Annotated in this window: 39 protein-coding genes and 5 pseudogenes; 20 read left to right on the forward strand and 24 right to left on the reverse strand. The window is 55.8% G+C overall.

Going from position 1 to position 43,837, the window contains the following annotated elements; all coding sequences use genetic code 11:
• Nucleotides 1–201 precede the first annotated feature (201 nt).
• Nucleotides 202–1,545, reverse strand: a complete 1,344-nt coding sequence (locus GHO32_RS22680) for an OprD family porin (protein WP_047279633.1) — start codon at nt 1,543–1,545, stop codon at nt 202–204.
• A 404-nt stretch (nt 1,546–1,949) separates the two neighbouring features.
• Here GHO32_RS22680 and GHO32_RS22685 point away from each other — a divergent pair, with 404 nt between their 5' ends.
• From GHO32_RS22685 to GHO32_RS22715, 7 genes and pseudogenes are all read left to right on the forward strand, one after another.
• Nucleotides 1,950–3,221, forward strand: a complete 1,272-nt coding sequence (locus tag GHO32_RS22685) for a TolC family protein (RefSeq protein ID WP_139047608.1) — start codon at nt 1,950–1,952, stop codon at nt 3,219–3,221.
• A gap of 68 nt (nt 3,222–3,289) precedes the next feature.
• The gene (locus GHO32_RS22690; protein WP_047279635.1) at nt 3,290–4,540 is read left to right on the forward strand and encodes an efflux RND transporter periplasmic adaptor subunit; all 1,251 of its coding nucleotides are present in this window, start codon (nt 3,290–3,292) and stop codon (nt 4,538–4,540) included.
• 24 nt (nt 4,541–4,564) lie between these two features.
• Nucleotides 4,565–7,726, forward strand: a complete 3,162-nt coding sequence (locus tag GHO32_RS22695) for a CusA/CzcA family heavy metal efflux RND transporter (protein WP_047279636.1) — start codon at nt 4,565–4,567, stop codon at nt 7,724–7,726.
• 31 nt (nt 7,727–7,757) lie between these two features.
• Nucleotides 7,758–8,002: pseudogene (locus GHO32_RS26950) on the forward strand (group II intron reverse transcriptase/maturase); the annotation flags it as partial.
• Nucleotides 8,003–8,185: 183 nt separating this feature from the next.
• Nucleotides 8,186–8,509: a DUF2790 domain-containing protein gene (locus tag GHO32_RS22705; RefSeq protein ID WP_153443015.1), complete on the forward strand. Its 324-nt coding sequence runs from the start codon at nt 8,186–8,188 to the stop codon at nt 8,507–8,509.
• A 201-nt stretch (nt 8,510–8,710) separates the two neighbouring features.
• Nucleotides 8,711–8,905: an MbcA/ParS/Xre antitoxin family protein gene (locus tag GHO32_RS22710; RefSeq protein ID WP_255032616.1), complete on the forward strand. Its 195-nt coding sequence runs from the start codon at nt 8,711–8,713 to the stop codon at nt 8,903–8,905.
• Between the two features lie 144 nt (nt 8,906–9,049).
• Entirely contained in the window at nt 9,050–9,382 is a 333-nt protein-coding gene (locus GHO32_RS22715; RefSeq protein WP_047279638.1) for a DUF2790 domain-containing protein, read from the forward strand.
• 430 nt (nt 9,383–9,812) lie between these two features.
• Here GHO32_RS22715 and GHO32_RS22720 read toward each other — a convergent pair whose 3' ends face one another.
• The 6 genes from GHO32_RS22720 to GHO32_RS22745 form a co-directional block, all read right to left on the reverse strand.
• The gene (locus tag GHO32_RS22720; protein ID WP_047279639.1) at nt 9,813–10,268 is read right to left on the reverse strand and encodes a DUF411 domain-containing protein; all 456 of its coding nucleotides are present in this window, start codon (nt 10,266–10,268) and stop codon (nt 9,813–9,815) included.
• Nucleotides 10,258–11,040 (reverse strand): cytochrome c, encoded by a 783-nt coding sequence (locus GHO32_RS22725; RefSeq protein ID WP_047279640.1) that lies wholly within the window; start codon nt 11,038–11,040, stop codon nt 10,258–10,260. Before GHO32_RS22725 ends, GHO32_RS22720 begins: the two co-directional genes overlap by 11 nt.
• Before the next feature lie 10 nt (nt 11,041–11,050).
• The gene (locus tag GHO32_RS22730) at nt 11,051–12,151 is read right to left on the reverse strand and encodes a copper resistance protein B (RefSeq protein WP_047279641.1); all 1,101 of its coding nucleotides are present in this window, start codon (nt 12,149–12,151) and stop codon (nt 11,051–11,053) included.
• A complete protein-coding gene (locus tag GHO32_RS22735) occupies nt 12,141–12,464 on the reverse strand; it encodes a hypothetical protein (protein WP_153443017.1) in 324 nt (107 codons plus the stop codon). Before GHO32_RS22735 ends, GHO32_RS22730 begins: the two co-directional genes overlap by 11 nt.
• 14 nt (nt 12,465–12,478) lie before the next feature.
• Nucleotides 12,479–14,392 (reverse strand): copper resistance system multicopper oxidase, encoded by a 1,914-nt coding sequence (locus GHO32_RS22740; protein WP_047281597.1) that lies wholly within the window; start codon nt 14,390–14,392, stop codon nt 12,479–12,481.
• A gap of 181 nt (nt 14,393–14,573) precedes the next feature.
• Nucleotides 14,574–14,780, reverse strand: coding sequence for a co-regulatory protein PtrA N-terminal domain-containing protein (locus GHO32_RS22745; RefSeq protein ID WP_047279644.1), 207 nt, complete (start codon nt 14,778–14,780; stop codon nt 14,574–14,576).
• Between the two features lie 164 nt (nt 14,781–14,944).
• On the opposite strand from GHO32_RS22745, the gene GHO32_RS22750 reads away from it, so the two are divergent.
• The 9 genes and pseudogenes from GHO32_RS22750 to GHO32_RS22790 form a co-directional block, all read left to right on the forward strand.
• On the forward strand, nt 14,945–15,622 hold the full coding sequence (locus GHO32_RS22750; RefSeq protein ID WP_047279645.1) for a heavy metal response regulator transcription factor: 678 nt from the start codon (nt 14,945–14,947) through the stop codon (nt 15,620–15,622).
• Nucleotides 15,622–16,416 (forward strand): annotated as a pseudogene (locus GHO32_RS22755) (HAMP domain-containing protein); the annotation flags it as partial. The gene GHO32_RS22750 and the pseudogene GHO32_RS22755, both read left to right, overlap by 1 nt.
• A 26-nt stretch (nt 16,417–16,442) precedes the next feature.
• A complete protein-coding gene (locus GHO32_RS22760; RefSeq protein WP_047279648.1) occupies nt 16,443–17,903 on the forward strand; it encodes an efflux RND transporter periplasmic adaptor subunit in 1,461 nt (486 codons plus the stop codon).
• Nucleotides 17,900–21,058, forward strand: coding sequence for an efflux RND transporter permease subunit (locus GHO32_RS22765; RefSeq protein ID WP_047279649.1), 3,159 nt, complete (start codon nt 17,900–17,902; stop codon nt 21,056–21,058). The genes GHO32_RS22760 and GHO32_RS22765 overlap by 4 nt, the downstream gene beginning before the upstream one ends.
• Nucleotides 21,055–21,408 carry a copper-binding protein gene (locus GHO32_RS22770; protein ID WP_047279650.1) on the forward strand — a complete coding sequence of 118 codons (354 nt, stop codon included), beginning with the start codon at nt 21,055–21,057 and terminating at the stop codon, nt 21,406–21,408. The genes GHO32_RS22765 and GHO32_RS22770 overlap by 4 nt, the downstream gene beginning before the upstream one ends.
• 160 nt (nt 21,409–21,568) lie before the next feature.
• Complete coding sequence (locus tag GHO32_RS22775) at nt 21,569–21,895, forward strand: four-helix bundle copper-binding protein (protein WP_371326763.1); 327 nt, start codon at nt 21,569–21,571, stop codon at nt 21,893–21,895.
• Between the two features lie 650 nt (nt 21,896–22,545).
• Nucleotides 22,546–22,791, forward strand: a complete 246-nt coding sequence (locus GHO32_RS26520; RefSeq protein WP_169862263.1) for a hypothetical protein — start codon at nt 22,546–22,548, stop codon at nt 22,789–22,791.
• A 64-nt stretch (nt 22,792–22,855) separates the two neighbouring features.
• Nucleotides 22,856–23,149: pseudogene (gene tnpB, locus GHO32_RS22785) on the forward strand (IS66 family insertion sequence element accessory protein TnpB); the annotation flags it as partial.
• 54 nt (nt 23,150–23,203) lie between these two features.
• A pseudogene (locus tag GHO32_RS22790) lies at nt 23,204–23,803 on the forward strand (IS66 family transposase zinc-finger binding domain-containing protein); the annotation flags it as partial.
• Between the two features lie 135 nt (nt 23,804–23,938).
• On the opposite strand, the gene GHO32_RS22795 reads toward GHO32_RS22790, so the two are convergent.
• Nucleotides 23,939–24,160 carry a hypothetical protein gene (locus GHO32_RS22795; RefSeq protein WP_047279652.1) on the reverse strand — a complete coding sequence of 74 codons (222 nt, stop codon included), beginning with the start codon at nt 24,158–24,160 and terminating at the stop codon, nt 23,939–23,941.
• Nucleotides 24,161–24,426: 266 nt separating this feature from the next.
• On the opposite strand from GHO32_RS22795, the gene GHO32_RS22800 reads away from it, so the two are divergent.
• On the forward strand, nt 24,427–24,930 hold the full coding sequence (locus tag GHO32_RS22800; protein ID WP_169862265.1) for a hypothetical protein: 504 nt from the start codon (nt 24,427–24,429) through the stop codon (nt 24,928–24,930).
• Between the two features lie 142 nt (nt 24,931–25,072).
• Here the strand turns inward: GHO32_RS22800 and GHO32_RS22805 are convergent, their stop codons facing one another.
• Nucleotides 25,073–26,491 carry a heavy metal sensor histidine kinase gene (locus GHO32_RS22805; RefSeq protein WP_047279653.1) on the reverse strand — a complete coding sequence of 473 codons (1,419 nt, stop codon included), beginning with the start codon at nt 26,489–26,491 and terminating at the stop codon, nt 25,073–25,075.
• Nucleotides 26,488–27,162, reverse strand: a complete 675-nt coding sequence (locus GHO32_RS22810) for a heavy metal response regulator transcription factor (RefSeq protein WP_047279654.1) — start codon at nt 27,160–27,162, stop codon at nt 26,488–26,490. The genes GHO32_RS22805 and GHO32_RS22810 overlap by 4 nt, the downstream gene beginning before the upstream one ends.
• A 688-nt stretch (nt 27,163–27,850) precedes the next feature.
• Between GHO32_RS22810 and GHO32_RS22815 the strand changes: the two genes are divergently transcribed.
• Nucleotides 27,851–28,177, forward strand: coding sequence for a DUF2790 domain-containing protein (locus GHO32_RS22815; protein ID WP_095041100.1), 327 nt, complete (start codon nt 27,851–27,853; stop codon nt 28,175–28,177).
• Between the two features lie 32 nt (nt 28,178–28,209).
• On the opposite strand, the gene GHO32_RS22820 is transcribed toward GHO32_RS22815, so the two are convergent.
• From GHO32_RS22820 to GHO32_RS22830, 3 genes are all read right to left on the reverse strand, one after another.
• Nucleotides 28,210–28,560, reverse strand: a complete 351-nt coding sequence (locus GHO32_RS22820) for a DUF3147 family protein (protein WP_095041101.1) — start codon at nt 28,558–28,560, stop codon at nt 28,210–28,212.
• 157 nt (nt 28,561–28,717) lie between these two features.
• Entirely contained in the window at nt 28,718–29,623 is a 906-nt protein-coding gene (locus tag GHO32_RS22825) for a cation diffusion facilitator family transporter (protein ID WP_095041102.1), read from the reverse strand.
• Nucleotides 29,624–29,677: 54 nt separating this feature from the next.
• Nucleotides 29,678–30,016 (reverse strand): zinc ribbon domain-containing protein, encoded by a 339-nt coding sequence (locus GHO32_RS22830; protein ID WP_095041103.1) that lies wholly within the window; start codon nt 30,014–30,016, stop codon nt 29,678–29,680.
• Nucleotides 30,017–30,506: 490 nt separating this feature from the next.
• Between GHO32_RS22830 and GHO32_RS22835 the strand changes: the two are divergent.
• A pseudogene (locus tag GHO32_RS22835) lies at nt 30,507–31,779 on the forward strand (phosphoethanolamine transferase).
• 122 nt (nt 31,780–31,901) lie between these two features.
• Nucleotides 31,902–32,030, forward strand: coding sequence for a hypothetical protein (locus GHO32_RS26960; RefSeq protein WP_003253468.1), 129 nt, complete (start codon nt 31,902–31,904; stop codon nt 32,028–32,030).
• 143 nt (nt 32,031–32,173) lie between these two features.
• Here GHO32_RS26960 and GHO32_RS22840 read toward each other — a convergent pair whose 3' ends face one another.
• The 11 genes from GHO32_RS22840 to GHO32_RS22890 form a co-directional block, all read right to left on the reverse strand.
• Complete coding sequence (locus GHO32_RS22840; RefSeq protein WP_011953104.1) at nt 32,174–32,380, reverse strand: hypothetical protein; 207 nt, start codon at nt 32,378–32,380, stop codon at nt 32,174–32,176.
• Between the two features lie 14 nt (nt 32,381–32,394).
• On the reverse strand, nt 32,395–32,619 hold the full coding sequence (locus tag GHO32_RS22845; RefSeq protein ID WP_011953103.1) for a hypothetical protein: 225 nt from the start codon (nt 32,617–32,619) through the stop codon (nt 32,395–32,397).
• 205 nt (nt 32,620–32,824) lie between these two features.
• Complete coding sequence (locus tag GHO32_RS22850; RefSeq protein WP_011953102.1) at nt 32,825–33,748, reverse strand: hypothetical protein; 924 nt, start codon at nt 33,746–33,748, stop codon at nt 32,825–32,827.
• 310 nt (nt 33,749–34,058) lie between these two features.
• Nucleotides 34,059–34,928, reverse strand: a complete 870-nt coding sequence (locus GHO32_RS22855; protein WP_153443019.1) for a hypothetical protein — start codon at nt 34,926–34,928, stop codon at nt 34,059–34,061.
• Nucleotides 34,929–34,930: 2 nt separating this feature from the next.
• Nucleotides 34,931–35,614 (reverse strand): transcriptional regulator, encoded by a 684-nt coding sequence (locus GHO32_RS22860; RefSeq protein WP_126404318.1) that lies wholly within the window; start codon nt 35,612–35,614, stop codon nt 34,931–34,933.
• Nucleotides 35,611–36,453: a TIGR04255 family protein gene (locus tag GHO32_RS22865; RefSeq protein ID WP_010951432.1), complete on the reverse strand. Its 843-nt coding sequence runs from the start codon at nt 36,451–36,453 to the stop codon at nt 35,611–35,613. The genes GHO32_RS22860 and GHO32_RS22865 overlap by 4 nt, the downstream gene beginning before the upstream one ends.
• Before the next feature lie 646 nt (nt 36,454–37,099).
• Entirely contained in the window at nt 37,100–37,459 is a 360-nt protein-coding gene (locus GHO32_RS22870; protein ID WP_010951431.1) for a histone-like nucleoid-structuring protein, MvaT/MvaU family, read from the reverse strand.
• Nucleotides 37,460–37,515: 56 nt separating this feature from the next.
• A complete protein-coding gene (locus GHO32_RS22875) occupies nt 37,516–39,432 on the reverse strand; it encodes a TniQ family protein (RefSeq protein WP_010951430.1) in 1,917 nt (638 codons plus the stop codon).
• A gap of 75 nt (nt 39,433–39,507) precedes the next feature.
• Nucleotides 39,508–40,467 (reverse strand): TniB family NTP-binding protein, encoded by a 960-nt coding sequence (locus GHO32_RS22880; protein WP_010951429.1) that lies wholly within the window; start codon nt 40,465–40,467, stop codon nt 39,508–39,510.
• The gene (locus GHO32_RS22885; RefSeq protein WP_011953078.1) at nt 40,464–42,422 is read right to left on the reverse strand and encodes a DDE-type integrase/transposase/recombinase; all 1,959 of its coding nucleotides are present in this window, start codon (nt 42,420–42,422) and stop codon (nt 40,464–40,466) included. The genes GHO32_RS22880 and GHO32_RS22885 overlap by 4 nt, the downstream gene beginning before the upstream one ends.
• Nucleotides 42,403–43,041, reverse strand: a complete 639-nt coding sequence (locus tag GHO32_RS22890; protein WP_011953077.1) for a TnsA endonuclease N-terminal domain-containing protein — start codon at nt 43,039–43,041, stop codon at nt 42,403–42,405. The genes GHO32_RS22885 and GHO32_RS22890 overlap by 20 nt, the downstream gene beginning before the upstream one ends.
• Between the last annotated feature and the right edge of the window lie 796 nt (nt 43,042–43,837).

Genomic DNA, 43,837 nt, shown 5'->3' on the forward strand with positions numbered 1-43,837 from the left:
TAGCACTTCCCCTTGCCGGGTGTGCGGGGGACTTTCACCCCTGAGTGAGCGCGCCCTGCCGGGCGCACCAAAAAAAAAAGGCGCCCAAAGGGCGCCAAATATCCACCTTTTACCAAAGGAGCACTTAAGCCACTCAAGGTGAATTCGTAATGCTCGTTTTACTAACAGGATCAGCTAATGAATAACTGGTCCGTTAGCGAATTAAAGAATCGAAAGCGGGTACTCGATGATTACACGAGTTTCATCCAAATCCGATTCGAAAGCAGTGGCACGCGTGGTTGCCTGGCGCAACCGGAAGGACAGATCTTTTGCCGGGCCGGTTTGGACAACGTATTTGACTTCGACGTCACGCTCCCAGCGCTTCTGATTGTCGAGCGGGTTGCCGTTGTCGTCAGTGCGCATGTAGAACTGGTTAGCATTCGAGTAATCCGCGCCCGAGCCTCTGGCGTAGCGGGTCATGAACGTCAGGCCTGGAATGCCGTAGCTGGTGAAGTTCAGGTCGTAGCGCAGCATCCATGAACGCTCTTTCGGCGAGTTGAAGTCGCTGTATTGGATGGAGTTGTCGACGAAGATCGAGTCCGACTGACGCAGGTAGTCGAAGTCGTCGTCGCCGTTGTTGCGCTGATGCGAGAGGGCCAGGGTGTGAGCACCGTAACGTACGCCGACCTTGGCACTCCAGATGTTGTTGTCAAATTCGCCCAGGCGTCGCTTACCTTCATCCACGGCTTTGTAGTAATTGAAGCCGCCGATCAGCGCCAGATCGTCGTTCAAGGGGTAGGCGAAGCTGGTACCGGCGTAGTACTGGTTCCAGACGTCTTTCAACTGGCTTGCATAGGCACTCACGGTCCAGTTGTCGTTGATCGAGTAATCACCGCCACCGTAGCCGATCCATGGCGAGTTGACTGGGCCGCCGTAGAAGGTCACGAAGTTGTCGTTAAGGTTGCTAGAGACCGGTTGGCTCATCGCATGCAGACGACCACCCTGCAGGGTGAGGCCTTGGATGCTGGTGTTCTCAACGGTCACGCCGCGAAAGCTTTCCGGCAACAGTCGCGAGTCACCCGATGCAACGACCGGGGTCGATGGGAAGACATCACCCACTTTCACGATGGTATCGAACAAGCGAACTTTGGCTGCGCCGCCGACCTTGGTGTATTCGTCGCGAGCTTCGCCCTTGTTATCAACAGGCAGCACGTCGAAGGAGCTACGGCCGCCGTTGCGCCCATCACCGGTGTCGAGCTTAAGGCCGATCATGGCGAAGGCATCAACGCCAAAGCCCACTGTACCCTGGGTAAACCCAGAGTTGAATTTGCTGATGATTGCGTGCGCCCAGGCTTCGGAGTAGCCATTGGTATTGCCTTTGCCACTGTTGTAAGTAGGGGCAGTGCTGTCGCGGTTATCACGATTGAAATAGAAGTTACGGTTCAGCACTGTAAGGCTGCTGCCTTCAATGAAGCCCTCTGGCTTGTCTTCAGCTTGTGCCGAAATAGCATAGCTTCCAGACAGCGCAGAAACTGCCGCCAAATACAGTGGTACTTTGATTTTCATCCGATGCTCCTTTGATTCACGGCAGTTTTTATTATGTTTACCTGCGCGGGTGTCGTTAATTGTTCTGACCCGGCGGCGCGCCTAGCGTAGCGCGAGCTCATATTTGCAGGCCGAAGATAACGGGAGGGTGATAGGAAAATTACAATTTCGTCATCTGCCCGTTATTTGGCGCCTTCGCACCGCGTGGTTGCCATCTCCGTTGCTTGTAACGAAATCATAGAGCCGGGTTGGGAATCGCAGTATTTACGGGCATTACAGGGATTTATTACGAAATTGTAATTTTCCAGCCACCCCTCTGATAGCTACCGCTCATTAGAGTGCCATCACCTAATCAAGTGGGGCTTGGCAGCTGTTTCGGCGTTCTCGCCAAGCTTTATCGAAGTTTGTGCACGAGGACCATCAAAGTGCCCCGGTATAACCGCAATGTCTTATCCAAGACCTCCGTCTCGCCCTGGAAGATCGCTGCACTCTGTGCAGTCATCTCTGGATTGATGGCACCTGCAGCCCTTGCCCAAAGCATCAGCTTGCCCCAGGCGCTTTCGACGGCCATGGATGCCAACCCTGATCTAGCTGCAGCCAGGCAAGAGATTGGGATCGCTGACGGCGCTCGCAAGCAGGCCGGACTTATCCCCAACCCCACAATCTCGTACGACGTGGAAGACACCCGTCGTAACACCAGCCAGACAACTGTTTCGCTCAGCCAAACCCTTGAGCTGGGCGGTAAGCGGGGGGCTCGGGTTGACGTCGCCACATTCGGGCAGACCGCCGCACAGCTGGAGTTAGACCGTCGCGTGAACGGACTGCGTGCAGACGTCGTGCAAGCCTTCTACGCCGCGTTGCGGGCCCAGACAGGCCTTGATCTGGCCAAGCAATCTCTCGAACTGACTGAGCGCGGTCTCCGCATCGTCGATGGCCGTGTTCGCGCAGGTAAATCGTCCCCAGTAGAGGCCACCCGCGCCCAGGTGCAACTGGCCGAAGCCAAGCTTCAAGTTCGACGTGCCGAAACGGAAAAGGCGACCGCTTACCAGCAGCTCGCGCAAATTACCGGGAGCTCAGTCACGGTATTTGATCAACTCGAATCGCCAACCCTCTCCCCGGGGCTGCCACCGCAGACTGAAGAGCTGCTGGCAAAGCTCGATCAGACCGCAGAAATGCGCCAGGCCGTGGTGCAGATCGACAAGAGCGATGCCTCGCTCGGTTCAGAGAAAGCTCAGCGTATCCCGAATCTTACTGTCAGCGTAGGCAGCCAGTACGACCGCTCTGTGCGCGAGCGGGTCAACACTGTGGGCCTGTCTATGCCTCTGCCGCTGTTCGATCGTAACCAAGGCAACATTCTTTCCGCTTCTCGACGTGCCGATCAGGCCCGAGACCAGCGCAATGCTGTGGAGCTGCGCCTGCGCACCGAAACCCAAACCGCGTTGAACCAGTGGTCCACCGCAATGCAGGAGGTCGAGTCCTACGACAAGACCATTCTGCCGTCAGCCCAACAAGCCGTAGAGACCGCAACCCGCGGCTTCGAGATGGGCAAATTCGGCTTCATCGAAGTGCTGGATGCCCAGCGCACCTTGATCGTCGCTCGTGGCCAATACCTCGAATCGTTGGCAGCGGCGACCAATGCGCGTGCGCAGGTGGAAAGGGTTTATGGCGAAGTCGGCTCAACTGCCGGCGCTCGCTGAGCGGGCCAAACATTTTCTTCGGCACCCAGCCTTGAACAAGCCGGTGCCTACGATCAGCAGGAGTAGCAATGGATAACAAACGCAAGATCGCCCTCGCGGTAGCCGCTGTGGCAGCCCTCGGATTTGGCAGCCTTGCCTGGAACAATAGTTCCGGACAGCAGGCCGCCAGTACCGCCGAACATGGCGCTAACGATGGCCATGGCGACGAAAAGAAAGCCTCATCTGCCGCCCAAGAGGAAGGTGATGAGGGCCATGGCGAAGAAGGCCACAGCGAAGAGGGCGGTGAAGAAGAGGGCAAACTGACGCTCAGCGATGAACAGATCAAGGCAGCCGGCGTTGCCCTGGAAGCTGCAGCGCCGCGTGACTTGGGTACAGTCGTGAGCTTCCCGGGCGAAATTCGCTTCGATGAAGACCGTACTGCCCACGTGGTTCCTCGTGTTCCTGGCGTTGTTGAAGCTGTCCAGGCCGACCTGGGTGAGACGGTCAAAAAGGGTCAGGTCCTCGCTGTAATCGCCAGCCAGCAGATCTCTGACCTGCGCAGCGAACAACAGGCCGCACAGCGTCGCGTCGAACTGGCGCGTGTGACCTTCCAGCGTGAGAAAGAGCTGTGGCAGGACAAAATCTCTGCAGAGCAAGACTACCTCCAAGCACGCCAAGCGTTGCAAGAAGCGGAGATCTCCTTGGCCAACGCCAAGCAGAAGGTCGGCGCTATCGGTGCCTCGGTTAACTCCGTTGGCGGTAATCGATACGAGCTTCGAGCTCCCTTCGACGCCGTGGTAGTGGAGAAACATCTGACCGTTGGCGAAGTCGTAAGCGAGGCGACCAACGCCTTCATCCTTTCCGACCTGAACCAGGTTTGGGCAACCTTCGCCGTCCCGCCTACAGATCTGGGCAAGGTCACGACTGGTCGTGCGGTGAAAGTCTCTTCGCCTGACATGAACGTCGAGGTCGAAGGGAAGGTGGGTTATGTCGGCAGCCTGCTGGGCGAGCAAAACCGTGCAGCTACTGTCCGCGTCACCTTGACCAACCCCAACGGCGCCTGGCGTCCAGGCCTGTTCGTGAACATTGCGGTCACTTCCCAGACCGATCGAGTTGCCGTAGCGGTCCCCGAGCACGCAGTGCAGACCGTTGAAGACAAACCTTCGGTATTCGTACGCACCCCAGATGGCTTTGACACCCGCCCGGTAAAACTGGGTCGCCGCGACAGTGGGTACGTGGAAATCATCGACGGTATTGAAGCCGGCGCCCAGGTAGCAACCAGTGGCAGCTTCACACTCAAGTCCGAGCTCGGCAAAGCTTCTGCCGAACACGGTCACTGATGCGAACTGACAGGATGATTTCTCATGTTTGAACGTATCATCAGATTCGCCATCGAGCAGCGCATCGTAGTAATGATCGCTGTTCTGATCATGGCGGGTATCGGTATCTACAGCTATCAAAAGCTGCCCATCGATGCGGTACCCGATATCACCAACGTTCAGGTGCAGATCAACACTGCAGCGCCTGGTTACTCGCCCTTGGAAACCGAACAACGGATCACGTTTCCAGTTGAAACGGCAATGGCCGGTCTCCCGGGCCTTCAGCAGACCCGTTCCCTGTCTCGCTCTGGCCTGTCTCAGGTCACCGTGATCTTCAAGGATGGCACTGACATCTTCTTTGCCCGCCAGTTGATCAACGAGCGGCTGCAGGTTGCGAAGGAACAGCTGCCAGAAGGTGTAGAGGCCGTCATGGGTCCGGTATCTACCGGCCTCGGCGAGATCTTCCTATGGACTGTTGAAGCCGAAGATGGCGCGGTCAAAGAGGACGGTACGCCGTACACCCCGACCGACCTGCGCGTGATCCAGGACTGGATCATCAAGCCTCAGCTGCGTAACGTCCCGGGTGTGGCCGAGATCAATACCATCGGCGGTTATGCCAAGCAGTTCCTGGTTGCGCCGGATCCAAAGCGCCTGGCTACCTACAAGCTGACACTCAATGACCTGGTTGCTGCGTTGGAAAGTAACAACGCCAACGTCGGCGCCGGCTACATCGAGCGTAATGGTGAACAGTTGCTCATCCGTGCACCGGGTCAGGTAGGCAATATCGAAGACATCGCCAACATCGTGATCACCAGTGTGGATGGTGCACCGATTCGCATCAGCAGCGTAGCTGACGTCAGCATCGGTAAAGAGCTCCGTACAGGTGCTGCTACTGAGAACGGCCGCGAAGTCGTGCTCGGTACCGTGTTCATGCTGATTGGTGAAAACAGCCGCACCGTATCTCAAGCTGTCGCCGCCAAATTGGCGGACATCAACCGCACCCTGCCAAAGGGCGTGGTGGCTGTGACTGTTTACGACCGTACCAACCTGGTTGAAAAAGCCATCGCGACGGTGAAAAAGAACCTGGTGGAAGGCGCGATCCTGGTTATCGCCATTCTGTTCCTGTTCCTCGGCAACATCCGTGCGGCTTTGATCACCGCGATGGTGATTCCGCTGTCCATGCTGTTCACCTTCACAGGCATGTTCAACAACAAGGTCAGTGCCAACTTAATGAGTTTGGGGGCACTCGACTTCGGCATCATCGTCGACGGTGCCGTGGTTATTGTAGAAAACGCGATCCGTCGACTGGCTCATGCGCAACATAAGCATGGCCGCATGCTTACCAAAACCGAACGCTTCCACGAGGTCTTTGCCGCGGCGCGAGAAGCTCGTCGGCCGCTGATCTTCGGCCAGCTGATCATCATGGTGGTGTACCTGCCGATCTTCGCCCTCACCGGCGTCGAAGGCAAAATGTTCCACCCGATGGCCTTCACCGTTGTGATGGCGCTGCTGGGTGCAATGATCCTGTCCGTTACTTTTGTTCCTGCAGCTATTGCCATGTTCGTCACTGGCAAGGTGAAGGAAGAGGAAGGCGTGGTCATGCGCACAGCTCGACTGCGCTATGAGCCGGTTCTGCAATGGGTGCTGGGACACCGGAACATCGCTTTCTCGGCCGCAGTAGCTTTGGTCGTGCTCAGCGGCGTACTGGCAAGTCGTATGGGTAGCGAGTTCATCCCAAGCCTCAGTGAGGGCGACTTTGCGCTTCAGGCCATGCGTGTGCCTGGAACGAGCCTCACTCAGTCCGTCGAGATGCAGCAGCGTCTGGAGAAAGCGGTGATAGCGGAGGTGCCTGAAGTTGAGCGGATGTTCGCACGCTCGGGTACCGCAGAAATTGCATCTGACCCGATGCCGCCAAACGCCTCTGACGCCTACATCATGCTCAAGCCTCAGGATCAGTGGCCTAACCCCAAGAAGCCACGCGATGAGCTGATTGCTGAGGTGCAGAAGGCCGCGGCAGGTGTTCCAGGAAGCAACTATGAGTTGTCACAGCCAATCCAGTTGCGTTTCAACGAGCTGATTTCGGGCGTACGTAGTGACGTCGCGGTGAAGGTCTTCGGCGATGACATGGACGTGCTTAACAACACCGCCAACAAGATCGCGGCAGCTCTACGAGCGGTACCGGGCTCGTCGGAAGTGAAAGTTGAACAGACATCCGGTCTGCCGGTGCTGACTATCAACATCGATCGCGAAAAAGCAGCACGCTACGGTCTGAATATCGCGGATGTTCAGAATTCGATCGCTATCGCCGTGGGTGGCCGCCAGGCCGGCACGCTGTATGAGGGCGACCGCCGGTTCGACATGGTAGTGCGCCTGCCTGAGACCGTTCGTACCGACGTAGCGGGTATGTCCAGTTTGCTGATCCCGGTACCCGCTAATGCGGCTCAGGGTGCCAATCAAATCGGCTTCATCCCGCTGTCGCAGGTCGCTAATCTGGACCTGCAACTGGGCCCGAACCAAATCAGCCGCGAGAACGGCAAACGCCTGGTAATCGTCAGCGCCAACGTTCGAGGCCGTGACCTGGGCTCCTTCGTTGAGGAGGCGACCGCTTCGCTGGATAAGAAAGTGCAAGTTCCTGCAGGCTACTGGACGACTTGGGGTGGCCAGTTCGAGCAGCTGCAGTCGGCAGCCAAACGCCTGCAGATCGTTGTTCCAGTCGCCTTGCTACTGGTCATGACCTTGTTGTTCCTGATGTTCAACAACCTGAAAGACGGCATGCTGGTCTTCACTGGTATTCCATTCGCACTTACCGGTGGTGTTGTGGCGCTGTGGCTACGGGACATCCCACTGTCGATCTCGGCAGGTGTCGGCTTCATTGCACTGTCCGGCGTTGCAGTCCTGAACGGCCTGGTGATGATTGCCTTCATCCGCGGGCTAAGAGAGGAGGGGCGGACGCTCAGGCAGGCAGTCGATGAAGGCGCATTGACCCGTCTGCGACCTGTTTTGATGACAGCTTTGGTAGCGTCCCTGGGCTTCATCCCGATGGCCTTGGCCACCGGTACCGGTGCAGAAGTTCAGCGTCCATTGGCAACGGTGGTAATTGGCGGGATCCTGTCCTCCACCGCACTGACCTTGCTGGTATTGCCTGCCCTGTATCACTGGGCACACCGCAAGGATGAAGACGGCGACGAGGCCGAAGTGGTTAGCTAACAGCCTCCGCTAAAGAGAAGCCCACAACACGTGGCTCAGGCACAAACTGCGCTGTGTCATCTGGCGACAATGGAAGCAGCCTTCGACGAGGGCTCGCAACCTGATACGGCTGGGGCTGGGTGCAGAGCGTGCCTGTAAATCGACCTCCAATGGAAGGCGGCCATGGTGGAACTCGGGTGCACCACATATGAATCAGGCGCTGCCGAAGAAACTATGGGACGCCTTGGGCTTGTCTCGATACTGGATACGATCAACCGGCTTAGTCGCATAACCTGAACCGCCGTGTACGGAAGCGTACGCACGGTGGTGTGAGAGGACGGCGGGCGTGAACCCGCCTCCTACTCGATTAAAGTGAAGTAGATGCACTTACCTTTCAAAATTGTAAGTTTCTCGTCATGCCGGTGATGCCTATGCATTGCTAAGGTTATGCCCGAGAAGTTTTGAAATTTAGAGGGTTTTATGAAAAAGCTAATTATCGCTGCTGCACTTGTTGTTTTCTCGGTGGCTTCGCAGGCCAACACTTTCTCCGAGAGCAAGCAGCTGCAATACACCAAGGAACACCAGACCGCAGTGGCCAAGTACGCGGAGAAAAATGGCAAGCCAATGCCAGAGATTCAGGATTACAAATATGGCATGAAGATCGACGTTGCTAAGTTCGTACGTCAGTCGCAGGACCCCCGTACCTGCCAGGTCTACCCACGGTTGATGACCTTCGAGAACTCCCAGGGCACGCTGAAGACTGTTCGTTACTCGATGTATTCGCAATGCATCAACAACAAGTAGTAAATGATTTGAACAGTACAATTAGAGATTTCGTAAATGCCAGGCAGTGCCTGGCATTTTTTATTACGCCCGTTGCCTCCATAGGTTCGAAATTTTTGCGCCTGGGCCCGGGCAAACCGTGCAATAGATCTCAGCCAACCAACAGAGACGGCTCTGAGCCAACCCGTTCAGGCCCATCGCCTGGATGCCCAGCAGAGCGCGGTGGCGTTCCAATATGCGAAAGGACCGGAGATAGCATCGAAGGTATTAGGCTCTCAGATGCTCGCGGAGCAGTGGCTTTGTCGGCCGTGCGGTCATTTGATGGGTTTTGTTCCATTCGAGATGCTCGACACGTCGCTCGGGTTCAGCCTAGTAGTGGACTATCTTGAGCGTCTACTCTTGGGTGTCTACCAATAGTTTGCCTGAGGGGGAACGGGTATGCGGTGAAGCCGCAACGCTACCTTCTTCTGCAAGCGGGACTTACAACCTTGTAATCCCCGTATCACTCAATTGACAGCGACCAAACCTTAATCTTCAGTCACGTCTAGTGGAGTGATTGAAATGAAAGTCATCAAAAGTATCACCGCCATCCTGGCCATAGTGGCCTCCTCAGCCGCACTCGCCGAAGGAGGATCCGACCGTCTATACGGGAAAATGATTCAGGCCAATGAGCAAGCTATGCGAGCTTATGCAGCCGCCAATGGTAAGAAGCCACCGGAGGTGATCCATTATCGCTACGGGATGCGGCCCGACGTGGCGAGGGTAATCAGCATGACATCGACCACGGCGAGCTGTGACGTGATGCCGGCACAGATGAACTACGAGGATTCCAACGGAGACGTGAAAATCCTTGAATACCGGACCGCTGGAGTCGGTTGCCGGGGCCAGAACTGAGCACTGAGCGAGCGGACAGGACTTACGCTGATAAAAAGCCGGGTTGAAGCGTCAATTCCGGCGATTGATCGCCTGGTGACCGGCTTACATGACTCGTGGAGTACGATGAGGATTGGTAGCTCAGACAGGAGAGCCTAATGACTGAATCAGTGCGCAGCACGGTAAAGTGCCTGATCCCGGCGACGGCTCCGGCGATGTGATTGTGGAATTACCCGACAATATTCTGCGCGAGCTCGGGCTTACGACGGGCTACATACTCTCCATGGAGCTCATCAACGGCGATATCGTACTCAAACCAGTACGCGAGCGCCGTGAATCTGATTAGCTATCTTTTACAGGCCCACTGTATCGTCGTGTTGAGCAGATGAAGCTTTCTAGCCGGAGCACATGGGACGGCAGTCAGCCTACTGCCGTCCTTCTGGTCGATGTGTTATTTGGCCGGATAGTTGGCGACTACTTGGTCCTCGCCGCTTTTGGTTAAACCAATGACTTGGTAGGTATGGCTTACGCCATCAACCTCCATGCCTGGGGATCCAGCTGGCATTCCTGGTACGGCGATCCCGGCCAGATCGTTCCGCCCCCTGAGCTCTCGAATCTGCTCAGCTGGCACGTGACCTTCGACAAACTTTCCGTCGATCACTGCTGTGTGGCAGGACGCTAACCGTGGCGCTACGCCCACCTTCTGTTTCACTGCGCTCATGTCCGTCTCAACATGGTCGATCACTTTGAAACCATTAGCTTCCAGGTGCGCGATCCACTTCTTGCAGCAACCGCAGTTCGCGTCTCGGTGAACGTTGATGGACAATGGCTCGGCAGCGTAGGCCGCCGAGGTCACCAGAAGCCCAGCGATAGCAGCTAGCCGAACGAAGACCCGGTTAGTTGGCATGAGTGTGCTCCTTACCGTCTTTGTGAACATGCGTCTTAGGCGACGATGCCGGGTGGGGATCCGAATGGGCCTCGGCCGCATTGTGGTCACCGTGATGATCTGCCGCTTGGGCGGAGCCTGCGGGTGCAGTTCCGTGGTCGTGAGCTGCCTGGGCATGATCGTCGTCTGCCGCTTCGTCGTGATCACCATGCTCGGCACGACTGCTTACGCCGTGCTGGCCCTCATGGTTGTGCATATCGCTTTCACCGCCGCCGTGCTTGTGGCCACCGCTCGTGGCCACTAGAGCCTTGTACTGCTCAGGATTGATTTGGGGCAGTTGGTTCAGGAACGCGACGATTCCCCAGATGTACTCATCACCCATGCTCTTGCCCCAAGCGGGCATGCCGGTGGCTTTGATACCGTGTTTGATCGTCCAGAATGCGGCGGCCGGATCGCCTCCGACACCGACCTTGGTGAGGTCAGGTGGCGACGGGTATAGCGCTTGGCTTAGTTCAGTCTGCCCAACGCCTGGGGCGAGGTGGCACCCAATGCACATGGCGTTGTAGTTGCCTGCTCCTGCCTTGATCAACGCGGCATTCTTTAGGTCAGGCACTTCAATGTCTCGCGCTCGAACCTCAATCGACCGGTCGCGAGCCATGGCGAGAAACGAATGGACAGCCGGAAAGTGAGGATCATCGGCGCCGACATTCACCAAGCCGAAATACGCCGTGCCCAATACAGCAGCACTTCCGAAAGTACCGGCCACGAGCAGCGTTGTAATTGTTCTTTTCATGTTGAAATTCTCAGAACCACATCCTGATACCGGCAACGAAGCGTGCCTCATTAACATCTCCACCCTCGTCTCGGATGAAGTCAGCGGTGTTGCCGTAGGAGCGGCTCCAGGTAACGCCTATGTATGGAGCAAACTGGCGGACAATTTCATACCGTAGACGCAGGCCGACTTCGGTATTGGCCAGACCCGAGCCAACACCGCGCTCAGGATCGTTCTTGCCATAGAAGTTCGCCTCGGCCGTGGGCTGCAAAATCAAGCGATTGGTCAGCAGGATGTCGTATTCGCCCTCAAGACGCGCAGCAGTCTGGCCGTTCTCGCCTATGAACGCCGTGGCTTCGGCCTCGAAGTCATACAAGGCCATGCCCTGAATACCAAAGGCTGCCCAGGTCTGTGGGGATTCCGGTTTGAAATCCTGACGGACCCCGGCGACCACATCCCACCATGGACTGACCGAGCGGCCGTAAAGCAATTGCAGCTCGGCGTCTTCGGTTACCCCATTGGTGCGCTCGCCTTCCGAACGAACCCAGAGTCGATTAATGTCACCGCCTACCCAGCCTGAAGCGTCCCAGGCCAGGGTGCTGCCCTCATCGGCGTCCTGGTATTCGAGCTGGTCCAACAGGAAGAAACTGTTGATTCCGCTGTCGTGCACCTGGTGGCCACCCAAAGGCGGAAAGGCTGCCTCACGGTCGGCATCAGTGAGCACTGGAATCGGCGTGCGGCTAGTTGTGGTTGGAGAAGTCGCTGAACCATGATTCATCTGGGAATGGTCCATGCCCTTCATCGAACCGTGATCCATGCCCTTCATGGTTCCATGGTCCATCTTGCTATGGTCCACCGGGCTGGATTTGCTCTGGCTTTGAGCATGCCCCATCTGGCTGTGATCAACAGGGGCAGTCTGTTTCTGATGTTTGCTAACCCCCATCTTGCTGTGATCCATCGCCGGCATCGATTCGGACGGAGCAGCATCCATTTGCATGGAACCGTGCCCCATTTTCGAATGATCCATGCCCGAGTGATCCATTTCTTCAGCGGCGAAGCTGGGCGTTACGCCCAGCATGCCGATTGAAACAGTCAGGGCCAGCAGCGAAGGCCGCCCAAAGCTATTGGCCATCTTTCCCTGCCTTAGTTTTGTCGCTGCCATGCGATTCCATCATTTTGTCGTGGTCCATGCCTTCCATCGAGCCATGGTCCATCCCCTTCATCGAGCCGTGGTCCATACCTTCCATGGAACCATGCTCCATGCCTTCATGGTTCATCCCCTGGCCCTGCTTGTCCTGCGAGCCTTTGGCTTTGCCTGCCTCGGTGGATTTCTGTGAGTGCTGATCATGGTTGTCGCTGGACCACGACGACGGGGCATAAACAGCCAGCATGCCTACCATCGCAGCAGAAAGGAAAAAGGCGCTTCGTTTCATTGGTTTGCTCATCTCAGATCTCCGGTTCATTCGTCCACACGGACTTCTCGGAACATGCCCATTTCCATGTGGAACAGTAGGTGACAGTGATAGGCCCAACGTCCCAAGGCGTCTGCGGTGACGCGATAGCTTCGTTTTGAGCCAGGTGGCATGTCGATGGTGTGCTTGCGAACCATGAAGTTGCCATTCTCGTCCTCCAGATCACTCCACATACCGTGGAGGTGGATGGGGTGAGTCATCATGGTGTCGTTGACCAAGGTGATGCGAAGACGCTCGCCATATTTCAACCGCAGCGGTTCAGCGTCGGAGAATTTGATACCGTCGAACGACCACGCGAACTTCTCCATGTGGCCGGTAAGGTGCAGTTCGATTGTGCGTCCAGGCTCTCGACCATCGGGATCGATGAAGGTGCTCCGCAAATCGGCGTAGGTCAGCACTCGGCGCCCGTTGTTGCGCAGGCCAATTCCCGGATCGTTCAGCTTCGGGGTCGGCGACATGGTCTGCATATCGACCAACGGGTTGTTGGTCTCGGAAGCCGGATGGCTCTGCATTGCCCCGCTCATGCCGGCCATGCCCTCATGACCCATCCCAGCCATCTTGCTGTGATCCATGCCGGCCATATTGCCGTGGTCCATCCCAGCCATCTTGCTGTGGTCCATGCCGGCCATGCTGCCATGGTCCATTCCAGCCATCTTGCTGTGGTCCATGCCGGCCATGCTGCCGTGGTCCATCCCAGCCATCTTGCTGTGGTCCATGCCGGCCATGTTGCCTTGGTCCATGCCAGCCATGCTGCCGTGATCCATTCCGCCCATGCTGCCGTGGTCCATGCCCATGTCGCTCATGGCGATGATCGGGCGCGGATCTACCTCCGGCACGGGCGCTTGCAAGCCTTCACGAACTGCCAGGGTGCCTCGGGAGTACCCGGTACGGTCCATGGACTGCGCGAAGATCGTATAGGCCTGCTCGTTTTCAGGTTCGACGATGACATCGTAGGTTTCCGCAACGGCGATCCGGAACTCATCGACCGATACGGGTTTGACGTACTGGCCGTCGGCAGCCACAACCGTCATCTTGAGCCCAGGAATCCGGACATCGAAATAGGTCATGGCCGAGCCGTTGATAAAGCGCAGGCGGATTTTCTCGCCGGGCTTGAAGATTCCCGTCCAGTTGCCGTTCGGAGCCTGGCCGTTCATGAGGTAGGTGTAGGTATACCCGCTCACATCAGCGAGGTCGGTGGGGCTCATCTTCATTTCAGCCCACATCTTCCGATCCGCTACAGCGGCCGACCAGCCTTTCTCGCTCACATCGTCAACGAAGTCGCCAATTGTGCGCTTGTGGAAGTTGTAGTAGTCAGATTGCTTCTTGAGTTTGGAGAGCACCTGCGCCGGGTCTTCATCCGTCCAATCGCTGAGCATGACGACGTAATCACGGTCATATACAAACGGCTCCGGATCTTTGGCATCGATCACCAAAGCCCCATAGACCCCGGACTGTTCTTGGAAGCCTGAGTGACTGTGATACCAGTAAGTGCCGTTCTGGTGGACCTTGAACTTGTATTCGTACATGCCATCGGGAGCGATGCCGTGGAAGCTCAAGCCCGGCACACCGTCCATGTTGGCGGGCAGGATGATGCCGTGCCAGTGAATGGAGGTGTCCTGTTTCAGCCGGTTGCGTACGCGCAGCGTCACGGTGTCGCCTTCGCGCCATCGCAGGATTGGCCCTGGCACGGAGCCGTTGATGGCCATGGCCGTACGAGCTGCACCCGTGATGTTGACGGGCAGTTCACCGATATACAGATCGAAGTCCGTGCCGCTGAGCACGTTCGGTTGGCCAGGGCTGGTCACGGCCCAGACCGGCGCGCGCCACATGCCGAGCCCACCCAGAAGTCCGGTAGCGGCCAGGCCTTTGACGAAAGATCGTCTCGTGGTTTTGCTTTGCATGCCGTTGCGTCCAGTCAGGTAGATCGCTGATATCCAGGCTGCTCGATGGCGCAGCCCTTGGGTTCATTGGTGCTCTCACCAGTCTCGTAGACTTTCGCCACTGCGCGAGGCTGATGAGAGGCCGTAGTCTGAAACTGCCATAGTTCAGATTCCGGGGTGATTACATTTCTGTAAGCTCGGATCAGCAGCTTTCGTGGCCCGCGTGCTTGCTGGACTGGGCGGCGACTGGCGCCTGCTCTCTCTTCTCCTGCGCAACCTGGTAGCCCTGCATGGAACTTTGGCGAGCCGCTTCCATCCGCGCAAAGGTCCGGTCCGCGCCGCCCTCTGCCAGGGCAATGCCTGCCGTGCCGAAGGTAACGACCAACACAATTGCTTTGACCATGTTCATCTGGAGATCCTCAATGGTTCTGCGCCTCATGGCGTCAGGTACGTGGTCAAGTTAGCCTCGCGGTGCTGTCAGAAAACTGATCTCGACATTACTTTTCCGTCAGCTTCTGGTTGGGCGTCTTTTTTCCTGCAAACTGGAGATGCACCCCGCGTGGATGAGAGCAGATGAAATTACTCGTAGCCGAAGATGAGCCGAAAACCGGTGTCTACCTCCAGCAAGGCCTGACAGAAGCTGGCTTCACCGTTGACCGGGTGATGACAGGCACTGATGCCCTGCAACACGCGCAGAGCGAAGCCTATGACTTGCTGATTCTCGATGTGATGATGCCGGGGCTCGATGGCTGGGAGGTTCTGCGCAAGATACGCGCAGCGGGTAAGGATGTGCCGGTCCTTTTCTTGACGGCCCGTGATGGCGTAGACGATCGCGTGAAAGGTTTGGAGCTGGGCGCTGATGATTACCTAGTGAAGCCCTTTGCATTCTCGGAGCTGCTGGCTCGGGTTCGCACGTTGCTGCGCAGAGGCAACGGTGGTTCTGCTCAAACCACCATGAAAATGGCAGACCTTGAAGTGGACCTGCTCAAGCGCCGGGCTACGCGAAACGGTAAGCGTATCGACCTTACTGCCAAGGAGTTTTCCCTGTTGGAGCTGCTCATGCGCCGACGCGGCGAGGTGCTCCCCAAGTCGCTGATCGCTTCTCAGGTCTGGGACATGAACTTCGACAGTGACACCAACGTGATCGAGGTCGCGATTCGCCGACTGCGGGCCAAGATTGATGACGACTTCGCGCCAAAGCTCATCCACACCGCCCGAGGCATGGGCTACATGATGGATGTGCCCGAGTGATGCGCCCGCAATCATCCCTCGTCAAGCGACTGACACTAATGTTCATGTTCGCGGTGACTGCTGTCTTGGTCGTTGCCGGCGTGGCTTTCTACGGGCTCAGCCAGCACCATTTCCGGATGCTGGATGAGCAGGCGCTTGCCGAAAAGCTGGAGTCAACGCGTCATGTCCTTTCCATTTCAGCAGCGCGAGGCGAGCTCGACGATCAGGAGCAGCAACTGCGGGCATTGCTCGGCGCACATCAGGATCTTTCGGCGAAAATCACCAAGGCTGACGGCACGGTCCTTTTTTCAGACTCCAAAGCCTCCCAAATCCCTCAGCGGTTCGAGCAGGCGCGCCAGGGTGCGGTTTGGGAATGGCAGGATGAAGCGCAGAACTTCCGCGGTATCACCGCCCAGTTGACTATCGCGGGCGAGCCGGAACCGGTAACGGCCGTGCTGATGCTCGATGTCACCACTCACGCGCATTTCTTTGTCACCCTGCAATGGTGGTTCGGCATCGGCTTGGTGATCAGCGCGATTGTGAGCGCAGGCTTGGGCTGGGTCGTGGCCAAAAGCGGACTCCGGCCTGTCAGGCAAATCACCAAAGTGGCCACCGGGATGTCGGCAAAATCTCTCCGCGAGCGCATTCCACTGGAGCCCGTACCGCTTGAGCTTCAGGAACTCATCCTGTCTTTCAACGGGATGCTGGGACGGTTGGAGGATACATTCGTTCGGTTGTCCAACTTCTCTGCCGATATCGCTCACGAGTTGAGAACGCCGGTCAGCAACCTGCTGACTCATACCGAAGCGCGTCTGCATTTCGTATATGGAGAGGTGCAGGCATGAGGGGTAGGTCGGTTGGTTTGGTTGTGGCTGCTGCCCTTGCTATTGGGATAGGTGCGGGCTTCTGGCTGGGTGGACGTGGCACGGTTACCCCATCTCAGCCAGATGGTGAGCAAAAAGCGCTGTACTGGTACGACCCGATGTATCCCCAGCAGCATTTCCCGGCACCCGGTAAATCGCCATTCATGGATATGCCGCTCGTGCCCAAGTATTCAGACGACGCGAATGACAAGGGGCAGCTCGCGGTTCAGGTCTCGGCTGGGCTCCAGCAAAATCTCGGGATTCGATTGGCAACGGTGACGGCTGGCCGGCTTGAACGATCCCTGAGCGTGAGCGGCGTTCTGGCGTTCGACGAACGCGACTTCAGCGTATTGCAGGCCCGTACTGGCGGTTACGTCGAACGCGCATATGGCCGAGCGACGGGGGACATAGTTGTCAAAGGGGCTCCTCTAGCCGATGTGCTGACCCCGGAGTGGGCTGGTTTGCAGGAAGAATATCTGGCGTTGCGACATTCCGGCGACGCTCAGCTGACGGCGGCGGCGCGACAGCGGCTCGTGCTCTCCGGCATGCCGGTCGACCTGATCAACCGGGTCGCGAGTACTGGGAAGGTGCAGCTCTCGGTCACACTTTCTGCGCCTACTGCCGGTGTAATCCAGGTTCTCGATCTACGACCCGGCATGACGCTGACGCCGGGGGCTACCTTGGCAAGGATCAACGGAGTGGCCAACGTCTGGCTGGAAGCCGCCGTGCCAGAAGCCCAGGCTCAAGGTCTCCACGAAGGCCAGCCTGTACAGGCGCAATTGCCAGCGTTTCCAGGTGATCCCGTACCGGGCAAGCTGACTGCGCTGTTGGCCGATGCCGACTTGCAAAGCCGTACTTTGCGCCTGCGTATCGAGTTGCCCAACCCGGATGGACGGCTTCGTCCTGGAATGACCGCACAGGTGGCTCTCCATCCCAGCGTGTCCGCCGAGGAGAGTCTCTTGGTGCCTGCCGAGGCGGTCATACGCACCGGCAAGCGGGATCTGGTGATGCTGGCTGAAGACGATGGTCGCTTCCGACCGGTGGAAGTCGTGTTGGGTCAGGAGAGCAAGGGGCAAGTTGCGGTGTTGCAGGGCCTTCAGGCAGGTCAGCGCATCGTCGCATCCGGGCAATTCCTGCTGGACTCCGAAGCTAATTTGAAAGGCATCGAAGCGGCGACGGCGCAGGATGCTCAGCCCAAAGCGGGGCCCGCCCTCCATGAAGCGAACGGCCGTATCGTGCAGATAGACGGAGCCCAGCTCACCGTTGCCCATGGTCCCTTCCTCACCCTGGGCATGCCTGGGATGACCATGACCTTTCCGGTGGCTGATCAGTCGCTCCTTGATGGCCTCAAGGTCGGTGCGCAGATTCGCTTTGGCATACGCGAACGAGACGAGGGCATGGTGGTTGAGCAGATCAAAGTGTTGGAGGGCCAACCATGATTGCCAAACTGATTCGCTGGTCGGTAGGCAACCGCGTGCTGGTGCTTCTCGCCACGCTGTTTCTGGTGGCATGGGGATTCGTCTCGGTGAGGAGCCTGCCAATCGACGCCTTGCCCGACCTGTCGGATGTACAGGTGATCATCCGCACGTCCTACCCAGGACAGGCACCTCAGATCGTTGAGAATCAGGTGACCTATCCGCTGACCACCACCATGCTTTCGGTTCCGGGAGCCAAAACAGTACGTGGCTTCTCCGCATTCGGTGACAGCTTCGTCTACGTGCTGTTCGAGGATGGCACCGATCTGTATTGGGCGCGCTCTCGGGTTCTTGAGTATCTGAGCCAGGCGCAATCGCGATTACCTGCGGCAGCCAAGCCGGTATTGGGACCGGACGCCACCGGAGTGGGCTGGATTTATCAGTATGCGCTGGTTGATCGCAATGGCGGCCATGACCTGTCGCAACTGCGCAGCCTGCAGGACTGGTTCCTGCGCTATGAGCTCAAGACCCTGCCGGATGTCGCTGAGGTGGCCACCATCGGCGGTATGATCAAGCAGTACCAAGTCGTCCTCGATCCGCTTCGCATGGCCAGCCTCGGTATCACCCAAGCTGAAGTGGTGGAGGCTATAGGCAAGGCCAACCAGGAGACCGGTGGCGGTGTGCTGGAGCAAGGCGAAGCAGAATTCATGGTTCGTGCGGCGGGCTACTTAACATCGTTGGACGATTTCAGAGCGATCCCACTGCGACTGGCTGCCAAGGGCGTGCCGGTGAAGTTAGGCGATGTCGCTACGGTGCAGATAGGTCCGGAAGCCCGCAGAGGCATAGGCGAGCTGGACGGCCTCGGTGAGGCCGTAGGTGGAGTGGTTATCCTGCGCAGCGGCAAGAATGCTCGTGAGGCCATCGCGCACGTTAAGGCCAAGCTCGAAACCTTGAAGAAAGGCCTACCTACCGGGGTGGAGCTTGTCACCGTCTACGACCGCAGCCAGCTGATCGACCGTGCTGTGGAGAATCTCAGTCACAAACTTGTCGAGGAGTTTGTGGTAGTGGCGTTGGTATGCGCAGCGTTTCTCTGGCACCTGCGCTCGTCGCTGGTTGCCATCGTGTCGCTGCCCGTGGGAATTCTGATTGCGCTGATCGTCATGCGTCATCAGGGCATCAACGCCAACATCATGTCCCTTGGCGGAATCGCTATAGCCATCGGTGCAATGGTGGACGCTGCCGTGGTCATGATCGAGAACGCCCACAAACGAGTTGAGGCCTGGAATTCCCGGCACCCTAGTCAACTTTTGCGGGGCGAAGCGCATTGGAAGGTTATGACGGAGGCAGCCGTGGAGGTTGGTCCTGCGCTGTTCTTCAGCCTCATGATCATCACGCTCTCGTTCATCCCGGTGTTCACACTGCAAGCCCAAGAGGGCCGCCTCTTTGCCCCCCTGGCCTTTACCAAGACATACGCAATGGCAGCGGCGGCTGCGTTATCGGTGACCCTGATACCGGTGCTGATGGGGTACTGGATCAGAGGGCCACTGCCAGCGGAACAGCGCAACCCGCTCAACAGGGTGCTCATCCGGCTATACCGTCCGGCATTGGAGGTCGTCCTGCGCCGGCCTCTGGTGACCCTCGCTGGAGCAGCGCTTATCCTGCTCAGCAGTCTGTGGCCCTTGAACCATCTCGGCGGCGAGTTTCTTCCCCCCCTTGATGAAGGTGATCTGCTCTACATGCCTTCAGCCTTGCCTGGGCTCTCGGCGCAGAAAGCTTCAGAGCTGTTGCAGCGAACGGATCGCTTGATTCGTACCGTCCCCGAGGTAGCCAGTGTTTTTGGTAAGGCCGGCCGCGCCGAGTCGGCCACCGACCCTGCACCTCTGGAGATGTTCGAGACCACCGTGCGGCTCAAGCCCAAGAGTGAATGGCGTACCGGTATGACCACGGAGAAGCTCATCGAAGAGCTTGACCGTATCGTGCGTGTGCCCGGGCTCACCAACATCTGGATTCCGCCTATCCGCAACCGGATTGACATGCTGGCCACCGGCATCAAGAGTCCAATCGGCGTCAAGGTTGCCGGCAGCGATCTGAACCAGATAGACCGGGCTACCCTTGCTGTGGAGCGGGCAGCGAAAAAGGTGCCTGGAGTGACTTCGGCCCTGGCAGAGCGTTTGACTGGCGGCCGCTACATAGATCTGGACATCGACCGCCATGCCGCTGCCCGTTATGGCCTGAACATCACCGACGTTCAGGCTATTGTTGCCGGTGCAATAGGTGGCGAAACCATTGGGGAAACGGTTGAAGGGTTAGCTCGTTATCCCATCAGCGTGCGCTATCCACGCGAATGGCGTGATTCCGTGGAGGCGTTGCGTCAGCTTCCGATCTACACCTCGCAGGGCGGCCAGCTCACGCTCGGCACCGTGGCCCGCATACGTATTGCCGATGGCCCGCCAATGCTCAAGAGCGAGAATGCTCGCCCCTCAGGTTGGGTGTACATCGATGTGCGCGGCCGAGACCTATCGTCTGTTGTCGCAGACCTACGTCAATCTATCGACAGCGAGGTAAAGCTCGATCCGGGCATGAGCTTGAGCTACTCCGGTCAGTTCGAATACCTGGAGCGGGCGAACGCCCGCCTGGCCTGGGTGGTGCCGGCCACCTTGGCCATTATCTTCGTGCTGCTTTACCTGACATTTGGGCGCTTCGGTGAAGCAATGCTCATCATGGGCACCTTACCTTTTGCCCTAACCGGAGGCGTTTGGCTGCTGTATCTGCTGGGCTACAACCTGTCGGTGGCCACAGGCGTAGGTTTCATTGCCCTGGCCGGCGTAGCGGCGGAGTTCGGGGTGATCATGCTCATTTACCTGAATAACGCTTGGGCTGAGCGTCAGGCCGAATGCGAAACCACACGCGCAGCGCTGCTCGATGCAATCCGTGAGGGCGCGGTGCAGCGCATCAGACCCAAGGCAATGACTGTGGCGGTCATCGTTGCAGGCCTGCTGCCCATCCTCTGGAGCAGCGGTACCGGCAGCGAGGTCATGAGTCGCATCGCGGTGCCCATGGTGGGCGGGATGCTGACCGCTCCATTGCTCTCCCTGTTTGTAATACCTGCGGCGTACTGGCTGGTCCGTCGCCGCGAACTCGCTGTAACAACCCCTCACTTTTCAGGAGTAATCCAATGAAAAAGCTATTCGTCATCGCAGGCCTGGTCACAGTTTTCGCCGCCAGTGTGCATGCCCAGGACATGGATGGTATGGACATGAAGAACATGCCAGCTTCCGCCGAGGGTGGCCAAGGCACCCAGGCGGCATCCACTGCGCATGCTGAAGGGACAATTAAGGCGCTGGATCCGCAAAGCGGAAAAATCACCTTGGCCCACGGCCCAGTAGCAGAGCTCAAATGGCCGGCGATGACCATGGGTTTCCAAGCGGAACCTGCACGGCTGAACGGCTTGAACGTAGGAGACAAGGTGGAATTTGCATTCCGTATGGAGGGAAGCGTCGCGAAAATCGTGAGCATTCAGAAGCAGTGATTTTCCAGCCTTAAATGATCCGGCAGGCCTTCACACCGAGATGCTTCGGACAAGCTTACAGAAATGTAATCAATCTTCAGGACCCCGTCAGGTCGAACGCTACATACCGTTTTGAAACGGTTTACTGGCATCACATCGACCCGATACCGGAGATATGACCATGAACAGTCGCTTTGAAGAATGCATCTCGGAATGCCTGCGCTGTGCGCTGGCCTGTGAAGGCTGTGCGACAGCCTGCCTTCAAGAACAGGATGTAAAAATGATGGCTGACTGCATCAAGCTGGACAGGGATTGCGCAGATATGTGCAAGCTTGCGGCTACCTTGATGGCACGAGAAAGCATGCTTGCCAGAGAGCTATGTGCCCTATGCGCCAAAATTTGCCGGGCCTGCGGGGAGGAGTGCGGTCAGCATAAGGCAGACCACTGTCAGCATTGCGCACAGGCCTGTATGGCCTGCGCAGAATCCTGCGAAGCAATGGCTGCGTAGCGCATCTAGCCCAGTCTTCGCCGGCTTTCCATGCGCCTGATAAAGGACTTGGATACGTCGATAACCGTCGGACTAGGGAGACGGGTAGATCGCTGATGTTGAGTATGCGCTCTGGCGGAGCCTAGCTTGGGCACCTAGCCACCGCTGCCTACGGATCTGGTAGCAAGAAGCCCGCCTCGGCGGCGGGCTATCAGATGTCTCCAAGGGGAGGCTGTAGGCCAACAAGTCTCGGAGCAAGCAGTTGTAGGATACGCCTCTTGGCTGACGCCTGCCAGCTAGCTTCGGCAGGAGCGTATGGTCCTGCTTTCCATCGACCTTAAAAAGCGGCCGTTGTAGGCCCCGCCAATTGGTAGGGCAGTCCGCCAAGACATAGCAGGCCGATTGTCCCCAGGCGGTGTACCCTTCGCCAGAGTCATAGACAGAGCTAGAGGTGAATCTAGCGGGCACCTACATTTGAGGGCAGAATCGCTAGCTCGCCTACATTGCACTGGGTTGAGGGGAAAGGTGTGGGAGCAGAGCTAGATCGGGTAAAGGATCGCAAGAGGAGCAGAGCTTTAATCGAAGACCTCTACCTCGACGCGAACCGAGTTTACGTAATCCACTACTCCTGCGAATCGTTTTATCAGAACGATACCGGGGAGTCGAAACGTGTGACATCCATCGCCACACGAAACCTAAAAACCGGCCAGACCAAGTCATGGTCCATCCATAAAGAAGCAGAGCTCAGTAAACAGCTCTCTAGCATGCAAGCAGAGCTCAATAAATTCGAAAAGTCGATGCTGAAAGGCTTTTTCCAGTGGCTTGATAAGCACAAGGATTGCCGGTTCCTGCACTGGAACGTAAACGGCCAGCCGAAGCGTCAGTGGTCATCGAGTTGCCCATGGCCGGGCAAGTAATCACATTGAAATGGCCAGCCTCGGATCCCGAGGGCTGCGCGCAATTTATCCGGGCTGTGGCCCAATGATCCGCATCGATGCGATCTGGCTGTCCACCGAGCCGATGGACATGCGCGCCGGAACCGAAACGGCATTGGCCCGAGTGATCGCGGTGTTCGGTGCGGCGAAGCCGCATTGCGCTTATCTGTTCGCCATTCGCCGCGCTAACCGGATGAAAGTGCTGGTGCATGATGGCGTGGGCGTCTGGCTTGCCGCGCGGCGCCTGAATCAAGGGAAGTTTCACTGGCCCGGCATTCGCCATGGCTGTGAGGTCGAACTCGACAGCGAGCAACTCCAGGCGTTGGTGCTGGGCCTGCCGTGGCAGCGGGTCTGCTCGTCGTCGTTTCGGGCCTGCTCTGGCACAATCAGCGGCATGACTTCCTCGCCCAACCTCGACCATATGACCCCGGAACAGCTTCGTGCCTTGGCGGCACAGGCGTCGCAGTTGCAGTCCCAAGTCGAGGCGATGAGCAGGAAGATCCAAAATGATGAAATTCTCATCGAACAGTTCAAGTTCGAGATCGCCCTGCTCAAGCGCCACAAATTTGCCAAGCGCAGCGAGCAGATCAGCCAAGCACAAGGCAGCTTGCTGGATGATCTGCTCGACACAGATCTTGAAGCTATCGAAGCAGAGCTGAAACAGCTCCTCCCAGCTTCGTCACAGGTCGAGCCACGGCAATCGCCGAAACGTGCACCATTGCCGCCGCAGTTTCCACGCACGGTGATCCGTCACGAACCGGAAAACACTCAGTGCGCTTGAGGCTGCCAACTTCAACGCATCGGCGAAGACGTTAGCGAGTAGCTGGATTACACGCCGGGCGTGTTTACCGTCGAGCAGCATGTACGTGGTAAATGGGCCTGCCGTCAGTGCGAAACCCTGATTCAGGCGCCTGTTCCGGCCCAGGTCATCGACAAAGGTATTCCAACCGCAGGCCTGCTGGCCCACGTGATGGTGGCCGAGTTTGCCGCTCACTGGGTCTGACCGGAGAAAGCAATGCGGAAACGCCACGCGAGAACGAAGGCTAAATTCCAAGCACAAAAAAGCCAGGTTTTACCCTGGCTTTTTTGTCAATTACTTTTGTCATTTGAAGTCCTATTTAACCGCCGATTAATTGTCGGCTTGTTCCCTACCATCCTTGCTTTCTTTCTTTTGCTCTTGAGCGACTTGTTGTTTGTTCTGGTCCGAAGCGTCATCGCTCCATAGGCGAGCCTGTTCGGTTCGGAAGTTCTCGTTGAACTGTTTCGCTCGCTCGAAGCCGCCTTCAGCGTAAGCGGTACCCATGAGACCCAGCAGCAGGCTGCCAATAGCGATAGATTTGACAAATTTCATTGTGAACCTCGGTTCATACTAGGCCTACCTGATTAGCGGCCTTTGTTGGTTTGTAGTTTAGGAACACGAAGCTAACGACAAGGTGAGTCAATAATTACAATTCCGTAATTTAGGCTGCAGATAGGATGTGTTAAATCGTCAAATCTGGAAGGATCATGTCTATCTCGGCATTGTCGAGGTGGATTAAGAATTTTCTCTCAAATTACAATTTTGATATCTAGCGCGTTAATTCAGCGCGGCGTTGTTGGCCGCCCTAGGAGATAGCCATGAATTACATAGAGCCCTGGGCAGTTGCTATCGGTGACTTTCGCCGCTGCACTGAAAAACTCACTGTCCAGCTCGATGAGCTGACCTCGCAGACGCGCACCTCCAGCGCTGTTCTGGAGAGGTCGAACGAACTGGTGGAGCAGGTGGACGCTGTCGGCCGGCAGATTCAGGAGGAGGTGCGAAAGGCAGAGAAGGCTTGGTCGAATGCGGAAGAGGTTGCCTTGCGCGCCGCTGCAGCAGCGTATTCAGCTGCATGCCGCGGAGTCGACACCGCCATCCAGCCACTGATCTCAGAGCTAACAGCAGCGGCAAAGGTAGCGGACGCCTCTATCCAGGAGCTCAAGCGGGCACCGGTGCTGGCCAAGCGTTATGTGATGGTGGTCGCCACGGCATTCTTCATCTTGGCGCTGATCTGTGTCTACTCGACCATGCGCCTGATCGATGCCGCCGGCAGCGTAAGTGCTCAAGAGAAAGTGAATGCTCAGTATTTCTCCCACCTGTGAAAGAACGCCAATCCTGACGAACAGAAGATTATTAAGTCGGTGATTCTGCGGTCGCCCATGGACCCTGTGGTCCTCCGGCACTGATGCAGTGAGGCAGACAAAAAGGCCCGTCGATTGACGGGCCTAATCATGTCTGCGCGGTTTAAGCGGCGGTCATTGCCGGCTGCAGTTGCTGGGCTGCAGGAAAGTGAAGGTGGAACCAAGTGAAGTTTTCTTCGGTCACCTCCACGCTCGCCGATCCCTGGTGCAGGCTCATGATCGACTGAACGATGGCCAAGCCAAGACCGGTACCGCCTTCGCTCCGTGCTCGGCTCTTGTCCACACGGTAGAACCGCTCAAACAAGTGCGCGTGGTGTTCCTTGGCGATACCGCGGCCGGGGTTGCCGACACTCAACGTCGTACCGCTCGCACTATGCTGCACCTTCACGTAGACCGTGCGGCCACGAGGGCAGTAACGGATCGCGTTCGAGACCAAATTCGAGACGGCACGTTGAACCATCAGGCGGTTCCCGCGCACCACGTCATCACTGCCAGAGATCTGCAGCTGGATCTCGCCTTCTTCTGCCGAAATGCTGAAGAGATCGCACACTCGCTGAACCTCGTCGACCAAGGAGACGGGTTCGAACTCCACCATTGATGCTGGATGACTGACCTGGGCCAAGAACAGCATGTCCGAAACCATGCGGCTCATGCGGTCCAGCTCTTCTGTGCACGACTCCAGAACCTCCCGGTATTCGGAAAGTGATCGTTCTCTGGTCAAGGCTACCTGAGCCTTACCCATAAGGTTGGAAAGCGGTGCTCGAAGTTCATGAGCGAGATCGTCAGAGAACTGCGAAAGCTGCTGAACCCCATCATCCAGGCGAGCCAGCATGATGTTGATACCGTCGGCGAGCTTCTTGAGTTCTGCTGGCATCCCATCAGTTGGAAGGCGATGGTCGAGGCTCTCGGTTGAGATCTTTGACGCTACCTTGAGGAATTTGGTCAGAGGCAGCAGGCCTCTGCGCACAGTCCACCAGCCAATGGCCAGGATCAACGCGAGGATGACAGGGGACATCATCAGCCCCCAGGTTAGCAAAGCATCGAGTAGTGCTTCATTGGATGACTGATCAGCAGTCATGTAGACGCCGACCTCCGTACCATCGCCCAGAGTCATGGCCTGAGAAGCACTGAGCAGGGGCCGTCCATTATAGTCGCTCCACTCGTATTCCGTGGTCTGCGCCGCAGCTTGGAACCTATGAACCTCTCGATTGATCTGTTTGGAACCGATGGTGAGTAAAGGATCTTCACTCTCTGCGGACCTGTAGATGCTTACGTAGAGGTTGTTCTGGCCTGTGACCAAATCCACCAGCTTGTGCGAATCTGAACTGACATCGGCAATATCAGTAATTTCGGAAAGGCTGTGCGCCATTGCCTCCATTTTGACGCCGAGATCGATGCGAGCATTTCTATCCAGTGCTTGCCCAACCATCATGTAACCGAAGGTAGCGAACATCAGCAGCAGCGCTGCGCTCATCAATCCAACTTTTAATCCCAGCTTTGCAGCCAGGCTGAATGGCCTCATGCGCGTTCCTCAAAAACGTACCCAACGCCACGGAGCGTGTGAATGAGCTTGGTTTCAAACGGGTCATCGATCTTAGAGCGCAGGCGCCGGATGGCGACATCGATGACATTGGTGTCGCAGTCGAAATTCATATCCCAGACCAACGAGATGATCTGAGAGCGAGTCAGCGCTTCGCCCGTTCGGCTCATAAGCAGGTGCAGGAGCGCAAACTCCTTGGTGGTGAGATCGATGCGTGTGCCACTGCGGAAAACGCGATGGCGGACGGAGTCGAGTTCCAGGTCGGCAATTTTCAGTGAGCTCTTCTCGACTAACTCATCACCACGGCGCTGTAGCGAACGGATGCGAGCAAGCAGTTCAGGAAATTCGAATGGTTTCACAAGGTAGTCATCCGCGCCGCCGTCCAAGCCCTTGAGCTTGTCATTGATGCGTCCGCGGGCGGTCAGCATGATGATACGGACCCGGCTGGTTTTACGGATGGTTTCCAGCAGGTCCCAGCCGTCGATACCTGGGAGGTTCACGTCCAGCAGGACCAACGAATAGACATTAGTGTTGAACAAGTGCAGGGCATCTACACCGTTGTGCACGATATCTACAACATACCCGCTTTCGGATAGGCCCTGCTGAAGATATTCGGCAGTTTTAATTTCGTCTTCCACAACTAGAACGCGCATAACTTATCTCAAGGTATGAGGAAGGAGTTGGCCTAATCCGCCAAGATTATGGTTGCAGGCTGTTGGAAAGTTTGGCTGGGGGTATGGCATGTGGTAGTCGCTACCTCTGTCCATACGCCGGGTCACCTGAGGACGCTTGAATCTTAACGCGAAGAAGCTGGCCGCGGCGAAATCCTACAAATTTGTAATGTAGCCGCAAGATTTCTGACAGTCATGCAGGCTCCATCTCTTAGCTTAGCGGATTCTGGGGCCTGCGACGGAGTACGACAGCTTCGCCTGATAGGTGGAATCGGCCAGGACAGGCAGCATTTCGGTCGCTAGCTTGCAAGGACTGGTAATGGCCTTGGATCGAGGGCGCCACGCAGGCAGTCCCCATGCACGGCCGTAAACTGCAGCGCCTTTCTGCAAATTAGTTCACGTGGCGGCTCGATATTCTCTCGAATATTTATCTTACAATCTATTACATGTCCAAATTGTAATTGCGCGATCATCTTGGTGTTAGCCTCCTTTGCTAGTTTAAGGGCAGCGGAAGAGGCATCGCTGCTTTGGAAATTGTCTCATTTCAAAGCAGCTTGGCAAGAGCATCGAGCAGTTGTTCGCGCCAGTGCATTCACCTGTAAACCATACGCTCCTTTGGTAGGTGAATTTTAGCGCCCCCTACGGGCGCTTTTTTATTAAGGGACTTCTTATGAACACTACAGTATCAGCGATCGCCGTGTTTATGCTCTTTACATCACTAACAGCCAATGCCCAAAGCGGTATGGAGATTAATCAACGCATCGAGCGTTCTGCTAGAGAGGCTACTGCGGATTATGCTCAACGCGTAAAAAAGCCCATGCCTCAACTAGAAGACTACGCCTACGGCATGGACCTGGACGTTGGTAAGTTGGTGTATGTATCACCCAGCGTGCGGTACTGCGGGGATGTAAGAAGCATGATGACCTACGAAGACTCGAAAGGCGAACTGCACATGGTTCGCTACCTAGTGAAGGGCGAGTGCGTTAATAGCCGTTAAGACTCATCAAGATGATCCCTACGGCCACCGGATCACAGAAGCTCAATGCCGAACCGGCGCAGCAGTATCACGAAGCCCCCGAAGCTGGCCATTGTGATGAGGATGCTGCAGATCAGTGTCGGCCAAAAGCCGAGCTTAGGTAGCAGCAACGGAAAAGCGATAAACATCGGCAGGGTCGGAAGCACGTACCAGAACGTGTACCAGGCATGGTTGGCGATCTTCTCCATGCTCTGGTTCTCCAAGTAGAGCCAGACCAGCGTCAACACCGTGACCAAGGGTAGGGCGGCGACCAGGCCGCCCAGCTTGTCACTGCGTTTCGCCAGCTCTGATACGAGAATCACTATACCGGCAGTGAGTAGGTACTTCGTGATGATCCAAGCCATCGCTGAGCCTTCTGGAGGTTGTGGACGGGGGCAGGCGAAGCCATTCACCAACCCCTCTCGAAGCGCTCCTGCCGTTTACGCCATCCCTCACCGCATTTCTATTGCAGCATCACCCTCAGCCAGGAAGGTGATGTGTTTGCATGGTGTTACCGATCGATCAGTGCGAAGGCGAGGGAACGCTCTCGTGGAAAGCTGCCCGCTCGATCTGGATGGTGCAGTGATGGATTTCGAATGCATCGCTGACAGCTTCCACGACGGCCGCCAGCACAGCATCCCCATCTGCAGAATCCCGTATTACTACGTGCGACGTCATCACGTTGCTGCCACTGCTGACGGCCCAGACGTGCAAGTCATGTACGTCCGTGACGCCATCTACCCCGAGGATCGTGGCCTCGATTGCCGTAACGTCGAGCCCCCTCGGCACACCCTCCATGAGGATTCCCAGGCTTTCGCGAAGCAGTTGCCACGTCCGCGGAAGTACCCAAAGGCCGATTGCCACAGCGACAATCGTGTCGACCCAGGTCCAGCCGGTGAAGCGGATGATGAGCGCCGCGATGATTACGCCTAGCGAGCCGAGCATGTCGCTCCAAACTTCGAGGTAGGCTCCTTTGACGTTGAGGCTTTCGTTGCTCGCTGATGCCAGAAGGCGCATCGAGATTAGGTTGATGATCAGGCCGGCGATTGCGATCCACATCATCGCTCCCGTAGCGATCTCCGCCGGCATGAAGAAGCGCTGGTAGGCCTCGTACAAGATGTACATTGCCACGAGAAAGAGCAGCACGGCGTTGAACGTCGAAGCCAGAATCTCCAGACGCGCATAGCCGAAGGTTCTTTTTTGATCCGCCGGCCGCTTGGCTATCTGAAGTGCAATCAGTGAGATCGCCAAGGCGGCAGTATCTGTAAACATGTGAGATGCGTCCGACAGCAGCGCCAGGCTGCCGGTAATCCACGCACCGATCACTTCTGCAATCATGAAGCTGCCAGTCAAGGCGAGCGCCATGATTAGCTTCTTCTGATGCCCCTCGCGTACTGCGGCGCTGCCATGGTCATGATTTGAACCCACGTATTTCTCCTTGCGCAGGGTTGTGGTCTCGTTGGCCTTCCTGTCTACCTAGCCTTAGAGCGTCGCTTGGCCACACTGACTGCAAAATCTTGCCCCTGCACTCAGCAGCGAGCCGCAGGCGGTGCAACCACTCGATAGCGGTGTTCCGCAGTTTAGACAAAAGCGTGCTGACGGATCGTTGGCCGTCCGGCACTGCCTGCAGCCCTGCAGATCTTTGATGGGGGCAGGAGTGGCAGGGCGCCCGCCGTCATACACCTGATTACCGCCGTCGCAGCCCTGCTGCCGGCCATGGCGATCATACTGCTCGGCCCCATGTCCCCCGCTGTGGTGCTTGCCTCCACCGTGGTTTCCACGGCCATGGTGCTCGCCCAGGATGTTTTTGAAAAAGCTCATGGTATTCGCCCCTCATTGATGGGTGACATATTAACGAGCAAAAGTTGAAAATAATGTTCTGCTCGCGAAAAAGACTTGTAAGTTTAATTGGAAGTTCAAAATTAGCCTACGACAAAACGAAACCGTTTTGTTTGTGAAATTAAATTTATCTAGCTGAGCGGCGTATTGCTTTTAGTGGGTGGTATCCCCCTAATTTTGATCATAGCGTGATCAATGACAATCAAAACAGCTGTTATTGGATTTCTGTCAGCATTGTAATCCCGAGGTCATCGTGTCGTTATCAGGTCCCGGAAATAATGCGCTCAGCGAGATTCATTTCTCTTTTTATCCCTATGCCTCACACATACTAAGCGTCTCCAACGCCTAGGGGCCTAAGGCCTCTGGCGCTCCGCACATTGCGCAATCGCTTAGCATCTGTCGACGGCTTGCCTTGTAGCTCCCGCTAACTCCATAGCTACCGCCATGGATAAGCAGCTTCCAGAGTTTGATAATGACACCTTCCAAATCCATTGTTCACACCCTGTTAAGCAAATGGATCTTTGCTATTCGCAATGCGCGGCAGAAAGGCATCAGTACTAATTTGCTAATCGGCCTGGTGACTTTTTGGTTGCTGCTATTCGCGAACGCAGAGCTCCGGAACGTGCTCTGGAAGCTGGTATTCAAAACCGATGAAGTGAACTGGCTGCTAGCGGCCAGCCTCCCAGTCATAGTATTCGCATGGGTGCCTGAAGCGTCAGCTGGCCTCACCTAAAACGCTGACGGCCATTGGTACTGATGCGGTAGTTAATCGACAGGGTGCGGCTCGTAAACCCAGGCTGCTGGTACTGGCAGTAGGAGAGACCGCTCGCTCCGCCAACTTCTCCCTCAACGGCTACTCCCGTGAAACGAATCCGGAACTAGAAAAGCGAAATGTCATTAGCTTCACGAACGTGAGCTCCTGCGGCACCGCTACCGCGGTCTCGCTGCCATGCATGTTCCTGGACGTGGGTAAGGCCCAGTACAAAGATGGCTTGGCCAAGAGCCGAGAAGGGCTGCTCGACGTGCTTCAACGCGCTGGCATCAGTGTCATGTGGACTGACAACAACTCGGGGTGCAAAGGGGTCTGCGACAGGGTTCCCAACCACAAGGCTGCCTCTCACGCGGATTCCCAACTGTGCACCAGCGAGGAGTGTAAGGACGGGGTGCTGCTCACGGAGATGCAAGACTTCATCAAGCGCCAGGAAGGCGATGCTGTCCTGGTGCTCCACTACAAAGGCAGTCACGGCCCGGCCTACTACAAGCGCTACCCCTCGCAATTCAAGAAATTCGCACCGGTGTGCGAGACCAACGAGCTCGACAAATGTAAGCAGGAGGAGGTGGTCAATGCCTACGACAACTCAATCCTCTATACCGATTATGTGACTGCAAATCTCATCGATATCTTGGCGGCCAACACCAAGTTCGACACTGCGCTGATGTACGTTTCGGACCACGGCGAATCGCTGGGGGAGGGTGGGCTCTATCTGCATGGGCTGCCTTACGCGATGGCTCCTGACGAGCAAACAAAGGTGCCGTTGGTACTTTGGATGTCTGACTCGCTCGCGAAGAGTGAAAAGGTCAACGTGGGTTGTTTGAAAGCTCAAACCACGTCATCGCTGAGCCACGACAACCTGTTCCACACCGTGCTCGGCATGATGAACGTCCAGACGTCTTCGTATCGCTCAGCGCTGGATTTTACAGCCCCTTGCAAGCCCTTGGCCGGAGGCTTTTATTCTGGCCTCTGAATGTTCGATGTGGACCGGATCATCGGCCAGGCGGTTCTGCACCAGCCTGCTTTGACAGCTGAGAGAAGCTGGACTAATTACATAGCTGCATTCAACAACCCAAGCGGAAAAGGAAGTTTTGCATGAGCATCAAGCCAGGCCCAAAGCGCACCAATGAAGATGGCACTCCGGACAAAAGGCAGCGAGTCACCCCTGAAAAGCAGAAGGACCATCCGGACCTGAAACCCCACAAGCACAAAAAGGGCGAGTAAGAAAAAAGCAGCTCTCGGGAGCTGCTTTTTTGTTTGGGCTGTGTGCAAACCTTCCCGACTGTCTCGCTGATCAATCGGACCCAGTCGTGAGTCTTCCGCTTGGCTTGATGGATTCTGAAGCTACCTCCGGATCGGTTATCCCTTCAGTGCGGACGACGAGACTGATATCCCAGAGCGTTGAGCTGATACTCGCTGACAGCCCGAAATTGTGATTCTGCGATTTGACGCAGGCGCTCAACCTCTTCGGCAGATGAGCCAGAAGCCTGCGCCTCGTGGTATTGCTTCATCGCATCCACTGCGTCGGTATACATGGGGTGGTCGGGGAGAAGAGCTGGTATCTTTTTCGTCATGTAGCGGCAGGTCCTCACTGGATAGTCGACGGTGGTTTACCTGCTTTGAGGAGCTGAAAATCAATGACCGCCTGATAGAGCGAATCTGCCAATAGGTGAAGACGCTGTACCTCAAGGTCTGGCAATCCAGCAGCCTCCGCTTCGTGGGCCTGTCGGATAGCTTCAAGCGCTTGCCTCATCAGTGGCTCACCAGCCTCGACCATTCCAATGAATGTGCGCTTCACAACATTTTGCTCCATTCAGCTGAAGATGAATTATAGGACACCGCGGCGTGGCAAGGCCCCGAGCAGCACAGGTGTTCGACGTCCGGCTGAACGAACCAATGAGGAGCGCGCTGGCCTGGGGAGTGGCCAGGGCGCGTGTCATAGCTACGTTGTAAACCACTTTTTTCACTGTAAACCACTGTGGTTTACAGTGAAAAAAAGTGGTTTACAGCAGGCCTCCTCAGGCCTGAGTCAGCTCCAGCAGATCGCCCAGTTCCTCCCGGGCCATCTTCACTCTATCCATTCTGCGATAAGGATGATCAACCGGCATCCGGATAAGAGATTCGAACCAAGCCGAATCGAATTTGATGACTTCCTTGTGAATGTGCTCAAGCTCACCTCCGCGAGGCTGTGACACTACAAACTCCATGCTTTCAACCAAGCCAGACGCTTCACTGTCTTTGACGATTCGATGGCGGATGAAACTCATTTTGAGATCAAAATATGCCGCCTTCGAACCAGGCACCTTCTTCGATTCCAGCCGACCCGTGCTGCTGATTTCCGCCCCCGGCACCTCAGCGGCAATAGCTTTCACCAGCTCAGCATTTCCACTGACCTTCTGGCCAAACAGGCGGGTGGCGTCCGACATGTAAGCAAAGATCCATGGCACATTGCGAAGCGTCGCGCCGGTATAGAGGTAGCCACGCTCTCCCTTGTAACGCTGCAGCATGCCTCTCAACGCGTTCTCGGAAAGGACCAGTTGGGTCTCTTTCTCCAGGATGTAAACCACGCGATCGAACTGTTCGATCAATAGCTTGAGAATCTTCCGCGGGACGCCGTCAAACCTGGTTTTTCGTTCTGTTTTCTTATGCTGGCGAGGCTTGAAGTACGGGCAATCGTTACGGGCCTCACTATCAAATGGAGCGATGCCGCGAATGCTCTTAGTAGCATGTTTCCCGAATGGGTTCTTCACGTTAGGCGGTAGCTCATACAGCCCAACCAGCTGGACAGGGTTGTCGCATGCCGGGCATACAGCAAACTGAGCTAGCTTGCCCGCACTTCCAGGCTGGTACCACGGATCTCTGCGGAAGGTCTCGGCCTCGAAACCTTCCTTGTCGATGATCTTGCTTTCTGTGTCTTCGATGCGGAGCTTATAGACATCCATCTTTGCTGAAACCGTATCAATAGAGGGTTTCTGGATGGTAACGAGCGAGGATAGGCAGCAGTAGGCCTAACTGACCCTTTTGGTGGTCACCCACTGGTTTGAGGCCAGCCCAAAGCATGCCTGATCGACCTGGGCGGGCCCTAGAAACAACTAACCCCCTGATGCGCAGTACAGGTCTGGGACCTGCCCGAGGCGTGGGGGCTATTCTTGGAGCGACAGTGACACCGGCTCCGGAGAAAATCAATTGGTTTGTAGAGCAGCCGGTCAGCTAAGGTCAAACCCAGATCCTAAAGGGGAGGCCGATAGCAGCTCAGTCAGCATCATCGGCACCTTCTTCATCTTCATCGGTATCCCCAACACTGAGCCAGTCGTGAAGGTTGTACCGCACGAAGTCTTCCGCATCGAGCATGGTAAAGTCTTGTAGCACCGTGACGTCTGCTCCACCGAAGTACAGCCCATCGTTGAGATTTCTGGCCACCCCGAGCACTTCATTCAGCTGGTCGTGCAGCTCATTTGCGCGCCTGGCGTGCTCTCGTTTGGTCAAAAACCGGAACACCACCTCGTAGGGCTCAGCCGGGTCGCGAATCTCGCCCTTGGGGTTGAAGGAAACCCAAGCACTAGCGAAAAATTGGTTGTTCTGATGGAGGAAATCGTCGACAAGCACGGCGATGCCCTTCATGCCGTCGTCACCTTGGTCTGCCTTCAGGCGGTTGACCAACTCGTCCGGCATCGCAATACGGTTGTAATGGTGGGACATCCAGTATGAGAAATACTGACCGTTTTCTTCGCTCAGCGTGATTACCGGATTTCGGTGGAGCGTCGGAAGCACGGCTCTCTTGGTCCACACACGCTTGTGAATCTTGAGCTCCATAACCTGCTTTTCCGCGTGCTGCAGGTGCAGCGTACGTGGATTGAGGGCGTGCAGCTGCTTATCGAAGGCCTTTTTCTTTACCTTAACGGCAATCCACTCTATCCACGGCGCATCACAAAGGTTGCGTGCATGCACCGTGCAGGAATGGGAGGCCAACATCCAATAAGCTGGAGCCACCCCCTCGAATTGGCCTTTCAGGACCTCCTCGGATATGTGTTCAATCAAGGCGTCACCTGAGACGGTATCTCCTTGCAGCCAACCAGCAGCGCTAATGGCACTTACGATCTCTTGCTCAGGTGTATCAGCCATAATCAAACCAAATTCGAACCGCCCGATTTTTCTAACCTGGCGATGGTTTTGAGGTCCCTATCACGTAGCTGCTGCGCCTTGCCAGCCAACTCCGCAACCATTCCGTACACACCTTTAGCGCCATTTCGATTCCACGCTTCATCCGAAAGCGCATCCTGAATCAGGCGGCCATCGGCGGTTGGATAGAAAAGCACCCGATGCAGATACTGCGCTTCTTCGGCGTTAACTTGGCGCAACGCCTCAGTTAAAGCCGCAAGCCTCTCGGGAAAACCAGTGGCGGTTTTTCCAGTCCGCCAATTGTACACGGTCTGACGAGACACGTTGAAGATCTGCGCGATGGAGCTATCTGACAACTTGAAGTCGCTCCTAAGCTCCTCGATTAAGGCCGGCGCTACGTCTTCGGTAACATTGGCATCCTGGCTGGTGTCCACCTCGGTCCAGGCACCAGCATGCACGCCATGAAAGCTCATGCCTGCTGAGCCGATAAGTTGTGGATAGGGCAGGGAGGCAGTCCCAGGAGCGACTACTACCGAAACGGCCAGCATCGCTGTGAAAGCAATCGCCAATACAGGGTTTGCTGTCGTGCTACCTACACGCGGAGCAATTTCAGGGTTTTCCCAAGTAGAAGATCTGCTTACAGCAGCCCCGGTAGGATCAATCCATTGCCCATTCATTGCTGTAGTCATTTCGCCTTCCCCCAAACCTCAAAGGCATGATCTTTCGCGACTGTCCTAAAAGCAAAGTTAGCAGTCTTATGCAAACCGTCGAGTCTCGTGCAGATCTCCTCGGTTCCCAGTCGTTCGGCTAACTGCAGCGGCCAATGCGCATCCGTATCGAGAAGAGCACCATTTTCGCTAACAGGCACAAATGCACCTTGCAGAGGAGCACCATGCTTGGATGAATTCCTCGATTGCTTAGCAATTTCGAAAACCATGGCCGGCTCGACCAAATCTTCCGGTATCCACATACCAGTCTGCCGCCAGCATCTGATGTGCAGATACTCCGGATCTAGATGGTAGGTGGTAGTAGAGATTCCAAGCTGCTCCTTGGGGACTTTCCCATGCGCCGCTAGCTCATCGCATTTAAGTGGGAGCATGGCTTCCGGAAGGTAGTCGGCTAGGGTCTCACCTTCAGCTGGTTCAATTTTATCGACGTACCGCATCCCGATAGCGGTGATATCCAATGCACCTGCTTGCCCTACCAGCGCCTCAATGCACTCACGGAAAAGCGCTAAGTGGTTATCAAAATGAAGATAATTTGTGCTTTGCAGGATCATGTGATCCATGGCCAGCACGCACGCGTAGTCAGCATCCCGATTAAGGAACGCCCAAGAATTCGGTTCTCCGCTGTGCATCACTCCAGGCGGCACGCCCTTGACCATCTGGAAGAAGCCCGGGAGGCTCTGACGGATCGTGTGCTGAATGTCTGGGATCAGCTTTGGCAGCTTAAGAATCGGGGCAAATCTGATTACGCTCAACGCATAGATAAGCGGCGCCCTTGCTAAGACCCCTTCGCGTTCTGACATGTTAACTCCTCCACCGCTCCCCAACGAGGGACCGGATTCTACATCATTTGACAAATCCTTTGACAAGAACTGTATAGCAGGGCCTTTCGATTTGACAAGCGGTCCCCGTGAGGAATGGAGTGCAGAAAACGCCTCCATCAGGAGCTTACTCGTCATTCCAGAAAAGCCTCTACAGACACCATCGCTAAGCCTCTGAGGAAGCACGAATTTTTAATCAGAGCTCTTCCTAGCAGTGAGAAGAAACTCAACGAATCGTCACCAGATAGCTCAATCCAGGGGAACGCTTGCTCTGATGGGGTGGTTCAGAAACGTGCTGTCTGGTCCAGATTTCTCATCTACGAAGAGCACGAAGAGCTCTTGGATCCAGAGTTTGAGGCCGTGATTGGCTGAATGGAGAGGTCGGAAAGAGGAGGGGTGATCCAGTGAAGCACAAGCGCAGTCAGGAGGCTTGCGATGGTGTTCACTGAGATTGAGACGAGAGCATTCCGCATTTTGGAGAGTCCATTTTTTGAAGTGGACCTCTATTTAATGCGCATAAACTGTGTGTCACCACCACCCGCAGAAAATTTCGTCACGCCCCAGAATGGGAATTTGCATTCGGGGCGCACCACGATTCATCTCGTGCCAGAAGCCGCCTGCAGTGCAATCAATTGGCGAGCCAAGACTCGACTACCTCAGCGCCATACTCGTTTTTCCAGGCCTTAAGCGTACGCTGATTACCACCCTTGGTCTCAACAACCTCTCCGCTGTGTGGATTCTTGTAGACCTTCACTTCGCGTGGTTTCCGAGAGGTTTTTGGGGCCATATCAGTGGAAGCCACCGCTTGCGGATCGAGGATCAGCACCACTTGGCGCAGGCCGTAGCCATACTCGTTGAGCAAACTGCGCAGCTTCGTTTCAAATTCCATTTCCTGCTTCAGGGCAGAGTCATTTTTCAGCGCTTCCAGCTCCGCCAGTTGGGCTGCGAGCTGTTGTTCGAGCAGGCGGAATTCAGCGAGACGGGACATAAGATTCTCCAAAATGGGTTCGATGATTTTAGCAATCAAGAAAGAAAGCGTGCTAACTATCTTGATCCCACATGCCTGAATCGGCAATCACGAGGCTGAGCGATCGGTGTGGATAAAAACGTGATGGCTTCAGGATCGTCGATCTGGGCGGCTTCACTTGCGAGGTAATCGATCAGCTTTTTGCTTCTTACCCAAACGTACTGCCGGCAAGCCGCGTTTGGAATGGATGGCCCCGCAACGGGGCGAAACCTGGCCTCCCAAAGGTGCTTGAACGCCTCCCTGGTCGACTTCCCCAAATACACCGCAATCTCCGGTCCCAAGATATAGCCACGCCTGAATCTGTCGATGGCTTGAGGCTTAACCATCAATTGCGTACGCCGGCCTCGTTCGACAGCAGTGCTCCATAGCAGACCCAGTCGAACGAACGCGTATGCGCATTGTTCTTTGACGCCTAACAGCGCAGCAGCCTTGACTACCGACAGGCCGGGAAAGACCGGACTCTTGTTCTCAGCTCGGGCTTGTTGCCACGCTGCAAAATCTTGCGGCTTGAGTAACCACGCCCCTACCGCAACCGAGCCATTCTCAGCTGGGCCGTAAGCGCGAAGTTCACCTGCACGTATTGCCTGAACCAACTCGACCAACCCACCCCCCTTGGGCAGAGAATGCTTGGCCAAGTAGTTGATCGACACCAGGCTCTGGTCAGAGCTGGTAGGCAGCTTCTCATCAATCAATTCGTTGATCGAGCGGCAGTCAATCAGCCACCTTTCGCCTGGGCGCGGTTCTCCACCAAAGAACTGGAGGGTACCACCAGCTAGCAGCTGCCTAACCCGATTGCGACAGAGGCTTAGCAAAGTCGAGGTTTCTTTCATATCAGCCACGCCCTGGAGATGCTGCGAGATTGCCTTCAAATGATCCAGGTCCACGACCGTAAAGACTCGATCTTCATGGACCTTCTCCCGATAGGCGATTTGTCCCTCCTGATGAAGGCGTTTTATGACTGATACCCCGAGACCACAAGCTTCAGCAGCAGAATCGAACGACACCCAACGATGTCTCTCAATCGTCTCCTCACTCAAATTGCGATTTCGCTTCGCTAACGGTGCTTCCCACGCATGCTGCAGAAATGATTCGAACTCTCGACGAAGAAAGTCAAAACAAGAGTCATCCAGATCACGGTGGATGTCGTGGTATATCGGGCCGAACGATCTGCTGAGCGTCCAATGTTCGTTATCGGAATGGACTGCCTTGAGGCCACTCAGCAGTTCTCTGAATGCGAGAGGCCAGTTCATGAGAACCACGCCCGCCGCGTTTGCCATAAGCCGCGATATCTCTAGCGAACCCGAATCAGCAACCTTCAGCGGCTGGGTTCTTTCCGTAGGCAAACTTCTGACAGCGAGACGCGATGACAACTCGTGAAACTGTTCGTAGGTGAGGGCCGCCAATCCCGCGTCAGCTGGCAACGAGTCGGCGTAAAACCTATCTTCAAAGCCAGAGGTGAGCCAGGCGGCCGTATCACTCGCCGGCGCGATCTCAAAATTGGTCCCACTCAATGAGGTGCCACACGCTTGGCAACTATTCGCACTCATTGCGCTTGGATCGGTTTCCTTCAGACAGTTGGGGCACCGCCCGTGGAGTTCAGTGCCGTGGACAGAACACGTCGTAACCAGGGTCAAGCCCCAGCTTTCTCTCCAATAACCGGCTTCGCCCAAACAGATCGGACAGTAACGAGCGTGATGAGTCGTCCATAACTTGACCCCCTTGGGCCTTGGATCACGAAACTCAGCAGATACCGCAGGCCAGCTCAGTGGTCCTTCCATCATCTGCAGCCAGTCCGCAACATCGGTCTCGTCGGCTCGTGCAAAGGCGGTGAGCAGTTCCTTTCTGGGTAATCCGTTGGCTTTCGCCAGGCGCTGCAGGTACCCCAAAAGACTTTCGTCTTGGTGTGGTCGTGGGTTGATTAAAAGACCAAACATTCCTACACATCCATGAAATCGAAGACATAAAAATCAGGGGAGTAGAGCCGGGCCGATAAGCCCGGCCCTTGGCCGTCAGGTACTGCTCTCTTCGAACGTCTCAAACGGCTCCCGCTTCCCGAACAGAGGCTGGAAATTGAAGCTCGCACTGAAGGGGTTTCGATCCTCGGTGGCGTAGCTCCAAACCTCGTCTTCAAAAGCCTGGGCCAGCACAGGAAGTTCAATCCCGACAAGGTCCTGGACTTGAACCAGCCAAACAGCCCTGTCCACAATCTTGATGAGGTAGTCGATCAATCCATAGGAAGCCAGGTAGAAGCGTTTAATCATCGCTGGCTCTACAAAACTGATGGTTTGAACAGGCAGTTCGCCCTCGATTGCCTGCAACAACATCACGAAATGAAGAGACGTATTAGCGGAGAAGGTGAAGCGATCGTATGCCACCGTGGCCGAAAACCTGCGTCGCAGTTGCTCGTTTGCTAGCAGGAGATTTTCGGTGCGCTTCAGCCCAATCAGAACAAACGCGATACTGGTTTCATTCATCAGACTCTTGATCCAGTCTGCTGCCTCATACGCACCATTACGACGATAATCGACCAGGTGCTGCGCCTCATCGAGGACCAACATCTCCACGCCAAGGTTCTTCAGCAGCAGGACTACTCGCGCAAATTTAACCTCTGCCGAATGTCCTCGTGCCTCTGCGAAGGGATCCTTCAGCTCTGCCAAAATGGCTGCTGCCAGGTTCTTTTTGGTTGGAGACGAAGGCATCTCGACGAACAGAACTGTCCGCTTCTGTGGGTCATGGCTCTCCAATTCCTCCAATGACCGAATGTACTCCTTGACCAATGTGCTCTTGCCCACTCCGCTTGGACCTTGGATCAGCAACCCTTTACTTGCTCTGGTACGCCGACTATCGCCGTGGATATCGCCTAGTCGCGTCAACGCTCGCTCGACTTGAGGGCTGTGAATAAAACGATCGCGGAGCGTAAAGCTGTATTCACCATGCTCGTAGCATTCGTACAGATTGATGGCGTTCATGGCTTAGAACTCCCAGCAGGGCGACGAACCGAGACCTTGAAGGCTGCTGGCGGAATGTTAGGAATAGAGTCACCGGTCCATTCCACTTCAGCGAGTACCTTGGGTGGAGGCGTGCTTTCGGTCACTCGACCCTCCTTGTCGATTTTCGCTATGGCAGCTGCGCGTCGTTTTCTGAGCGTCTGCGAACGGCGGGCCTCGTCTGCATCTTCCATAATTTCCTGGTAGCACCTGTGCGTAGCCTCGAAGCTAGGCTGCTCATTATATTTTTCTCGCAGCGCTTTCTCGGCAGCCTTCCACACCTCCCTGCTCTTACCGGCCATTCGCTCATCTTTGGCGGGCACTTTGAAGAACAAGTTTCTGAAGCGGTCGTGAACCCAAACGTGCCCGGCTTCGTCTCGATAGCGGACGTTTACCTTTTCTCCGTCTGCCAAACGCATACGGAGCTCAGCAAGTTCCGTAGAGTGGTAGCCCACTTTGGCAACCTCGATGCCGTAATGGTGAACCTTCACCGAGGCCCGCTTGGCCAGAATGCACTCCAACGAGTCCAGGTCGACGGGAAGGCTGATGACATGGTTCGCCTCGCTAGTCCCCCAGACTTGAGCCGGTGTTCTGTTGTCCAGCCCCCGATGAGGAGTCTGGTGGTAACCATCGACGATCCATTTCACTACCACCGCCTCCAATTGAGGGAGCGTGAAACATGCATTCTTCTCCGAGTCGTAATCGCCACGCTGCTGGATATTCGAGAAGGTGGTACCCGGGAGGTTGTGGATAAGCCCCAGGTTCTGTGTGCTGAAAAAGCGTTCGACGGCACCTTTCCTTTGAGGGGCCCTTGAAGCGGGATACATGATCTCGATACCCAACTCGTTGAATCCCATGATGAGATCGCCCGCGTGAAATTCCGCTGCGTTGTCTGGGACTATTCGAGCCGGCAGCCCACGTGCCCACCATTCATTTCTCACTTTCGGAAAGCGCTTCAGCAATTCGGCTTTTGGACGGATTGAGCGTTCGATCACACGAAGCACGGTTTCCGTATTTGGCGCCGACAGGTGGAGCAAATATCCCATCACCATTCGAGAGAAGCGGTCGAGGACGATCGTCAGATAGGGGCGCCCAATGCACAGCCCCGAGGTTTCATCCACAAGCTGGACGTCCAACAAGGTGTGATCAATTTCCCAACGTTCCAAAATCTCATGGACACGTAGGACACCCGCCGCAACACGGTGCTTCTTGTCTGCTGCGTGTTTTCCGAGCCTCTCCTTATCCACAAGGTACGGATCCAGCTTGGCGATGTACCTTCGGACAGTCATTCCGCTTGGGATCTTGAGCTGATCCGAAGGCAAACGACTTTTGTTCCTCTCTTTTATCTGATCCTCGAATTCTGAAACGACCACGCTGACCGCTGGAATCGTATCCTGCAGGTAGGTTTTATTAATCACCCCTTCAAGAATAACTTCGAGCTCTCCCTGTATCGCGGCAGCCCGACCCTTTTTGGCATGCTGAGGGATAAGCTTTACTACGTTCTGGCCAATGTATTTGGCTGCCCAACGTCGAATAGTGGAAACCGAGGGTGCGCACGCATCCCCAATCTTTTTGGCGATATCTCTAAGCTTCTTGATCATGTCTTCGTCACCCGGTAGCTTGTATTTACCGCGCTTAGTTAGGTCGTCCAGATACTTGCGTCGACGCAATGCCTCATCTCCATGTTTTTTGGGGAAGCATGAAATATCTGGAGGGACGTTCCGCACATACGGAACCCTCCCAAGGTATGGCTGATCAGCGGAGATCTCGATCTCGCGCTTCTCGTAGGCCTCATAGAACTCCTTCTCGGATAGCTTCGTGGGCTCACCAAGCTCATCGAAAAAGAGCAGCTTCCGGTCAATAAGCCTCTTCTCAAGCACCATCAGTACGCCACGAACGATGACGACCAATTTCACCCTAAGGGAAAAGGTTTGCATGACGGTGCCCCCCTTGCAGGAAGACCGGGGAGTCAGTGTCAATTGACCTATCAAGGTCAATGCCCACCACCCCAAGGCCTAACAAGCGCCAGGCTTTCCCCTCACCAACCACGTAGAGCAGATCTGCAACGGTCATAGGCGGCCATTCGTTGAAGGTCGCCATTACCTCCTCCAACGCCTGATGCGAAAGCTCTGGACCGCGCCGGTGATACATCAGCCTTCTAAGATTGGTAGCCAGGGGTTCAGCTTCAATTAACTTTTCAGTGATCACCGAAAAGTTACGGGCAGTGGCGTTGAAGTAGCGCTCAGCGGCATCCAGTCGCTGCCTGACGCTGGCAATCTTCAGTCGGTCGTGAGGCTTCACTTCAAACCACCACTCGCGCCCATCCGCGAGGAAAACCTGTACGTCTGGGTAATATTTGAAGTAGCCCTGGAGCGATGGAACACGTTCCTCACTGGGCTGCGGGACGTAGCCGATGACCGCAGGAGACAGCTCAAGAAGCCGAAAAAGAGCGCCTTCGAGCTGGGACTCCCAGGGCACAGGCTTTTTATTTTTGAGCGATGGGAAGTAGCCGCGGTAATGGTTGGACCGCCGCGTGACCACCTTTCGTACTGTCATGAAACACCTCCGAAAATCTCGAAACGAGCGCCGACGCTGCGCCAAAAAATCAAGGCGCAGGGCGGGCGAAGTGAGGCCTTTCGACAGGCAACACTGTGCCGTCGAGTAACCTCGCTAAGGTCGAAAAAATGGGAGAGGATTGACAGTCGCTTCGAAAAAGCAGACATTGCGGGTTCTGAGGACGCAAGTCTGCTTCGCTAAGCGCGGTCAGTCCTCTCGGGATTGATCGCGTTTTTCTACATTTTCAGGTCTCCTTTTCTCTCATTGGTCATGACTCTCATGACTGATCAGAATCTAAAGCAATCGGCTTGCTCTCTTTATTTCTAAACGGCCACTTCGTGATCGCTGGAGCAATTTGGATCAGGTCTGAAGCTCTCGCTTCAAACAGCTGATTTGGCTGAAAATCTTCAGTGCAAAGCGGAAAAGTTGGTCATAGATCTTATTCCAACATCCCTTCGAAATCTACAAAAAATCCAAAATGGCAACTTCCACCAAATTCCATTTCCATACTAAATTGTTCAAATTAATACTTAACACGTACGCTTAATTAACTATTAAGGTGTTCAAATATTAGTTTTAAAGTCCTCTCAATCTCTCTGCTGCTCAGATCCGCCCGCCGACCCTCTCAGCACTTCCAGCGCCCCATCAAATCACTTCCTCAAATCCCCCCATCTGCATCATTTTCCAATGAGCGGAGTAGGGCGCCCCGGCAGGAATTCCAGGATCGAGTAGGGTGAGGGATTTTTTTTTCCCTCAGCCCTCTCACACCACCGTACGTGCGGTTCCGCATACGGCG

The organism is Pseudomonas sp. FSL R10-2189 (assembly GCF_009600325.1).
Taxonomy (GTDB): domain Bacteria; phylum Pseudomonadota; class Gammaproteobacteria; order Pseudomonadales; family Pseudomonadaceae; genus Aquipseudomonas; species Aquipseudomonas helleri.

Coding starts and splice junctions, on each gene's coding strand:
- GHO32_RS22680 (WP_047279633.1), bottom strand. CDS start 1,545: ATGAAAATCAAAGTACCACTGTATTTGGCGGCAGTTTCTGCGCTGTCT.
- GHO32_RS22690 (WP_047279635.1), top strand. CDS start 3,290: ATGGATAACAAACGCAAGATCGCCCTCGCGGTAGCCGCTGTGGCAGCC.
- GHO32_RS22695 (WP_047279636.1), top strand. CDS start 4,565: ATGTTTGAACGTATCATCAGATTCGCCATCGAGCAGCGCATCGTAGTA.
- GHO32_RS22705 (WP_153443015.1), top strand. CDS start 8,186: ATGAAAAAGCTAATTATCGCTGCTGCACTTGTTGTTTTCTCGGTGGCT.
- GHO32_RS22715 (WP_047279638.1), top strand. CDS start 9,050: ATGAAAGTCATCAAAAGTATCACCGCCATCCTGGCCATAGTGGCCTCC.
- GHO32_RS22720 (WP_047279639.1), bottom strand. CDS start 10,268: ATGCCAACTAACCGGGTCTTCGTTCGGCTAGCTGCTATCGCTGGGCTT.
- GHO32_RS22725 (WP_047279640.1), bottom strand. CDS start 11,040: ATGAAAAGAACAATTACAACGCTGCTCGTGGCCGGTACTTTCGGAAGT.
- GHO32_RS22730 (WP_047279641.1), bottom strand. CDS start 12,151: ATGGCCAATAGCTTTGGGCGGCCTTCGCTGCTGGCCCTGACTGTTTCA.
- GHO32_RS22735 (WP_153443017.1), bottom strand. CDS start 12,464: ATGAGCAAACCAATGAAACGAAGCGCCTTTTTCCTTTCTGCTGCGATG.
- GHO32_RS22740 (WP_047281597.1), bottom strand. CDS start 14,392: ATGCAAAGCAAAACCACGAGACGATCTTTCGTCAAAGGCCTGGCCGCT.
- GHO32_RS22745 (WP_047279644.1), bottom strand. CDS start 14,780: ATGAACATGGTCAAAGCAATTGTGTTGGTCGTTACCTTCGGCACGGCA.
- GHO32_RS22750 (WP_047279645.1), top strand. CDS start 14,945: ATGAAATTACTCGTAGCCGAAGATGAGCCGAAAACCGGTGTCTACCTC.
- GHO32_RS22760 (WP_047279648.1), top strand. CDS start 16,443: ATGAGGGGTAGGTCGGTTGGTTTGGTTGTGGCTGCTGCCCTTGCTATT.
- GHO32_RS22765 (WP_047279649.1), top strand. CDS start 17,900: ATGATTGCCAAACTGATTCGCTGGTCGGTAGGCAACCGCGTGCTGGTG.
- GHO32_RS22770 (WP_047279650.1), top strand. CDS start 21,055: ATGAAAAAGCTATTCGTCATCGCAGGCCTGGTCACAGTTTTCGCCGCC.
- GHO32_RS22775 (WP_371326763.1), top strand. CDS start 21,569: ATGAACAGTCGCTTTGAAGAATGCATCTCGGAATGCCTGCGCTGTGCG.
- GHO32_RS22795 (WP_047279652.1), bottom strand. CDS start 24,160: ATGAAATTTGTCAAATCTATCGCTATTGGCAGCCTGCTGCTGGGTCTC.
- GHO32_RS22800 (WP_169862265.1), top strand. CDS start 24,427: ATGAATTACATAGAGCCCTGGGCAGTTGCTATCGGTGACTTTCGCCGC.
- GHO32_RS22805 (WP_047279653.1), bottom strand. CDS start 26,491: ATGAGGCCATTCAGCCTGGCTGCAAAGCTGGGATTAAAAGTTGGATTG.
- GHO32_RS22810 (WP_047279654.1), bottom strand. CDS start 27,162: ATGCGCGTTCTAGTTGTGGAAGACGAAATTAAAACTGCCGAATATCTT.
- GHO32_RS22815 (WP_095041100.1), top strand. CDS start 27,851: ATGAACACTACAGTATCAGCGATCGCCGTGTTTATGCTCTTTACATCA.
- GHO32_RS22820 (WP_095041101.1), bottom strand. CDS start 28,560: ATGGCTTGGATCATCACGAAGTACCTACTCACTGCCGGTATAGTGATT.
- GHO32_RS22830 (WP_095041103.1), bottom strand. CDS start 30,016: ATGAGCTTTTTCAAAAACATCCTGGGCGAGCACCATGGCCGTGGAAAC.
- GHO32_RS26960 (WP_003253468.1), top strand. CDS start 31,902: ATGAGCATCAAGCCAGGCCCAAAGCGCACCAATGAAGATGGCACTCCG.
- GHO32_RS22840 (WP_011953104.1), bottom strand. CDS start 32,380: ATGACGAAAAAGATACCAGCTCTTCTCCCCGACCACCCCATGTATACC.
- GHO32_RS22845 (WP_011953103.1), bottom strand. CDS start 32,619: ATGGAGCAAAATGTTGTGAAGCGCACATTCATTGGAATGGTCGAGGCT.
- GHO32_RS22850 (WP_011953102.1), bottom strand. CDS start 33,748: ATGGATGTCTATAAGCTCCGCATCGAAGACACAGAAAGCAAGATCATC.
- GHO32_RS22855 (WP_153443019.1), bottom strand. CDS start 34,928: ATGGCTGATACACCTGAGCAAGAGATCGTAAGTGCCATTAGCGCTGCT.
- GHO32_RS22860 (WP_126404318.1), bottom strand. CDS start 35,614: ATGACTACAGCAATGAATGGGCAATGGATTGATCCTACCGGGGCTGCT.
- GHO32_RS22865 (WP_010951432.1), bottom strand. CDS start 36,453: ATGTCAGAACGCGAAGGGGTCTTAGCAAGGGCGCCGCTTATCTATGCG.
- GHO32_RS22870 (WP_010951431.1), bottom strand. CDS start 37,459: ATGTCCCGTCTCGCTGAATTCCGCCTGCTCGAACAACAGCTCGCAGCC.
- GHO32_RS22875 (WP_010951430.1), bottom strand. CDS start 39,432: ATGTTTGGTCTTTTAATCAACCCACGACCACACCAAGACGAAAGTCTT.
- GHO32_RS22880 (WP_010951429.1), bottom strand. CDS start 40,467: ATGAACGCCATCAATCTGTACGAATGCTACGAGCATGGTGAATACAGC.
- GHO32_RS22885 (WP_011953078.1), bottom strand. CDS start 42,422: ATGCAAACCTTTTCCCTTAGGGTGAAATTGGTCGTCATCGTTCGTGGC.
- GHO32_RS22890 (WP_011953077.1), bottom strand. CDS start 43,041: ATGACAGTACGAAAGGTGGTCACGCGGCGGTCCAACCATTACCGCGGC.